59 protein-coding genes (1 of these 59 only partly in view) are annotated in these 56682 nt (G+C 52.2%); 36 read left to right on the plus strand and 23 right to left on the minus strand.

Going from position 1 to position 56682, the window contains the following annotated elements:
- On the minus strand, positions 1–258 hold a 258-nt coding region (locus Q397_RS24705; protein ID WP_156950703.1), incomplete at its 3' end, for a transposase.
- A 191-nt stretch (positions 259–449) separates the two neighbouring features.
- Between Q397_RS24705 and Q397_RS24155 the strand changes: the two genes are divergently transcribed.
- Both Q397_RS24155 and Q397_RS22150 read left to right on the plus strand, forming a co-directional pair.
- Complete coding sequence (locus Q397_RS24155) at positions 450–1661, plus strand: S1C family serine protease (protein ID WP_084149035.1); 1212 nt, start codon at positions 450–452, stop codon at positions 1659–1661.
- Between the two features lie 50 nt (positions 1662–1711).
- Entirely contained in the window at positions 1712–3247 is a 1536-nt protein-coding gene (locus Q397_RS22150; protein ID WP_038013632.1) for a YifB family Mg chelatase-like AAA ATPase, read from the plus strand.
- An 8-nt stretch (positions 3248–3255) separates the two neighbouring features.
- Here the strand turns inward: Q397_RS22150 and Q397_RS0111390 are convergent, their stop codons facing one another.
- Entirely contained in the window at positions 3256–3705 is a 450-nt protein-coding gene (locus Q397_RS0111390) for a nucleoside deaminase (RefSeq protein ID WP_038013635.1), read from the minus strand.
- 29 nt (positions 3706–3734) lie between these two features.
- Between Q397_RS0111390 and Q397_RS0111395 the strand changes: the two genes are divergently transcribed.
- From Q397_RS0111395 to rsmD, 3 genes are read left to right on the plus strand one after another with little or no spacing between them, the layout of a single operon-like run.
- Positions 3735–4454, plus strand: coding sequence for a gamma-glutamyl-gamma-aminobutyrate hydrolase family protein (locus Q397_RS0111395; RefSeq protein WP_028879536.1), 720 nt, complete (start codon positions 3735–3737; stop codon positions 4452–4454).
- Positions 4451–5455: a pseudouridine synthase gene (locus Q397_RS22155; RefSeq protein WP_084149036.1), complete on the plus strand. Its 1005-nt coding sequence runs from the start codon at positions 4451–4453 to the stop codon at positions 5453–5455. Before Q397_RS0111395 ends, Q397_RS22155 begins: the two co-directional genes overlap by 4 nt.
- Entirely contained in the window at positions 5436–5987 is a 552-nt protein-coding gene (gene rsmD / locus Q397_RS0111405; RefSeq protein ID WP_028879537.1) for a 16S rRNA (guanine(966)-N(2))-methyltransferase RsmD, read from the plus strand. Before Q397_RS22155 ends, rsmD begins: the two co-directional genes overlap by 20 nt.
- On the opposite strand, the gene arsB is transcribed toward rsmD, so the two are convergent.
- The 6 genes from arsB to Q397_RS0111435 all read right to left on the minus strand — a co-directional run bounded on the left by arsB (position 5984) and on the right by Q397_RS0111435 (position 13911).
- The gene (arsB, locus tag Q397_RS0111410) at positions 5984–7024 is read right to left on the minus strand and encodes an ACR3 family arsenite efflux transporter (protein WP_240475064.1); all 1041 of its coding nucleotides are present in this window, start codon (positions 7022–7024) and stop codon (positions 5984–5986) included. The two genes, rsmD and arsB, sit on opposite strands and share 4 nt — an antisense overlap.
- A gap of 51 nt (positions 7025–7075) precedes the next feature.
- A complete protein-coding gene (gene mutL, locus Q397_RS0111415; RefSeq protein ID WP_028879539.1) occupies positions 7076–8932 on the minus strand; it encodes a DNA mismatch repair endonuclease MutL in 1857 nt (618 codons plus the stop codon).
- Positions 8933–8935: 3 nt separating this feature from the next.
- Positions 8936–10585, minus strand: coding sequence for a glucose-6-phosphate isomerase (pgi, locus tag Q397_RS0111420; protein ID WP_028879540.1), 1650 nt, complete (start codon positions 10583–10585; stop codon positions 8936–8938).
- An 82-nt stretch (positions 10586–10667) separates the two neighbouring features.
- Complete coding sequence (locus tag Q397_RS0111425; RefSeq protein WP_028879541.1) at positions 10668–11555, minus strand: DMT family transporter; 888 nt, start codon at positions 11553–11555, stop codon at positions 10668–10670.
- A gap of 105 nt (positions 11556–11660) precedes the next feature.
- The gene (locus tag Q397_RS0111430) at positions 11661–13451 is read right to left on the minus strand and encodes an HD domain-containing phosphohydrolase (RefSeq protein ID WP_038013637.1); all 1791 of its coding nucleotides are present in this window, start codon (positions 13449–13451) and stop codon (positions 11661–11663) included.
- A 148-nt stretch (positions 13452–13599) separates the two neighbouring features.
- The gene (locus tag Q397_RS0111435; RefSeq protein ID WP_028879543.1) at positions 13600–13911 is read right to left on the minus strand and encodes a hypothetical protein; all 312 of its coding nucleotides are present in this window, start codon (positions 13909–13911) and stop codon (positions 13600–13602) included.
- Between the two features lie 93 nt (positions 13912–14004).
- Between Q397_RS0111435 and Q397_RS0111440 the strand changes: the two genes are divergently transcribed.
- Together Q397_RS0111440 and Q397_RS0111445 are read left to right on the plus strand one after the other, a co-directional pair.
- Entirely contained in the window at positions 14005–15513 is a 1509-nt protein-coding gene (locus Q397_RS0111440; RefSeq protein ID WP_028879544.1) for a UbiD family decarboxylase, read from the plus strand.
- A 75-nt stretch (positions 15514–15588) separates the two neighbouring features.
- The gene (locus tag Q397_RS0111445) at positions 15589–16938 is read left to right on the plus strand and encodes a TldD/PmbA family protein (protein WP_028879545.1); all 1350 of its coding nucleotides are present in this window, start codon (positions 15589–15591) and stop codon (positions 16936–16938) included.
- Here Q397_RS0111445 and Q397_RS24160 read toward each other — a convergent pair.
- A complete protein-coding gene (locus Q397_RS24160; protein ID WP_028879546.1) occupies positions 16913–17689 on the minus strand; it encodes a BUD32 family EKC/KEOPS complex subunit in 777 nt (258 codons plus the stop codon). The two genes, Q397_RS0111445 and Q397_RS24160, sit on opposite strands and share 26 nt — an antisense overlap.
- A 120-nt stretch (positions 17690–17809) precedes the next feature.
- Here Q397_RS24160 and Q397_RS0111455 point away from each other — a divergent pair, with 120 nt between their 5' ends.
- The 5 genes from Q397_RS0111455 to Q397_RS0111475 are packed head-to-tail and all read left to right on the plus strand — an operon-like array spanning position 17810 to position 23423.
- Entirely contained in the window at positions 17810–19585 is a 1776-nt protein-coding gene (locus Q397_RS0111455; protein WP_240475065.1) for an ABC transporter ATP-binding protein, read from the plus strand.
- Entirely contained in the window at positions 19582–20274 is a 693-nt protein-coding gene (locus tag Q397_RS22165) for a lysophospholipid acyltransferase family protein (RefSeq protein ID WP_038013639.1), read from the plus strand. Before Q397_RS0111455 ends, Q397_RS22165 begins: the two co-directional genes overlap by 4 nt.
- Positions 20271–21551, plus strand: coding sequence for a 3-deoxy-D-manno-octulosonic acid transferase (locus Q397_RS22170; RefSeq protein WP_038013642.1), 1281 nt, complete (start codon positions 20271–20273; stop codon positions 21549–21551). The genes Q397_RS22165 and Q397_RS22170 overlap by 4 nt, the downstream gene beginning before the upstream one ends.
- Entirely contained in the window at positions 21548–22519 is a 972-nt protein-coding gene (gene lpxK / locus Q397_RS0111470) for a tetraacyldisaccharide 4'-kinase (protein WP_028879548.1), read from the plus strand. Before Q397_RS22170 ends, lpxK begins: the two co-directional genes overlap by 4 nt.
- Before the next feature lie 10 nt (positions 22520–22529).
- Positions 22530–23423 carry a lysophospholipid acyltransferase family protein gene (locus Q397_RS0111475; protein ID WP_028879549.1) on the plus strand — a complete coding sequence of 298 codons (894 nt, stop codon included), beginning with the start codon at positions 22530–22532 and terminating at the stop codon, positions 23421–23423.
- A gap of 5 nt (positions 23424–23428) precedes the next feature.
- Here Q397_RS0111475 and Q397_RS0111480 read toward each other — a convergent pair whose 3' ends face one another.
- The 3 genes from Q397_RS0111480 to xseA form a co-directional block, all read right to left on the minus strand.
- Positions 23429–23791: a response regulator transcription factor gene (locus tag Q397_RS0111480; protein ID WP_028879550.1), complete on the minus strand. Its 363-nt coding sequence runs from the start codon at positions 23789–23791 to the stop codon at positions 23429–23431.
- Positions 23792–23854: 63 nt separating this feature from the next.
- Positions 23855–24682 carry a M23 family metallopeptidase gene (locus Q397_RS0111485; RefSeq protein ID WP_051609945.1) on the minus strand — a complete coding sequence of 276 codons (828 nt, stop codon included), beginning with the start codon at positions 24680–24682 and terminating at the stop codon, positions 23855–23857.
- Positions 24682–26241 carry an exodeoxyribonuclease VII large subunit gene (gene xseA / locus Q397_RS22175; protein WP_038013645.1) on the minus strand — a complete coding sequence of 520 codons (1560 nt, stop codon included), beginning with the start codon at positions 26239–26241 and terminating at the stop codon, positions 24682–24684. The genes Q397_RS0111485 and xseA overlap by 1 nt, the downstream gene beginning before the upstream one ends.
- Positions 26242–26298: 57 nt before the next feature.
- Between xseA and purD the strand changes: the two genes are divergently transcribed.
- The 7 genes from purD (at position 26299) to Q397_RS0111530 (ending at position 34816) form a co-directional block, all read left to right on the plus strand.
- Complete coding sequence (purD, locus tag Q397_RS0111495) at positions 26299–27585, plus strand: phosphoribosylamine--glycine ligase (RefSeq protein WP_028879552.1); 1287 nt, start codon at positions 26299–26301, stop codon at positions 27583–27585.
- 210 nt (positions 27586–27795) lie between these two features.
- Positions 27796–28788: a cytochrome-c peroxidase gene (locus Q397_RS0111500; RefSeq protein WP_028879553.1), complete on the plus strand. Its 993-nt coding sequence runs from the start codon at positions 27796–27798 to the stop codon at positions 28786–28788.
- The gene (locus Q397_RS24165) at positions 28785–31628 is read left to right on the plus strand and encodes an EAL domain-containing protein (RefSeq protein ID WP_051609946.1); all 2844 of its coding nucleotides are present in this window, start codon (positions 28785–28787) and stop codon (positions 31626–31628) included. Before Q397_RS0111500 ends, Q397_RS24165 begins: the two co-directional genes overlap by 4 nt.
- Positions 31629–31698: 70 nt before the next feature.
- On the plus strand, positions 31699–32472 hold the full coding sequence (locus Q397_RS24170) for a hypothetical protein (RefSeq protein ID WP_051609947.1): 774 nt from the start codon (positions 31699–31701) through the stop codon (positions 32470–32472).
- 70 nt (positions 32473–32542) lie between these two features.
- On the plus strand, positions 32543–32845 hold the full coding sequence (locus Q397_RS0111515) for an ArsR/SmtB family transcription factor (protein ID WP_038013682.1): 303 nt from the start codon (positions 32543–32545) through the stop codon (positions 32843–32845).
- Entirely contained in the window at positions 32842–33468 is a 627-nt protein-coding gene (locus tag Q397_RS0111520) for a cation efflux transmembrane domain-containing protein (RefSeq protein ID WP_028879555.1), read from the plus strand. The genes Q397_RS0111515 and Q397_RS0111520 overlap by 4 nt, the downstream gene beginning before the upstream one ends.
- 322 nt (positions 33469–33790) lie before the next feature.
- On the plus strand, positions 33791–34816 hold the full coding sequence (locus tag Q397_RS0111530; protein ID WP_028879556.1) for an aspartate-semialdehyde dehydrogenase: 1026 nt from the start codon (positions 33791–33793) through the stop codon (positions 34814–34816).
- Positions 34817–34871: 55 nt separating this feature from the next.
- Here Q397_RS0111530 and Q397_RS22190 read toward each other — a convergent pair whose 3' ends face one another.
- From Q397_RS22190 to Q397_RS0111550, 4 genes are all read right to left on the minus strand, one after another.
- Positions 34872–35708 carry an alpha/beta hydrolase gene (locus Q397_RS22190; protein WP_038013652.1) on the minus strand — a complete coding sequence of 279 codons (837 nt, stop codon included), beginning with the start codon at positions 35706–35708 and terminating at the stop codon, positions 34872–34874.
- 73 nt (positions 35709–35781) lie between these two features.
- A complete protein-coding gene (locus tag Q397_RS22195) occupies positions 35782–36057 on the minus strand; it encodes a DUF2061 domain-containing protein (RefSeq protein WP_205618824.1) in 276 nt (91 codons plus the stop codon).
- Between the two features lie 135 nt (positions 36058–36192).
- Positions 36193–36696, minus strand: a complete 504-nt coding sequence (locus tag Q397_RS22200) for a type III secretion system chaperone family protein (protein ID WP_051609949.1) — start codon at positions 36694–36696, stop codon at positions 36193–36195.
- 167 nt (positions 36697–36863) lie between these two features.
- Complete coding sequence (locus Q397_RS0111550; RefSeq protein WP_028879557.1) at positions 36864–37121, minus strand: accessory factor UbiK family protein; 258 nt, start codon at positions 37119–37121, stop codon at positions 36864–36866.
- 134 nt (positions 37122–37255) lie between these two features.
- On the opposite strand from Q397_RS0111550, the gene rfaD reads away from it, so the two are divergent.
- From rfaD to pth, 8 genes are all read left to right on the plus strand, one after another.
- Complete coding sequence (gene rfaD / locus Q397_RS0111555) at positions 37256–38245, plus strand: ADP-glyceromanno-heptose 6-epimerase (protein ID WP_028879558.1); 990 nt, start codon at positions 37256–37258, stop codon at positions 38243–38245.
- A gap of 34 nt (positions 38246–38279) precedes the next feature.
- The gene (gene lgt, locus Q397_RS0111560; RefSeq protein ID WP_028879559.1) at positions 38280–39089 is read left to right on the plus strand and encodes a prolipoprotein diacylglyceryl transferase; all 810 of its coding nucleotides are present in this window, start codon (positions 38280–38282) and stop codon (positions 39087–39089) included.
- Positions 39086–40180 carry a class I SAM-dependent methyltransferase gene (locus Q397_RS0111565; protein WP_028879560.1) on the plus strand — a complete coding sequence of 365 codons (1095 nt, stop codon included), beginning with the start codon at positions 39086–39088 and terminating at the stop codon, positions 40178–40180. The genes lgt and Q397_RS0111565 overlap by 4 nt, the downstream gene beginning before the upstream one ends.
- Positions 40177–40956 carry a peptidoglycan editing factor PgeF gene (gene pgeF, locus Q397_RS0111570; RefSeq protein ID WP_051609950.1) on the plus strand — a complete coding sequence of 260 codons (780 nt, stop codon included), beginning with the start codon at positions 40177–40179 and terminating at the stop codon, positions 40954–40956. Before Q397_RS0111565 ends, pgeF begins: the two co-directional genes overlap by 4 nt.
- A 79-nt stretch (positions 40957–41035) precedes the next feature.
- A complete protein-coding gene (locus Q397_RS0111575; RefSeq protein ID WP_028879562.1) occupies positions 41036–41989 on the plus strand; it encodes a hypothetical protein in 954 nt (317 codons plus the stop codon).
- Between the two features lie 142 nt (positions 41990–42131).
- Positions 42132–43064 (plus strand): ribose-phosphate pyrophosphokinase, encoded by a 933-nt coding sequence (locus Q397_RS0111580; RefSeq protein ID WP_028879563.1) that lies wholly within the window; start codon positions 42132–42134, stop codon positions 43062–43064.
- A 162-nt stretch (positions 43065–43226) separates the two neighbouring features.
- Positions 43227–43847 carry a 50S ribosomal protein L25/general stress protein Ctc gene (locus tag Q397_RS0111585; RefSeq protein WP_028879564.1) on the plus strand — a complete coding sequence of 207 codons (621 nt, stop codon included), beginning with the start codon at positions 43227–43229 and terminating at the stop codon, positions 43845–43847.
- Positions 43848–43858: 11 nt separating this feature from the next.
- On the plus strand, positions 43859–44542 hold the full coding sequence (pth, locus tag Q397_RS22205) for an aminoacyl-tRNA hydrolase (RefSeq protein ID WP_084149037.1): 684 nt from the start codon (positions 43859–43861) through the stop codon (positions 44540–44542).
- On the opposite strand, the gene Q397_RS22210 is transcribed toward pth, so the two are convergent.
- Positions 44534–45436 (minus strand): prenyltransferase, encoded by a 903-nt coding sequence (locus Q397_RS22210; protein WP_051609951.1) that lies wholly within the window; start codon positions 45434–45436, stop codon positions 44534–44536. The genes pth and Q397_RS22210 overlap by 9 nt on opposite strands.
- Before the next feature lie 437 nt (positions 45437–45873).
- On the opposite strand from Q397_RS22210, the gene Q397_RS0111605 reads away from it, so the two are divergent.
- Genes Q397_RS0111605 through arsJ form a run of 3 tightly spaced genes read left to right on the plus strand, consistent with a single transcriptional unit; the run spans position 45874 to position 48406 of the window.
- Positions 45874–46191 carry an ArsR/SmtB family transcription factor gene (locus Q397_RS0111605; RefSeq protein ID WP_028879565.1) on the plus strand — a complete coding sequence of 106 codons (318 nt, stop codon included), beginning with the start codon at positions 45874–45876 and terminating at the stop codon, positions 46189–46191.
- Complete coding sequence (locus Q397_RS0111610) at positions 46188–47201, plus strand: ArsJ-associated glyceraldehyde-3-phosphate dehydrogenase (RefSeq protein ID WP_028879566.1); 1014 nt, start codon at positions 46188–46190, stop codon at positions 47199–47201. The genes Q397_RS0111605 and Q397_RS0111610 overlap by 4 nt, the downstream gene beginning before the upstream one ends.
- Complete coding sequence (gene arsJ, locus Q397_RS0111615) at positions 47198–48406, plus strand: organoarsenical effux MFS transporter ArsJ (protein WP_028879567.1); 1209 nt, start codon at positions 47198–47200, stop codon at positions 48404–48406. The genes Q397_RS0111610 and arsJ overlap by 4 nt, the downstream gene beginning before the upstream one ends.
- Here arsJ and Q397_RS24710 read toward each other — a convergent pair.
- From Q397_RS24710 to Q397_RS0111630, 3 genes are read right to left on the minus strand one after another with little or no spacing between them, the layout of a single operon-like run.
- Positions 48403–48549: a DUF2256 domain-containing protein gene (locus tag Q397_RS24710; protein WP_084149038.1), complete on the minus strand. Its 147-nt coding sequence runs from the start codon at positions 48547–48549 to the stop codon at positions 48403–48405. The genes arsJ and Q397_RS24710 overlap by 4 nt on opposite strands.
- 8 nt (positions 48550–48557) lie before the next feature.
- A complete protein-coding gene (locus Q397_RS22215; RefSeq protein WP_038013656.1) occupies positions 48558–48845 on the minus strand; it encodes a hypothetical protein in 288 nt (95 codons plus the stop codon).
- Positions 48845–49507 (minus strand): fumarylacetoacetate hydrolase family protein, encoded by a 663-nt coding sequence (locus tag Q397_RS0111630; protein WP_028879568.1) that lies wholly within the window; start codon positions 49505–49507, stop codon positions 48845–48847. The genes Q397_RS22215 and Q397_RS0111630 overlap by 1 nt, the downstream gene beginning before the upstream one ends.
- An 89-nt stretch (positions 49508–49596) precedes the next feature.
- On the opposite strand from Q397_RS0111630, the gene Q397_RS0111635 reads away from it, so the two are divergent.
- A complete protein-coding gene (locus Q397_RS0111635; protein ID WP_028879569.1) occupies positions 49597–50058 on the plus strand; it encodes a MarR family winged helix-turn-helix transcriptional regulator in 462 nt (153 codons plus the stop codon).
- Between the two features lie 21 nt (positions 50059–50079).
- Here the strand turns inward: Q397_RS0111635 and Q397_RS0111640 are convergent, their stop codons facing one another.
- Complete coding sequence (locus tag Q397_RS0111640) at positions 50080–51513, minus strand: ATP-binding protein (protein WP_028879570.1); 1434 nt, start codon at positions 51511–51513, stop codon at positions 50080–50082.
- Positions 51514–51796: 283 nt separating this feature from the next.
- Here Q397_RS0111640 and Q397_RS0111645 point away from each other — a divergent pair, with 283 nt between their 5' ends.
- From Q397_RS0111645 to Q397_RS0111660, 4 genes are all read left to right on the plus strand, one after another.
- Complete coding sequence (locus Q397_RS0111645; RefSeq protein ID WP_028879571.1) at positions 51797–52408, plus strand: hypothetical protein; 612 nt, start codon at positions 51797–51799, stop codon at positions 52406–52408.
- Between the two features lie 31 nt (positions 52409–52439).
- Positions 52440–52700 carry a hypothetical protein gene (locus tag Q397_RS0111650; protein WP_028879572.1) on the plus strand — a complete coding sequence of 87 codons (261 nt, stop codon included), beginning with the start codon at positions 52440–52442 and terminating at the stop codon, positions 52698–52700.
- A gap of 11 nt (positions 52701–52711) precedes the next feature.
- Positions 52712–53605 carry an aromatic amino acid exporter YddG gene (gene yddG / locus Q397_RS0111655; protein WP_156950704.1) on the plus strand — a complete coding sequence of 298 codons (894 nt, stop codon included), beginning with the start codon at positions 52712–52714 and terminating at the stop codon, positions 53603–53605.
- Positions 53606–53757: 152 nt separating this feature from the next.
- Complete coding sequence (locus Q397_RS0111660; RefSeq protein WP_028879574.1) at positions 53758–55023, plus strand: diguanylate cyclase domain-containing protein; 1266 nt, start codon at positions 53758–53760, stop codon at positions 55021–55023.
- Positions 55024–55029: 6 nt separating this feature from the next.
- Here the strand turns inward: Q397_RS0111660 and Q397_RS0111665 are convergent, their stop codons facing one another.
- Positions 55030–55728 carry a helix-turn-helix transcriptional regulator gene (locus tag Q397_RS0111665; protein ID WP_028879575.1) on the minus strand — a complete coding sequence of 233 codons (699 nt, stop codon included), beginning with the start codon at positions 55726–55728 and terminating at the stop codon, positions 55030–55032.
- A 95-nt stretch (positions 55729–55823) separates the two neighbouring features.
- Between Q397_RS0111665 and Q397_RS0111670 the strand changes: the two genes are divergently transcribed.
- A complete protein-coding gene (locus Q397_RS0111670; RefSeq protein ID WP_028879576.1) occupies positions 55824–56213 on the plus strand; it encodes a hypothetical protein in 390 nt (129 codons plus the stop codon).
- Between the two features lie 67 nt (positions 56214–56280).
- Here the strand turns inward: Q397_RS0111670 and lpdA are convergent, their stop codons facing one another.
- Positions 56281–56682: the 3' portion of a dihydrolipoyl dehydrogenase gene (lpdA, locus tag Q397_RS0111675; RefSeq protein ID WP_028879577.1), read on the minus strand. The gene runs 1002 nt beyond the window's last position; only the last 402 of its 1404 coding nucleotides appear in the window; its start codon lies beyond the right edge, outside the window — the gene reads right to left on this strand; the stop codon is at positions 56281–56283.

Consider the following 56682-nt stretch of genomic DNA (forward strand, 5'->3'; position numbering starts at 1 on the left):
ATAAGCTTTTGAAATTTCTTCAAGAAGATGATCCCAAACACCAGCCTTTCGCCAACGAACAAACCTATTGTAACAGGTCGTATATGAACCGTAGCGTTCAGGCACATCTGCCCAAGGAGACCCTGTGCGAAACCGCCAGAGAATGCCGTTCAAAACACGGCGGTCATCTACACGTGGAACGCCTCGGCTTTTTTGAGGCAAAAGCGGTTCAATGATCGACCATTCATAGTCTGTAAGCTCAAAACGGCGGCGGCTCATAATTCCCTCCAAATCTTTTGGAAGGTTGAATCATATTCAAGCTGATACAGGAAGGAATTTTATGAGTTTACGGCCTAGCCTCATTGCCATTTTCGTACATATAAGTTTCATGTAAATTATTAGTAGTCCCATATTCAGCATTTAATATAATAAATTGAAATTGGCTATATTCACTCATCGGTTCCTTCGAAATGAAAAAATCCATTACCTTATTATTTTTAGCTTTTTACATTAGTGGGTGCGCCAGCACTTACACTTACAATGGAACGACCTACTCAAGTAGAAACGATGCGGTGAACGCCATTCATAATTTCTATTCACGAAATATGGATTATGTTTCTGAAAGCACCTCAGAAAAGAATGGGAGCGCGCTTTTCGTTTTCCCTACTCGATTTGAATACTTAAAAAACGGCCTGATTAATCCTCATAACACCAACGAAGATGGTCGACAATATCTCGTAGATACAATGGAGATAAATGCAAAATATCTGTTTGATGCTGTTAAAAAGAGTCAACTCTTTAATAAAGTTGACTTGCAGAGAACCTCGCTTACTAAAAGCCCATCCTTTAGTGGTTATGACTATATAATCTGGCAATATTTACCGAACCCACAACAAACCTCTTGGTATGTTCAAAGAAAAGACGGCTCGAGAAGCAATTTAGGCTTTGACTTCGGCACCAACCAACACCTTAGAATTCAAAGCTGGGTTAATAGCCTTAAATTAGCTTTAAAAAACGCCAACAAAGGTCCTATAGAAGGCGGAAAACGAACTCCTTCCACATCTAGTGGAACTGGTTTTTTCATTAATCAGCATGGGTATGGCTTAACCAACGCCCATGTCGTTTCCAATTGCTCAGACATAACGTTGAAAATGCCAAATCAACAAACATCAAAAATCACGCTCATTAAAGCAGACCAAATTAATGACATTGCCATTTTCAAAAGTAGCATGAAGCCAACCTCTTACGGAAAATTACGTTCCACAAAAAGTATTAAAGCTGGGGAACCCGTTAGTCTGTATGGATTTCCTCTAGTATCAACATTGTCCACGTCAGGAAACGTAACAAGCGGTAATGTTAGCGCGTTGACTGGTATTCGTGATGATTCGAGGTTTTTTCAAATTACCGCACCAGTTCAACCCGGAAACAGCGGTGGTCCACTTTTTGATGATAAAGGAAATGTCATTGGCATCGTAACCGAAAAGTTGAACGCACTATATATAGCTGCCCAAACCGGTGATATTCCACAAAATGTCAATTTCTCCCTCAAGAACAATCTCATCATCAATTTCTTAGATACCAATAATATTCCTTATAGTTCTACAATTAATTCGAAGATCATTTCCCTTGTCGATTTAACAGAAAAAGCAAAAGAATTTACGGGACAAATCCTCTGCAACTAAAACCTCTCTAACCTTTCCATAACCCTTTCAAACTTTACAGAGAGGGTATCATGACCGCACGGATCACAACTGTCACATTCCAAGGCATCGACGTTATTGAGGTCGAGGTTCAGGTTTCCATCACCAATGGCTTGCCCGCGCTTAACATTGTCGGGCTGGCAGATAAGGCGGTTTCAGAAGCGCGCGAGCGGGTACGCTCTGCGCTCAGTGCGCTTGGTCTGTCCCTGCCGCCCAAACGGATCACGGTCAATCTATCGCCTGCCGATCTTGCCAAGGAAGGATCACACTTTGATCTACCCATTGCCCTCGGCCTGCTCACTGCCATGGATGTGCTGTCGGAAGAAGAGTTGATGCCCTTTATCGTGCTGGGGGAGCTGGCGCTTGATGGGCGCCTTTCCCCCGTTGCCGGGGTTTTGCCTGCTGCCATTCATGCACAAGTCAACAACCGCAATATCCTGTGCCCCAAAGCCCAAGGCGGTGAAGCGGTTTGGGCCGGAGATTTAGACGTCATCGCGCCGCATAGTCTGCTGGAATTGGTCAACCATTTTAAAGGCCGTTGCCTGTTGGAACGTCCAACCCCGATTAAAGCAAACCGCAATACCGCCCGCGATGCCTTAGACCTGCGTGATATTCGCGGGCAAGAAAGTGCCAAACGCGCCCTTGAGATTGCAGCCGCCGGTAATCATAACCTGTTGCTCTGTGGCCCACCCGGCGCAGGCAAATCCATGCTCGCACGTCGCTTGCCCGGTATCCTGCCGCCCCTTGATGCCTATGAAGCCCTTGAAGTCTCCATGATCCATTCCATTGCAGGCACGCTGCCCGAAGGTGGCTTGATGGTGGATCGCCCGTTTCGTGATCCCCATCATTCCGCCTCCATGCCCGCGCTGATCGGCGGGGGACATCGGGTGCGACCGGGGGAAGTTTCCCTTGCTCATTTGGGTGTGCTGTTTCTAGATGAATTGCCAGAATATAACCGCCCCGCCCTTGAAGCCTTACGCCAGCCGCTGGAAACGGGCCGGGCAGAAATTGCGCGGGCCAATGCTCATGTCAGTTATCCCGCGCGTGTGCAACTGATCGCCGCGATGAACCCCTGCCGCTGCGGGCATTTAAGTGATCCGGCACTTGCCTGTTCACGCGCGCCCAAATGTGCGGAAAGTTATCGCGATAAAATCTCCGGCCCCTTGCTGGACCGGATTGATTTGCACCTCGACGTCCCGCCCGTCAGCCCTGCTGATTTACACCTGCCACCCGCCCAAGAAGGCAGTGTCGAGGTGCGCCAACGGGTCCACGCCGCCCGCCAGATCCAACGCACCCGCTATGAAGCCCACGGCATCCGCACCAATGCCGAGGCCGATGGGGAATTGCTGCTAAACATCGCGACACCAGACACGGCGGGCAAAAACCTGTTGTTGGAAGCCACCAATAAGCTGAAACTGTCCGCACGCGGCTACCACCGTATTTTGCGTGTGGCGCGCACCTTGGCGGATTTGGAACAAACAGAACAGGTGCACAGCCGACATATTGCCGAAAGCCTGTCCTATCGCCCCAATATCATCCGAAAGGAAAAGACAGCTTTTGCCGTGTAAGGCATGCCCTAACGTTTTTCCTTAAAAAAGGACGTAAGCAAATCTGCACAGTCGGTTTCGCGTAAGCCCCCATACACTTCCGGCTTATGATGACAGGTCGGTTGATTATAAAAACACGCGCCATGGTCCACCCCACCGCCTTTAGGATCATAAGCCCCAAAGTACAGACGGCGGATCCGCGCAAAGGAAATCGCGGTGGCGCACATGGTGCAGGGTTCCAGCGTGACATAGAGGTCGCAATCGATCAGGCGTGCGCTGCCAAGGGCGCGTCCTGCTTCGCGGATCGCCAGAATTTCTGCATGGGCAGACGGGTCATGATCTTCCTCACAGCGGTTGCCCGCCCGCGCGATAATCTCCCCGTTCGGGGCCACAATAACGGCACCGATGGGGACTTCCCCGCGCGATTTTGCCTTTTCAGCTTCTTTTAAGGCTTGTTCCATATAATCACTCATAGACATCGTTATAATACAGCGTTATGAGTGTGGCTATGAAAACTCCCCTGATTGGCATTACCATGGATAGCGAAGACGGCAGCCCGAGCGCCTATTCAAAATTCGACTGGTATGCGTTACGCGAAAATTACGCCGGTGCGGTTGCCCATGCCGGTGGCCTGCCCCTTCCCCTGCCCCATGAGCCGGAGCTGGCAAACCAGTATCTCGACCTCATTGACGGGCTGGTTGTGACGGGCGGTGCCTTTGATGTCTCCCCCGCTATGTATGGGGAAAGTGATGTCCATGACACGGTTATCACCAAGGACAAACGCACCCGTTTTGAATGGGCGATGGTACAAGGCGCGCTTGAACGCGACATGCCGATTTTGGGGATTTGCGGCGGTCAACAATTGTTGCATGTAGTCTTGGGCGGTAAGCTGGTTCAGCATATCCCGGACCTGTATAAAGACTGCCTGCCCCACGAACAACCGAACCCGCGTGACGAGGCAGGCCATACGGTCACTGTGAAAACAGGCACCTTGTTGCACAACATCGTTGGGGAAGATGAACTGAGCGTCAATAGCGCCCATCATCAAGCCGTGTTGGACGAACCCGCAGGCGTTGTCATCAATGCCACCGCACCGGATACGGTCCTGGAAGGGATCGAAGTACCGGACAAAAAATTCTGTCTGGGTGTACAATGGCACCCGGAATTCCATATCTGCGAAGGTGATAAAAAAATCTTCGCTGCATTTATTGAGGCTAGCCGATCATGAGTGATGATAAATTGACCCTAAAAGGTGACCGGATCGCCAAGGTGATTGCCCGCGCCGGTGTCTGTTCGCGCCGCGAGGCCGAACGCATGATCGAAGAAGGCCGCGTCAGCGTCGATGGCGAGATCATCAAAAGCCCCGCCCTGAACGTGGTGCCGACCAACATCATCGTGGTTGACGGCAAAGCCTTACCCGACAGACAGCCGCCGCGCCTCTGGCGCTTTCACAAGACCCGCGGTCTGATCACCACCAACAAAGACCCCGAAGGTCGCCCGACGGTTTTTGAACAACTGCCCCAAGGCACACCGCGTGTGATTTCTGTCGGACGACTGGATTTTAATACCGAAGGTCTGTTGCTGTTGACCAACGATGGCGAGCTTGCGCGTTATCTGGAACGTCCAGACAGTGGCATGGTGCGCCGTTATCGCGTGCGCGTCCACGGCCGCGTCAACGAAGATGAATTGGCCGCCCTGAAAGAAGGGCCGGTCATCGACGGTGTGCAATATGGACCGGTCGAAGCCATTTTGGATGTGCAAAAAGGGTCCAATGCCTGGATCAATATCAACATCCGCGAAGGTAAAAACCGCGAGGTTCGCCGTGTCATGGAATCGCTTGGCTATGAAGTGACCCGCCTGATCCGGACCGACTACGGGCCCGTCCAATTGGGTAAACTCCCGCAAGGAGAATTAGAAGAAATCCCGCGCAAAGCCCTAAGCGAATGGTTTGGCGGTAAAGTTGCTGGCATTAGCGGTAACAGCAAAGGCGCGAGCAAAGAAGGCTTTGCCCAAGCCAAGGAAAAGCCGCGCTTTAAAGGCCCGCGCCGTGATAAAGCCGCAGACGAAGAAGACACCCGCAAAGGGCCACGTCGTGGCACGAAACCATCGGAAAAAGGCGTGAGAAAAGGTCCACGCCGTGACAAAAATACGGACGAAAGCGACCGCAGAACCGGTCCGCGCAAAGGTCCCCAAAAAGGAAGAAAGCCAAATGCGGATCGTCGGCGGTAAATATAAAGGGCGCAAGCTGACAGCGCCGGAGGGACGCGACACCCGTCCCACCTCGGATCGTGCACGTGAATCGATCTTCAACATTCTGGAACACCAAAGCTGGGGGCGTTCTGCCTTGCGCGGCGGTCGTGTGCTGGATGTGTTTTGCGGCACAGGGGCATTAGGTATCGAAGCCTATTCGCGCGGGGCAGAGCATGTGACCTTTATGGATAAAGACGAAACCGCCATGAAGTGCCTGATGCAGAACCTGAAAGGTCTGGGCGATCGCACGCAAATCCATACCATGCGCGTGGATGCCACCGCCCCCACGACCGCCCAAAATCCGTGCAGCCTGATCTTTATGGATGCGCCTTACAAGTCGGGCCTGAACGATCTGGCCATTGCCGCCCTAAAAGCCAAAGGGTGGGTCGCAGACAAAACCCTGTTTGTCGTCGAAGTGTCCAGAAAAGAAAACTGGATCACACCGGATGGATTTGAAGAACTGGATCGGCGCAAATATGGCGCCGCCCAAGTAATCTTCTTTCAGGCTTAAGGGAAATAAGACCGGGTTTTATTGGCGATCGCGACCAGCGATAACATGACGGGGACTTCGACCAATACCCCGACAACGGTCGCCAGCGCCGCACCGGAATGAAGCCCGAACAAGGAAATCGCGACCGCGACCGCCAATTCAAAAAAGTTGGAGGTGCCGATCAACGCACAAGGGGCCGCGATTTTATGGGGTAACTTCAATAGTTTTGCCGCCCCATAGGCCACCACAAAAATCCCGTAGGTTTGCAGCATTAACGGGATCGCAATCAGCACAATCGCTTGCGGCTTTTCAAAGATGGTTTCCGCCTGAAAGCCGAACAACAGCACAACCGTGGACAGTAAGCCCACAATAGACCACGGCTTGATCCGGTCCAAAAACCCGTTGAGGCGGGATAGATCGTTTTTACGTTCCAGTTTTTTGCGCGTCCAAACCCCTGCCAACAAAGGCAGCAGCACATACAGCACGACCGAGATCAACAAGGTTTCCCACGGGACATGCACATCGGTGACACCCAACAAAAACGCAGCAATCGGCGCAAAGGCAAAGATCATAATAATATCGTTGATGGACACCTGCATCAGCGTATAGGTGGCATCGCCCTTGGTCAGCTGGCTCCAGACAAACACCATGGCTGTGCAGGGTGCAACACCAAGCAAGATCATGCCTGCGATATATTCATCCGCCGTTTTAGGATCGACAAAATCAGCAAAAAAGATTTTAAAGAACAGCCAGCCCAGTGCCGCCATGGTAAAGGGCTTGATCAACCAATTGATCACCACAGTCAAGATCAAGCCTGCCGGCTTTTTGCCCACATCCTTAAGGGCTGAAAAATCGATCTGCGCCATCATGGGGTAGATCATCAACCAGATGAAGACTGCGACCACCAGATTGACATGAGCCACTTCCAATTTCGCAACAAAGGCAAAACCGTTGGGCAAGACACTGCCAAGGCCGACCCCGACAACAATCGCCAGTCCGACCCACAATGTCAAATATCTCTCGAAAAGGCCCATCGTGATCCCCTTGTTATCATTCATCCGGCCCTTTTATATTTCGAATATTATCGAAATGTCAAATCACAGGATTGTTTAACCCGACCGCCCAAACAGACGTTCAATATCCTTGAGCTTGAGTTCCACATACGTCGGGCGACCATGTTTGCACTGACCAGAATGGGGCGTTGCCTCCATCTCGCGCAACAGGGCATTCATTTCATCCAGACTGAGGCGACGGCCAGCGCGGATGCTGCCATGACAGGCCATGGACCCGCAGACATCCATCAAGCGATCTTTTAAGGACATGGCCTCATCCACTTCAGCAAGGCTATCGGCCACATCCTTGACCAAGCCCTGCACGTCGACTTTTGCGCCCAACATGGCAGGTACTTCGCGCACAACCACCGTGCCGGAGCCAAAATTTTCCAGCACCAAGCCCAGTTCTTCCAGCTCGGCTGCGCGCGCGACCAGGCGGTCGGCATCGGCAAGGTCCAGCTCCACCACTTCGGGGATCAGCAAGCCTTGGCGTTTGACGCCATTGGCTTCCACGCCATTTTTAATGCGTTCATAGACCAATCGTTCGTGGGCCGCATGTTGATCAACCATGATGATCGCATCGCCACTTTGCGCAATGATATAGGTTTCATGCAACTGGGCACGCGCGACGCCAAGAGGGTATTGTTCCGGCGGGGCAGACATCGCTACATCAGAAGACTGCTGCACATTGGCTTGCGGTGGGGCATCAAATCCGCTTAGCGGGGCCTGAAAACTCGCCGCACGTTCACGCAAACCTTCCGGCACATAATGACCCACACCACTTGAGTGATGCGGCGACGTGATCGCCCGTGCCATCTCGATCGTGCGCGGGTCCATCTCATACTGTTGCGGATGCTGCATCGGTGCGCGCATGGAGGCCAGCGCCTCGTCACTGACGGTGGTTGAGGCCAAATGCCCTGCTCCGTTCAGCGCCTGTTTTAACGCACTGACGATCAGACCGCGTACCCCTTGCGGATCACGAAAACGCACTTCCGCCTTTGCCGGATGGACGTTCACATCCACCGCGCGCGGCGGCAGTTCAATAAACAGCGCCAGCAACGGATGGCGATCATGGGCCAAAAAGTCACGGTACGCCCCCCGGATCGCGCCATACAGCTGCTTATCCTTGACCGGACGCCCGTTGACGAAAAAGAACTGTAAGGCATTGTTGCCCCGGTTCAGGGTCGGCAAGCTAATATGGCCGGTCAGACGCACATTGTCGCGCTCCGCCTCAATCGGCACCGCGTTTTCTGCAAACTCTTTACCCATAATGCCGCGCAACCGTTCCAGTGTCGCTTCAAACAAATCACCATGGGCGACAGGCAGTTTCAACAATGTGCGCACACCATCACCCAGCGTAAAGCCGATTTCGGGGTGGCACATGGCAAGACGTTTGACGGTATCAATGCCATGCGTCAGTTCTGTGCGCGGGGCTTTTAAGAACTTAAGGCGGGCGGGCGTGGCAAAAAACAGATCACGCACCTCAATACGTGTTCCTTTCGGATGCGCCGCAGGTTCCGGTCCCTGCTTTTCGCCGCCTTCGACACGGATGCACCAGGCATTCTCCGCTTTTTCCGTACGTGAGGTGATAGACATGCGCGAAACCGACCCGATGGAGGGCAACGCCTCGCCGCGAAAGCCCAACGTCGCAATATTAAACAGGTCTTCATCGGGGATTTTAGAGGTTGCGTGGCGTTGCACCGCCAGTTCCAGTTCCTCCGGCTCCATCCCGCAGCCGTCATCGGTGACGGATAACAGGACGCGCCCCCCTTCCTTCATCACGATATCGATACGGCTTGCACCCGCATCAATCGCGTTTTCCACCAGTTCTTTCATGGCAGAAGCCGGACGCTCCACCACCTCACCGGCGGCGATCTGGTTAATCAGGGTCTGAGGGAGAAGGCGAATACCCATAGCTTAAATAAATTCTTTCTTCAGTCGTTTCATATATTTCAACAGCCCTTCGGTGGAGGCATCTTCGTCCATAATCGGCACTTCACCGGTCAGCTTTGGCGTCAGGTCTTTGGCCAACTGCTTGCCCAACTCCACGCCCCACTGGTCGAAGGAATTGATGTTCCAGATGATGCCCTGCACAAACACCTTATGTTCGTAAAGCGCCAACAACTGCCCCACGGTAAAAGGAGTCACCAGCGGCAACACCAAAGAATTACTGGGTTTATTACCGGGGAAGGTGCGGTGCGCGGCGAGCTTGTCGATACGGTTTTGCGCCATCCCCTTTGCCGCCATTTCCGCGCGGGCTTCTTCTTCGGTTTTTCCCAACATCAGGGCTTTGGTCTGAGCCAGGAAGTTGGACAGCAAAATCGTTTGATGTTCGCGCAACGGATGATGGTTGTTCGCCACCCCGATAAAGTCCATCGACACATTCCAGCTCCCTTGATGGAGCAATTGAAAAAAGGAATGTTGCGCATTGGTGCCCGCGTGCCCAAAAATAACCGGCCCCGTGGTGTAATCCACCGGACGCCCCTGTAAGTCCACGCGCTTGCCATTGCTTTCCATATCCAGCTGCTGGAGATATTGCGGAAAACGGGTCAGGTATTGGTCATAGGGCAAGACCGCATGGGTGGACCAGCCAAAAAAGTTAGCGTACCACACCCCCAACAACGCCATAATGATCGGCATATTATGTTCAACGGGCGAGGTGCGGAAATGCTCGTCCATCGCGTGCGCACCTTCCAGCATCTCTTCAAACTTATCAAAGCCGATGACCAGCGCAATCGCCAGCCCAATCGCTGACCAGACCGAATAACGTCCCCCGACCCAATCCCAAAACGGGAACATATAGTCCGTATCTATCCCGAAATCGCGGACCTTTTCTTCGTTGGTGGACACGGCAACAAAATGTTTGCGAACCGCCTCCCCGCCCAAGCGTTTCACCAGCCAAGAACGCGCCGATCTGGCGTTCAGCATGGTTTCCTGTGTGGTGAAGGTTTTGGAGGCGACAATAAACAGCGTGGTTTCCGGGTCCAGATCCCGCAAGGTCTCCATCAAGTGGGAGCTATCCACGTTGGAGATAAAACGCGGGCTAAGATCATCACGCTGATAACTCCGCAAAGACTGCAAGGCCATGATCACTCCAAGGTCAGACCCACCGATGCCGATGTTCACCACCGTTTTAATCGGTCGGCCCGTCACCCCGCGCCAATGACCTTTGCGCACATCTTCACTAAAGCGACGCACTTTGTTTAAGACGGCGCGCACCTCCGGCATCACATCGACACCATCCACCATCATGGGACGTTCAGAACGGTTGCGTAGCGCCACGTGAAAGACCGCGCGATCTTCCGTCGAGTTGATATGTTCGCCTGCAAACATTTTGTCGCGCACTTGTTCGACATGGCAGCTTCGGGCCAGATCGCTCAACAGCGTCATGGTCTGTTCGGTGATGCGGTTTTTGGAATAATCCAGCAGAATCCCGCTGGAGCGCACCGAGAATTTTTCAAAACGGTCCGTATCCTGCTTAAACAGGTCGCGCATATGCAGCGATTTTACATCTTCATAATGGGCTTGAAGGGTTGTCCATGCCGGATTGTCTGTCAGGGCGCTCATTGTCCTGCTTCATTCGTGATTTGAAAAAAAATCAGCCTAAACGCTTTTTGAGGGAAAGGGAATCCCTCAAGCGCGATTTCGTTTAGGCATTTTTCTTGGTAACCAGATAAATGCCGCTAAAGATCATCACAATCCCATAATAATGATAGGTTTGCAGATGTTCGCCAAGCAAAAGCATCGCTAAAACCGCGCCAAATACCGGCATCAAATTCAAGAATGTCCCTGCCACATTCGCCCCGACCAGTTCCACACCCCGGTTCCAGCATAACAACGACAACACGGACGGAAAAATGCCGATATAGCCAAAGGCCAGCACCGTATTACGGTTTAAGACAATCTCCGCACCCGTCGACATTTCCCAGCCATAAAGCGGGATCAAAAAGATAATCCCCGCAATCACCAACGCATAGGTAAACCCAAATCGCGACAGACCCGCAGGGATTTTTGCCAACAGGACCGTATAAACCGCCCAGACAAAGACCGCACCCAAGATGATTAAATCACCGGGGTTGAAATCCAATGTGGAAAAGGTCGCCACATCCCCACGCAACACGACCCAGCTCACCCCCACCAAAGACAGGGCCATCCCGACCACCCCCAGCGGATTAAGGCCTTTGCGCAGGATCACAACGGAGAAAAAGAGCGTCACAACCGGGATGGCCGCCTGCACCAAGGAGGTATTGACCACATTGGTATAATGCAATCCCCAATAAAGCAGCATGTTAAACATCGTGATGCTGAGAAAGCCCTGCACCGCCAGATAAGGGATATGTTGACGCAAGATATGGAGATCGTTTTTAAACGCCTTCAAACAGATCGGCGTCAAAATCACCAGTGCAATCACCCAGCGCCAGAACACCATGCCAATGGGCGGTAAATCCGTTGCAAAAGCGCGCCCCACGACCGAGTTCCCTGCCCAGAACAAAACAGCTAACGACAACAGCACATAAGGATGCAGGAAAATACGCACGGCTCATCCAATACAACAGGAGATAACAAAGCAGCGAATGAGGCTTTTAGAATGTCCGACGCAGAAAGTCCAGTTTTGCATCCACTGGAAAATTCAACCGATCTTTTATTCCGCCGCTTTAGACGGCAGGTAATCGGTGATATCCACCTCGTCTATCTGTTCCGGTTTCAGGAATTTCTCTGCATAGTGCTTATATGTTCCGCTTACGAGAAACAGTTCAAACAGATCTGCGTCCAGATGCTGATCCTTCACCATAAAGGACATGATCTTTAACGATTGCGACAAGGTTTTCGGCAGTTTGTAGGGGCGATCCGCAGCGGTCAAAGCTTCAAAAACATCCGCGATTGCCATCATACGCGCAGGTAACGACATGTCAGCACCCGTCAATTGACGCGGATAGCCGGTGCCATTCATTTTTTCATGATGCCCGCCGGCATATTCCGGCACACGGCTGAGGTATCTTGGGAAGGGGAGCTGTTCCAGCATAATGATCGTCTGGATCATATGGTCATTGATCTTGAAGCGGTCTTCTTCGGTCAGCGTACCGGCCTTGACTTTCAGGTTATAAAGTTCGCCCTGATTATAAAGATTTTGTGGTGGCGTAACTTTAAAGCCAAACGGGTTATCCTCTTCAAACAGGGATTTATCTTTACGCGCAAAAATATGGTGGGGCTGATCGGACAATAACTTTTCCATCACCGGCAGGGCAGGTTCTGCGCCCAACGCCTGTTTACGGGTCAATTCCTCATGCCCGATACCTAAGCGATCCGACAGGGTGCGGGTCCATGTTTCCTTGGCGATTTCGTCCAGTCGGGCCATGCGTTCAGGTGCCATAAACTCCCCGCCCACATTACATTCAGCCACAAAAGCAAAATCATCATCAAGTTGGGGAAGGCGGTCCTGAAACGCTTGATCCAGCGCCTGCTTTTCAGCACCGTCATCCGTTTTCGCCAACTTTTTCAGATAGTCGATTTCCGCATCCCGCTTCAGGACTTCAAAGCGCATCCGAACTTCATGAATGCGGTCATAGATGGTTTCAAGTTTGGTTGCTTTATCGACAATATATTCAGGGGTGGTGACTTTACCACAGTCATGGAGAAGGCCGGCAATATGAAGCTCATATTGTTCTTCTTCCGTCATATGGAAACCCGCGAAGGTACCCTCTTTCTGCTTGATCGCGGCCTCTGCCAACATATCCGTTAATTCAGGCACACGTTGACAGTGTCCCCCTGTATAGGCGGATTTGGCATCAATCGCCCCGGCAATCAATTCAATGAAAGACACAAGCAACTGTTTTTGAGCTTCGACCAGCAACTGATTGTCCAGTGCAATCGCGGCTTGCGCGGCCAAAGCTTCGACAAAAGGTTGCAACTCCGCATCAAAGGGGATGACCTCGCCCGTGTCACAGTCCTGCGCGTTCAACAACTGCAAGACCGCAATCACGCGACCTTCGTTATTATACAGCGGCACCGTTAAAAAAGATTGCGACCGATAGCCCGTCGCTTCATCAAACTTTTTTGTCCCTTGAAAGTCAAAGCCCTCAAATTCATACGCGTCGTCGATGCTTATGGTATGTTTGGACAAGGCACAATAAGACGCAACGTTTTTGCGGTTTTCTTCCCCTGTTTCGGCGTCATACAGCTCAACAGGCGGCAGCATGATCTCATTGCCCGACGTGCCACCATTATAAATGTTCAGACTGTCATTGCGCATGATCTCGAAGCGCAACCGCTTATCGTCATCAACCATACGATAAAGCGTGCCGCCGTCGGCGTTGCACATGGATTTAGCTTCGTTCAGAATCTTTTCCATAAGGCGCACGGAATTGCGCTCGGTTGATAAGGTCAAGCCAATATCAAGTAGCTTTTTGAAACGATCTACAGTTCCGTCTGCCATAAACAGCGTTCTCTCAAGGTTTTATTGGACGAATCTTATAGACAGTATCCTGCGCATAAATTCGCTTTATTAGTTCTTTAGTGGAGTTCAGTAACCCTAAGTAAATATATCAAAGTTTCACAAGCAGATACAAAAAATTCTAAAAAATCTAGTGAACCGAGACTTGAGGGCTACCTAATTCCACCTCAGAGTAAATTGCCAATGTGATTTCAACATAGTCCACCAACGCCTGCAATTGCACAACCGGATTAATTGTATGACAGTCGGGGTCCTTCTCGATGAGTTCATTTACAAAAGACAAATCATCTTCGCTGTGATGTAGAACACAGAAAAAATCACCATAAAGCTCCGCAACCAGATCGGGAGCACGAAAACGCGCATAATCCGGCTGATTGTGGCCGGTCAATAAATTTTTCAATAAAGACTGTAAAAGTGTTTTTGTAATTTGGGCCGGAATCATCTTTTTTGCGCTCCTTGTTCAAGAAAAATCTGTAAGTCTGCCTCACAGCTTGTTATGAGAAGACCTGAACGTTTTTTCTTAAAGGGTTAAACCATGCCGTTTTCTTCCTTACGCGACTTTATGGACAAGCTGGAACGCGAAGACCGTCTGGTCCGCATCAAGGAACCGATCTCTCCCGTTCTGGAAATGACCGAGATCCAGACTCGCCTGCTCGCAGAAGAAGGTCCGGCGGTTCTGTTTGAAAATGTCGTCAAAGAAGATGGCACCCCTTATGACATGCCCGTACTGGTCAACCTGTTTGGCACCGTGGAACGCGTGGCTTGGGGGATGGACCGCGAACCGTCGCAGTTGCGCGAAGTCGGGGAAACACTGGCGTTTTTAAAACAGCCGGAACCGCCGGGCGGGTTTAAAGAGGCGCTTAAGCTGCTGCCTCTTGCCAAAACCGTCATGTCCATGAAACCCAAGACCGTGCGCAAAGCGCCCTGTCAGGAAGTTGTCTTGGAAGGTGATGACATTGATCTGTCCAAACTGCCGATCCAGACCTGCTGGCCGGGAGAGCCTGCACCGCTGATCACCTGGCCTTTGGTCGTAACCCGCGGACCTGATAACGGCAAAACGGACGATTTCAACCTCGGCATCTATCGTATGCAGGTATTGGGCAAGGACCGCTGCATCATGCGCTGGCTGAAACACCGTGGCGGGGCACAGCATTTCAAACGCTGGGTCGATAAAAACAACGCCCCCATGCCTGCTGCCATCGTCCTTGGCGCTGATCCGGGGACCATCTTGGCGGCAGTGACACCTGTGCCGGATACCCTATCGGAATATCAATTTGCCGGCCTGCTGCGCGGCAAAAAGGTCGAACTGGTCGATTGTAAGACCGTCCCGCTGAAAGTCCCTGCCGAAGCCGAGATCGTGCTGGAAGGCTATGTGCGCCATGATGAAGAGGCCGCCGAAGGACCGTACGGCGATCACACCGGCTATTACAACAGCGTGGAAAACTTTCCCGTCTTTGAGATCAGCGCCATCACCATGCGCAAAAAACCGATCTTCCTCTCCACCTTCACAGGGCGCCCGCCAGATGAACCGAGCGTGCTGGGCGAAGCTTTGAACGATGTGTTCGTGCCCTTGCTGCAACAACAGTTCCCCGAAATTGTGGACTTTTGGCTACCACCAGAAGCGTGCTCCTATCGTGTGGCCGTGGTGTCGATCAAAAAAGCCTATCCCGGTCACGCCAAACGTGTCTTGATGGGATGCTGGTCCTTCTTGCGTCAATTTATGTATACCAAGTTCATCATCGTGGTGGATGATGATATCGATGCGCGTGACTGGAAAGACGTCTGGTGGGCGGTGTCCACCCGCATGGACCCGGTGCGCGATACCATGTTGGTTGAAAATACCCCGATTGATTATCTTGATTTTGCCTCCCCCGAAAGCGGGTTAGGCGGCAAGGTCGGTTGGGATGCCACCAACAAGATGGGTAATGAAACCCACCGTGAATGGGGCACCAAAATCTACATGGACCAAGACGTGGTCGATAAGGTCAGCGATATGTGGGACAAACTGGGTCTGCCGGGGTCCGGCAAGCCGATTTGGAAATAACGCCCTTGCCAGAAGTTTTCAGGCGGATATCTTAAAGACCAGACACAAAGACAATTGGATAAAGAGACAACACACATGAGCCAACATCAAAAAAACCTCGACCTTCTAAGCGATATTGTCAAAAAAGCACAAGGTCTAGGGGCAGACGCCGCCGATGCGGTCATGGTGGAAGGCACGTCGCTGTCTTTATCCCAACGTCTGGGTAAACCGGAAAATCTGGAACGTTCCGAAGGTCAAGACCTTGGATTGCGCGTCCTCATCGGACAACGCCAAGCCATCGTTTCCTCCAGCGACTTAAAAACCGATGCGTTAAACGAACTGGTAGAACGCGCCATTGCCATGGCCCGCGTCGTACCGGAAGATACCTTCTGCGGCCTTGCTGATCCTGACCAGTTGGCAACGGAATTTCCCGATGTCGATGGCTATGATCCCTATGAGCCGGACGAACAAACCCTGATCTCCTGGGCGACCAAAGCCGAAGATGCCGCCCGTTCGGTTGACGGCGTGACAAATTCCGAAGGTGCAGAGGCCGGATGGGGCCGCCACGACGTTGCCATCGTGGGCAGCAATGGTTTATCCCATGCCTACACCTCATCGGGTTGTTCCATTAGTGCCTCCATCTTGGCAGGGGAAGGCACGGCGATGGAACGTGACTACGACTATTCAACAGCCGTGTATGCGTCTGACCTGACCGACCCGGAAACCATCGGGCGCACAGCGGGGGAAAAAGCAGTTGCCCGCCTGAACCCACGCAAAGTTGCCACCCAAAAAGTCCCCATCATTTATTCACGCCGGGTCTCCGCAGGTTTGCTCGGCCATCTCAGCGGGGCGATCAACGGCAGCTCCATCTCACGCGGGACAAGTTTCTTAAAAGACAAGATGGGAGAGCAGATCTTTGCCTCCAACATTACTATTGTGGATGACCCGCACCGCAAACGCGGCCTGCGTTCCAAACCCATCGATGGCGAAGGTCTAGCCAACAAAAAACGTAACTTCGTTGAAGACGGCGTGCTGCAAAGCTGGATTCTGGATTTACGCACAGCCCGTCAATTGGGGCTGGAAAGCACGGGCCATGCCGCACGCGGCACCGGCTCTGCCCCCTCACCCAGCACCACAAACTTTTATATGGAAGCTGGCGAGCTTAGCCCTGAAGACTTGATGGCCGACATCAAGGAAGGATTCTACGTTACCGAATTGATCGGCATGGGTGTCAACGGCGTGACGGGGGATTATAGCCGGGGGGCGGCCGGTTTCTGGATTGAAAATGGCAAGATCAGCTATCCGGTCAGCGAATTGACCATCGCAGGCAATCTGAAAGACATGTTCCTGAACCTGACGCCTGCCAGCGATCTGGAATTCCGCTATGGCACCAACGCCCCGACAGTGCGACTAGAAGGTCTTACGGTTGCCGGACAATCGGCTTAAGCGCGTTATACACCAACAAGCTTTCGCGCACATCACGCCCCAGCTTCTTGCGGAACGGATTAAGGATCACCGCAAGAATACCGATAAACCGCATCACATGACGAATATGCGGCCACACGGTCTTTGGGGCTTGGGCGCGATAAGCGGTTAACAAACGGGTGAGCAACTGGCCTGAGCCGTCATCAAAGCGTACAACCGACACCAGAAAACGCAACACATCACGCGCTTGGGCGGCTTCGCATCCCATGGCTTCGCCCACGCCTTCTTCAAAATCGATAAAGCCAACTTCCCCGTCTGGGGAAAGCACCATATCGCGCAACTGCCCGGTGCCGTGCCAGCCACCTTTTTGATGCAGCAATGCCAAACTTTCGATGGCGCGGATCAGCAAGGGTTCCTTGTCATCGCGTTTTTGAACTTCATCAAAGACACAAGGGCCGATGTCACTCAGCAACAACCAACCCGGTTGACGCGCAATCACCTTGGGCACCAAAACGCCGCGCTTTGCCACATGTTCCAAACGGGCGGCTTCTTCATCCAGCCCTTGTTGACCGGAAGCTGACACGGTGGAGCGCAGCAATTCAATGCGGGTGAGGCCCGCAAAGATATCCTGTACCTTGTGCCAGATGTTGCGCTGACATGTCAGTGAAATTTTGATCCAGTAGCGCTGCCCGTCCCAGTCGATGGGAACACTGCGCGCAGGAACACCGCGATCAACGTAGTCCTGAACTGCTTTGATAAGTCCGTTTTGCATGGGCGAAGCTTTAATCTACTTTAGCCTGAAATACAAGCAAGCACATGAAGGTATGGCACATTCTCAAATCACATGGTAATGTGCGCGCCATCCCTGATGAATAGGAAGGATTTCCCGACTTTGGAACCAGAACATAAGCTGGATAGCCGCACTTTTCCTTTGATGAAACGCATCATCATCGAAAATGTGTTGCCCTATAAAACGCAATTGATCATCGCCCTGATTTTCATGGCCGTCTCGTCGGCTTCCGCCGCACTCAGTATGTGGTTGCTGAAACCGGTTGTGGACGAGATTTTCATTGCGAAAAACACAGATATGCTCTGGAGTGTCGGGGTCGGAATCATCTTCGTCTTTATCATCAAGGGCGTGTCCCAATTTGGGCAAGCCGCCACCATGTCGTGGATGGGCCTGCGCATTGTGACCGACCTTCAGGTGCGGCTCTATGACCATCTGATGAAGATGGACCTGTCCTTTTTCCATGCCAATCCCAGTGGCACGCTTGTCTCGCGCTTTATGACCGATGCGGTGTTGATGCGGAATACCGCAACCAAGGTGTTAACCAGCGCCGGTAAAGACGTGACCTTGTTAATCGGCATGATCGCGGTCATGTTGATCACCAACTGGCAGCTGGCGCTTTTTGCCCTGATCGTCTTTCCCATCACCATTGGTCCGGTCCTTAAGATCGGCAAGCGCATCCGTAAAGTCAGCACCAATACGCAGATCGAGTTTGGCAAAATCCTGACTTTCCTCACCCAGAGCATTTCCAGCGTGCGCCACGTTAAAGCCTATCGGATGGAACAGTATGAACGTGCCCAGATGCGCGGTCATACGGAAAATATCCGCCGACTGGTGTTTAAATCCGAACGCACGAAAGCCCTGAACTCCCCGATTATGGAGACGGTCATCGGTTTCACCGTCGCCTCCGTCATCGTCTATAGCGGTTATCAGGTCATCGACGGCGTCAAAACACCCGGTGACTTTTTCGCCTTCCTCGCCTCGGCCTTTAGTGCCTATGAGCCTGCAAAACGTCTGGCGCATTTAAACTCGGAAATGCAGGCCGGTCTTGCCGGCGCTGTGCGTCTGTTTAACCTACACGCCACTAAACCAAACATTAAAGACGCAGAAAATGCCCGTGATCTTGACGTGAAAGGAGGCGAGATTGCCTTTAACAATGTCAGCTTTAATTATGAGGACGGCACCGCCGCCCTGAAAGACGTCGACATCCACATCCCCGCAGGCAAAACCGTTGCGCTGGTCGGGCCAAGTGGCGCGGGCAAATCCACCGTGCTAAATCTGGTTCCACGTTTTTACAATATCAATGCGGGCAAAATCACCATTGATGGGCAGGATGTGGCGAGTGTCAAGCTGGGGTCTTTGCGCAAATCCTGCGCCCTTGTCAGTCAGGAAACCGTGTTGTTTGACGATACCGTGCGCGCCAATATCGCCTATGGTAAAATCGATGCCACGGAAGACGAAATCATCGCTGCCGCCAAACATGCTGCCGCCCACGACTTTATCATGGCCCTGCCGGAAGGGTATGACACAGTTGTCGGGGAAGACGGGGTGAAACTGTCCGGCGGTCAGCGCCAACGTGTCTCCATCGCGCGTGCCATGTTGAAAAATTCCCCGATCCTGTTGCTGGATGAAGCCACCTCCGCCCTTGATACGGAGAGCGAGCGCAAAGTCCAAAACGCCTTGCAAGAATTGATGAAGGATCGCACCACTCTGGTCATCGCCCACCGCTTGTCCACCGTGGTTGATGCGGACCTGATCTATGTCATCGACAAAGGGCAAGTTGCCGAACAGGGCACCCACAGCCAATTGATTCAGCAAGACGGTATCTACGCGAAACTGTACGCCATGCAATTTAGTGAAGAAGAGACGCAAAAGGCATGAAACTGATTAAATCCCTGACAAAATCCAATGGATTTCGCAGCTTCCTCTGCTGGGTCGGGGCGCAGTATATCCGCTTGGTCTATCTAACAGGCACTTGGCAGGTAATTAACGGGGACACCCCGCAACAGTTTTGGGATGAAGATAAGCCCTTCATCCTTGCCTTTTGGCATGGGCGCATCCTGTTGATGCCCTATTGCTGGAACCGCAAAAAAAATATCCACATGCTGATTTCCCAACACCGTGATGGGCAACTGATCGCCAAGACGGTGGGGCATTTTGGTATCCAGACCGTTGAAGGATCAACCTCCAAAGGCGGAGTGCAGGCGCTGCGCACCATGTTAAAAGCGCTTAAGGGCGGGGAAAGTATCGGCATTACGCCCGATGGACCGCGCGGACCGCGCATGCGGGCCAGCAACGGCATTGTCAGTGTCGCTAAAATGTCCGGCGTCCCTGTGCTGACCTGCGCGTTTGGCACCACAAAACGCAAGCACTTGCGCAGTTGGGACCGTTTTTGCCTTGCGCTTCCCTTTAGCAAAGGTGTCTTTGTCTGGGGTGATCCCATCCATGTGCCCAAAAAAGCAGATGCGGACGAGCTTTTGGCTTACCAGCAACAGATTGAAGACAGCCTCACCACTGTGCAAAATACCTGCGACGAAATGACAGGGCATCCGCCAGTGGAGGCGGCATGATCTATTCTCTCTATCGCCTGACCACAACTCTTGCCGCGCCCTTGATCTCGCGCTACCTGCAAAAACGATTGGCCAAAGGCAAGGAAGACCCGACACGGTTTAACGAACGCCTCGGCATCGCCAGCCAAGCGCGCCTTGATGGGCTGGTGCTGTGGCTACATGGCGCCAGTGTAGGCGAAGCAATTTCGCTCTTGCCCTTGATTGATCACTTACAAAAAAATGCGCCTGCCTACCGTATTTTAATGACCACCGGCACCGTCACCTCCGCTGAACTCATGGCAAAACGACTGCCGCAAGGGGTGATCCATCAGTTTGTGCCCGTGGATCGCTTGCCCTATGTGCGTGCCTTCCTTGATCACTGGCGACCGGATGTGGCCTTTTGGGCAGAAAGCGAACTTTGGCCCAACTTATTGTGTGAAAGCCACAAGCGCGGGACAAAAATGGCGCTGATCAATGCCCGTATGTCGGAAAAGTCCCTTAGAAATTGGCAGCGCGTGGGTGGTTTTGCAAAAAAACTGCTGTCCACCTTTGATCTCTTCCTCGCCCAGACGGAAAAAGACGCTGAAAATTATCGCACCCTTGGCGCCCAAAATGTCACCTGTGTCGGGAACCTGAAATACGCGTCGCCCGATCTGCCCTGTGACGATCAAGACCTCGCTGCCCTTCAAGCCCTCACCACGGATCGCGCTGTGTGGCTAGCCGCCAGCACCCATCACGGCGATGAAACGTTGGTAGGCCGTGTCCATCAACAGGTCAAACAAGATCACCCCACCCTGTTGACCCTAATCGCACCGCGCCATCCCAACCGCGCCGATGAGATTGAGGCCGACCTCAACGCCCAAGGCTTACATGTCGCCCGACGATCCAAGGGCCAGCAGCCGGATGCGCAAACCGATATCTACCTCTGTGACACCATGGGGGAGATGGGTCTGTTTTATCGCCTCTCCCCCATCGTGTTTATGGGGAAATCCCTTGCGCCCCTTGGCGGGCAAAATCCGCTGGAGCCTGCACGACTGGACTGCGCGTTGTTATGTGGCCCCTATATGACCAACTTCCCGGAGATCATGACCCGCTTTGAAGAGGTTGACGCCATCACGATTGTTAAAGATGAAGGGGAGCTCGCCACACAGGTCAACCAACTTCTCAGCCATCCAGCACAGGCCAACGCCTTGGCAGAACGGGCCAAACAGGTTGCCTATGGGGAAGCTGCGGCCTTGGATCGTATCTATGAGGCCCTGAATAAGACCTTTTCTCTGGACCAACGGGGGCGAGAATGAAAGCACCTGCCTTCTGGTCCCATGGTCAAACGTCCTGTTACGCCAAACTCTTGGCCCCGCTGTCCTGCCTCTATAACCAGATCACCACATCACGCGCCAATCGACTTGCGGACTTTAAAGCCGACATTCCGGTCATTTGCATCGGCAACCTGACCATGGGTGGGGCAGGCAAAACGCCGACAGCCATTGCCCTCTGTAAGATGTTGCGTCGTCTTGGTAAAAATCCGGCCTTTCTCTCGCGCGGCTATGGCGGCAGCCTCACCGGTCCGGTCTTCGTCACCACTGCCCACAAGGCTGTAGAAGTCGGCGATGAACCTTTATTGCTGCGCCAACATGCCCCGGTCTGCGTATCTCAAAACCGCATTGACGGTGCCAAGGCCTTGGTGGCACATGGGGCAGATATCATCATTATGGACGATGGCTTCCAGAACCCGCACTTGCATAAAGACCTGTCACTCATTGTCATTGATGGCGGCTTTGGGCATGGCAACGAACGCGTCTTCCCCGCCGGACCTTTGCGCGAAAGTCTACAAAACGGCCTAGGCCGCACGGACCTTGCCATCCTGATCGGGGATGATGCAACGGGTACAACCGAGCGATTACACCAGATCAAACCGGATTTGCCGATCCTGAAGGCCCATATTCGCGCCGAAGAGAATCCGGTGCTACGAGAGCGCCCCTGCCTTGCCTTTGCCGGGATCGGACGACCGGAGAAGTTTTTTGATACCCTCAACCAACAGGGCCTCAACCTTGTTGGGACAGAAGCGTTCAGCGACCACCACCTCTTTCACGCAAACGAAATTAACAGTTTGAAAGAAAAGGCAAAAAATAGTGGGGCCACCCTCGTCACCACCGAAAAAGATTTCGTGCGCTTGCCCCCCGCCTTACAGGACGGGATCGAAACCCTTAAAATCACACTGGATTTTGAACAAGCCGACATGCTAAACGAACACTTAAAACAATATTGAGTCTTGAGTGATGCGCGCGACCATTCAAAAGTACATTTCCCACCCGTTCCAAGCTGCTGTCGTTCATACAGTTTTCTTTCTTGTGGCCCTTATCCCGCTTGATTTGGCCTCGGCCCTTGGCGGCTGGGTGGCCCGTACCTTCGGCCCCCTGACCAAAGTCAACAAGTTGGCAAAGGACAATCTGGAGCGCGCCTTCCCCGAAAAATCAGCCGAGGATATCCAGCAGATTTTAACGGGCGTTTGGGACAACATCGGACGTACCGCGTTTGAAATTCCACATATTCCAAAAATCAATATCTACGATCAACCGGATCGTTTTGAAATTGTCGGCGAAGAATATATCAACCTCCTGCGTGATGACGGGATCTGCGGCATTTTCTTTTCTGCCCATTTGGCAAACTGGGAATTTTTGCCCCGATCTGTCGCCCAGGCAACCCCGCCGTTACCGGTCGATCTGATCTATCGCGCCCCTGACAACCCGTGGGTTGGCTCTATCTTTGAAAAGCGTAATCCGGAAGGCTGTGGCCTGATCCCCAAGGGGATTAAGGGCGCACGCATGTCCATGGACCATCTGAAAAAGGGCGGTCATCTTGCCTTGCTGGTGGATCAGAAAATGAATGACGGGATTGCGGTGCCCTTCTTCGGGCGCGACGCTATGACCGCCCCTGCCATGGCCCAGTTTGCCTTGCGCTATAAATGCCCACTGGTCCCCGTTCGGATCGTGCGCACCAAAGGCGCAAACTTTAAAATCATCTTTACCGCCCCACTGGACGTTACCGAAACGGACAATCGCAAAGACGATATCCTAAAGATTATGACAGAGGTCAATCAGGTCATTGAAGGCTGGGTGCGTGAACATCCGGACCAGTGGCTGTGGCTGCATCGCCGCTGGCCCAAAGACTAATCACATTAGCCCAACAGCTTTTTAATGGAAATCGCCAGATCATCCGCTGAAAACGGCTTGGTCAGCGCATCATCGGCCCCTAAGGAGCGCGCAAAGGTCAGGGGATCAAATTCCTGTTTATCATAGCCTGTCATGGCAATGATCTTGATGCCTTCGTGGCATTTTCGGATCGCACCAATGGTTTCAAAGCCATCCATCTCCGGCATAAAAATATCCAGCAGGACCAGATCAAACGCATGGATTTGCATCTGTTTTAAAGCTTCTTCGCCATTTTCGGAAACATCCACGTAAAAGTCTTTCGCCCGCAACACTTCGGACATGGCAAGACAGATATCCGGATCGTCATCCACAATTAAAATTCGGTTCATTTTGGTTTTCACATCGACACTCTTTGACGGTGCCCATGACCCCTATTTTTCTAACGCTTGGCCCTATTTGAGCAATAAAAGAGGGTCCATTGCAACATTTTTCAGACTCACCCCCCAATGGAGGTGCGGTCCTGTTGCCCGCCCGCTTTGTCCGATTTTACCCACCGGATCGCCTTTTTTAACTTTTTGACCTTCTTTCACAAGAATTTCATTCATGTGGATATAGATGGATTGCAGTCCAAAACCATGATCAATCATGACCGTTTTGCCCATCAGATACATATCTTCATGCTTTAAGGAAATCACACCATCGGCACTGGCTGTGATCAATGTGCCTACGGGGGCTGCGATGTCCACGCCTTTGTGTGGGCTGCGCGGCTTCCCGTTTAAAATCCGTTGAGAGCCAAAAACGCCTGAGATACGGCCCTTTGCCGGCCAATCAAAGCCTGAGGCAAAAAAAGTTTCATCGCTCACCTTCAGGCGGGCTTCTTTTACCGCTGTATTATCTGCGATAATCCGTTTGGTCGCTTCCGGATTCGGTGTGACTTTCGTTTTCGGCAATCCATCAATGCGTGAAATTTTATAGTCCTGCTTTTCAATCTGCAGGGTTTCACTGGCCTGCTGCCCATCAGGATAGGTGATCAAAAGCTGGCTTTGTGGCTCCGCCAGACGTCCGAACCCCAACAGAAACAGCCCGTCCTTGGACACTTTCACCGTTGTTTTATCCAACTGCACCTGACTGCCGGGCGTCACCGTCCCGTAAATCAGACCGCCCTGCTTCAAAGCCCCATTTAGGGAATAGCTATTGGCCTGTGCCTGAACGCTAAGAAAGCCCGCGACCAATAAGATCACAAATCCAAAGAACGCGGCGCGCGCTGCATTAAAAAACATCAAAACAAACTTCCTTGTTCCGGTGACGGTGATTTTTTACGGGGGGCCGCTTTAGGTTTTGGCTTCGGTTTCGGGGCGACCCGTTGCGGTGTCGGGGTCGCGGTTGGCACGACGCCCTCCCCATTCACCAAAACATCCAGTTTATTGTCCCCGCCAAACTGGATCGACAGTTCCTGCCCGATATTCAAACCGGTGGGTGAGGTCACCGCACTTCCTTCATTATCCGTGACCAGCGCAAAACCACGATCCAGCACGCTTTTGTAGGAATAACTTTCCAGCAACGCTGACAGACTGGACAGCTTTTGTGTGGAGCGTTGGATCGAATCGTCCACCGCCTTGCGACGCACCAAGGCACTCGTGCGGTCATACTGACTGTGCTTGCGCTGTAACAGGGATTGATAGGCGCTCATCAAGGATTGCGTGCGACCCAACAAACGTTCTTGCGCATTCTGAATCTGTTGGCCCGGTGCGGGAATTTTGGAGGCCAATTGTTCGACGCGCATGCCTTGGCGCTGCAACAGGTTTTGGACGGAATTGTCCAAGCGTTCCACCCGATCATCCAGCCGCAATGTCATATCTTCGACCATGCGCTGTGGGTTGGGGATGGCACGCGCAGCGGATTTGACCCGCAGATTGCGCTCATCCATCAAGCGGTTCATGGCAGACACAAGACGGGTGCTGTCATCCATCACTTGGGCGAGCAATTCCATGCGCACAGGCACCGCCATCTCTGCGGCGGCTGTCGGGGTGGGGGCGCGACGATCTGAAGCATAATCGATCAAGGTCGTATCGGTTTCGTGCCCGACCGCAGAAATCAGCGGAATGTCACTTTCTGCCGCTGCACGCACGACAATTTCTTCGTTAAACGACCATAAATCTTCCAACGACCCACCGCCACGCGCAACGATCAACAGGTCAGGGCGCGGGACACCTTGCGTGCCGTCAATACTGTTAAAAGCGCGAATACCTTGGGCAACCTGTTCGGCAGCGCCTTTGCCTTGCACCAGACAGGGCCACAGCAAGACATGACGCGGGAAACGATCGTTCAAGCGATGCATAATATCGCGGATCACCGCCCCGGTTGGGGAAGTCACAATGCCGATAACTTTGGGCAAAAACGGGATCGGTTTTTTGCGTTCCGGTGCAAACAGGCCTTCGGCTGCCAATTTGCGCTTCAAATCTTCCAGTAGCTTCAGCAAGGCGCCTTCGCCCGCAAGCTCCATCGATTCGATCACCAATTGGTATTTAGAACGTCCCGGAAAAGTGGTCAAACGGCCTTTACAGATAACCTCCATCCCGTCTTGGGGACGTAAATCCATCTTGGCGGCTGCCCCTTTCCAACAGACAGCATCCATCACCGCGTTTTCATCCTTCAGGCCCAGATACCAATGACCGGACGTCGCGCGTTTAAAACCGGATATTTCACCGCGTACACGAACAAGGGAAAAAGCGTCTTCGACCGTGCGCTTCAAGGCACCGGACAGTTCAGATACACTCAGGATCGGTTGATTATGTTGCCCCGGTGTGTCAAATGCGTCTGCAAAAGGGTTGTCACTCATGGGGGTCAATATGGTACAAGTCTGCCAAATTGTGAACAGCAAATATGGGAAGTCCTCATGAAAGTACTCGTCATTGGTTCCGGTGGGCGTGAACACGCCTTGTGTTGGGCCATCGCCAAGTCTGCAAAACTCAGCAAACTCTACTGTGCACCGGGCAATGCGGGCATCAGGGATGTCGCGGACTGTGTCAATATTGGCGCAGAAGATGTCGACGCCTTGGTGGATTTTGCCACAGACAACGCCATCGACCTTGTGGTCGTCGGCCCCGAAGCCCCGCTGGTCCTTGGTGTGGTCGATAAACTTGAAGCCAAGGGCATTAAAACCTTCGGCCCCAGTGCCGCCGCGTCCGTCCTTGAAGGGTCCAAAGGCTTTATGAAAGACATGTGCGCCAAAGCAGGCGTGCCGACCGCCGCCTATGGTCGCTTTACAGACGCGGAAAAAGCCAAAGACTTTATCCGTGAAAACGGCGCCCCCATCGTTGTCAAAACCGATGGTCTGGCAGCCGGTAAAGGCGTGATCATCTGCCAAAGCGTTGACGAAGCCCTTAAGGCCGTTGACGACATGATGGGCGACAAAATCTTTGGCGATGCGGGCAGCGAGATCGTGGTCGAGGATTTCCTTGAAGGTGAAGAATGTAGCTTCTTTGCCCTTGTAGACGGGGAACGTGCTTTGCCGCTGGCCGCCGCGCAAGATCACAAGGCCGCTTATGATGGCGATAAGGGTCCCAACACAGGCGGGATGGGTGCCTATTCCCCGACCCCGATTGCGACGCCTGAGATTTGCGATAAAATCATGGAAACCGCGATCACACCGCTGATCAAAACCATGGCGAAAGAAGGTTGCCCTTATAAAGGTGTGCTGTTCTGCGGCCTGATGGTCAAAGACGGTGTGCCAACGGTGCTGGAATATAACATCCGCTTTGGCGACCCGGAATGTCAGGTCCTGATGATGCGTTGGAAGTCCGACGTCTTAGAAGCCCTGCAAGCCGCCGCAGAAGGTCGTCTGGACGATATCAGCCTGGAGTGGCATGACGAAACCGCCATGGTCGTCGTCATGGCCGCAAACGGCTATCCCGGCTCTTACGAAAAAGGCACCGAGATTAAGAATATCGCCGCTGCCAATGAGATCGACAAAGCCTATGTCTTCCATGCCGGCACAAAGGCCGAGGGCGACAAAATTCTCGCCACAGGGGGCCGTGTCCTCGGTGTCACAGGTCGCGGGACAAGCGTGATCGAAGCCCAGACAACCACCTATAAAGCGGTTGATACCATCGATTGGGCCGAAGGCTTCTGCCGTCGCGATATCGGTTGGCGCGCAGTTGAGCGTGAGCGCCAGAATACATAAAATTAGAAGTGCCTTATGTACTTTGTATTTCCTAGCCATAAAGCAAGTTTTGCGCTTGCTTTATGGCAGGTTTGTGACTAGTTTACCGCGCTGTTCAACACCATAACAGCAGATGATTTTAGGCCCAACCAGACTAGAATTAGAATAATTATAACAATAAAACCCGATAAAATAAGCGGGTATTTGAGAAACTATGTATCGGACGACGTCATGCTCACACATAAGGTAAGAGTATTCTTGATGGCGGGCGGCCTCTTTTTAGGGGCGGCAATGCCCGTACATGGGCAAAATTTGTCGGATACGCCTTCCCTCCATGTGGATGAGCCGATCCGCCCGATCCCCTTATCCCATGAGGTCGATGCCAAAAAAGTCGCGTTAGGGGATCGCCTTTTTCATGAAACGCTCTTATCCGGTGACAATACCGTCAGCTGCGCCACCTGCCACATCATTGATAATTACGGCGTAGATAACCAGAAAGTCTCCGCCGGGATCGAGGGCAAGAGCGGAACGGTCAATTCCCCCACCGTGATGAACAGCCGCTTTAATTTTGCCCAGTTCTGGGATGGCCGTGCTGCCAACTTGCAAGAACAGGCCAAGGGTCCGGTGACAAACCCTATTGAGATGGGCGCGGTCTGGGAAGATGTGATCACGAAACTGCAGGGCGAACCGGAATATGCCCAAGCCTTTAGCGACCTCTACGAAGACGACATCACGCCCGACACGATCACCGATGCGATCCAGCATTACGAATATACGCTAAACACCGTCAATTCCCCTTTTGACCAATATCTGCGCGGCAATGACGACGCCATTAGTGACCAGCAAAAACGCGGCTATTCCCTGTTTAAGGAATTTGGCTGCGTCGCCTGTCATCAGGGAATCAATGTCGGCGGCAATATGTACCAACGCATGGGGGCATTCATCCCCTATTTTAATAAAGAAAACACAAATTCCAAAGACGACCTCGGCAGGTACAACGTCACCAAAAATGAACGCGATCTGCATGTCTTTAAAGTCCCCAGCCTGCGCGTTGCCGCCCATACAGCACCCTATTTTCACGACGGCAGTGTCGCCACACTGGAAGAGGCGATCAACATCATGGCGCGCTATCAGCTCGGACACGATATCACCCTTCAGGAAAACAAAGACATTCAGGCCTTTATTCAGTCCCTGAGTGGCGCGTATATCAAGGCCGCCGAATGAAGTCCTCCCAACTGATTGCCCTGCTTTTTGTCGGGATGGCCTTAACCATTGCGCTGACCTTTCATCTGTTCAAGTCTGAAACTGATGAAATCAATAGCCTTGCGCAGACCATTCAAATCGCCCAGAAAGTCAAATATCTGGATACCAAACTGAATGAAGATGCCCTCAAGGCCGCTAGCTTTAAGCTGGTGCATTTTGACAGTCTGGTCAAAACCGTTCAGTCCCTGACACTTGCGCGCACTCAACTGAACCAGTTTGTCACTGACATCCCCGACAAAACCCGTCCGGCCCTCGGTGAACAGATTCACAATCTGATCCTTGAAACCGACTATCGGATTGAATTGATCGAGCAGTTGAAATCCAAAGTCGCCCTAGCGCGCAATTCCAGCAATTATCTGCTGAGCAGTTTGCGCGCCCGCACCAACCTGCTCTCAACCGAAATTCGCGATCTGTCGATCCGCACCTTGAATGATTTGCAAGGCTATCAGATTTTCCCGACTCCACAGCGTCTGCAATCGGCACAAGACATTCTTGCGCGCCTAAAAGAGATCGTCGCCATTTCCTCCACCGGTAAGGCGGTTGAAAACCTGTTGCGCCATATGGATGTCAGCTTTGCCGCTGCGCAAGACATTTCCATGATCCAGACAGAACTGTTGCAGAAAAACAGTCAACAAACCATCGATCAACTGATCACCACCTTGCAAACCGTTCAAATGAGCCGTTCCAACACAACCAACGGCTATCTGTTTTTGCTGCTGATCGTTGCAATGATGATTTTCATGGCGTTGGCCTATGCGGTCCTTAAATGGCATCAAGCCAGCGAAAAGTCCCACAAAAATGCACAACTCTTTGAAGATGCAGCCTCCAGTATGTCCGAAGGCTTTGCCTTTTTCGGGCCGGACGACAAACTGATCTTCTGGAATGCGACCTTCGAGCGACTGTATAAAGCGTTGGGCGAACGCCTCAAACGCGGCATGAGTCTTGAAGAATTCCGCGCAGCGCAAAAAGAAACCGAACATCTGGTGCAACGCGAAGCCCAGCCTGATGGCAGCTATCTTGATCTCACAAAGTCCGGCCAATGGATTTTAAGTTCCAACACCCCCATGAGCCATGGCGGTCGCGCCCTTGTGCGCGTGGACCTGACCGAACAAAAACGCACCCAAAACCAATTACAACTGGCCGCCACCGTCTTTCAAACAGCCTCCGAAGCCATGATGGTGACCAATGACAACAATATCATCGAGATGGTCAACCCAGCCTTTAGCCAAATTACCGGCTACACAGAAGACGAAGTGATCGGCAAGACCCCGCAAATCCTGAGTTCCGGTCGTCATGATGAGGCCTATTACCGTCAGATGTTTGAAGAGTTGCAAACCTCCGGCACCTGGCAGGGGGAAATCTGGAACCGGCGCAAAAATGGCGAAATTTATCCAGAGTGGCTGTCCATTACCACCATTCATGATGACGATGGCGGCATGGTCAAGCGTGTCTCCCTCTTTACCGACATCACCAGCCGTAAAAAGTCAGAAGAACGTATTCACTATCAGGCGAATTACGATTCTCTGACCGATTTGCCAAACCGCAATCTCTTTCGCGATCGTTTGACCCAATCGTTAAACCTTGCCAAGCGCAACGATCAACGGGTTGCCCTGTTCTTCCTTGATATTGATAACTTTAAGCATATCAACGATACACTCGGCCATATCATCGGGGATGAACTGCTGCGCCATGTGGCAGACCGCTTGCGCTCGCTATTTCGCAACAGTGACACCATTGCCCGCCTCAGCGGGGATGAATTTATCATCATCATCAACGAAGCCAATACGGATACCGGCGTCAAACTGCTGCTGGATCGGGTGCTGGAATGTCTCAGTCTGCCCTATGTGCTGGATGGCAACACGACCTATACCTCGGTTTCCGTTGGGGCGACCTTCTATCCTGATGATGCAACCACCGTTGATAGTTTGCTGCAAAACGCAGATGCCGCCATGTTCAAGGCCAAGGACTTGGGCCGCAACACCTATTGCTTCTTCACGCCGGAAATGAATTCGCGCGCACAAGAACGCCACGACATGGAAGTTGCCCTGCACAAAGCCATGGAAAAAGGTCACTTCGTCCTGCACTATCAACCGATCATCGACCCGCAGACCCAAACCGTCAAAACAACCGAATCGCTGGTGAGGTGGGAATGTCCTGAACGGGGTCTCGTGTCCCCCGGCAAATTTATCCCAGTGGCTGAAGACACCGGCCTGATCGTCCCCATGGGCGAGTGGATTTTAAGACAGGCCTGTTTTGATGCTGCCCAATGGGTCCATGAAGACGGGCTGGATATTGGCGTTAGCGTCAACCTGTCCAGCCGCCAATTCCAACGCAGCGATATTGTCAAAATTGTTGCCGACACATTGGCCCAAACCGGCCTGCCTGCCGAAAAATTAACATTGGAAATTACCGAAAGTCTGTTGGTCGATGATGACAGCGACGTTTTAAACGTTCTGCGCCGCCTGCGCGACCTTGGGGTTCATCTCTCCATCGATGACTTCGGGACGGGCTATTCCTCGCTCAGTTACCTCAAACGCTTCCCGATCTCGACGCTAAAGATCGATCGATCTTTCATCAATGATGTCTTAAACGATCCGGAAGATGCCGCCCTCACTCAAGCCATCTTGTCCATGGCGCAAAGTCTGGGCTTGAAAGTGGTGGCTGAAGGCGTGGAAACCCAAGGTCAAAACGACTTCCTGAAAGAACGAAACTGCGACCTGATTCAGGGCTTCTTCTACAGCAAACCGCTACCACGTGACCAGCTCATGGAAAAAATCTACAGCCAAGAACTTAGAATCTAGCTTTTCTGTGGCCTGCTTCACCGATTGTTAAAGTTATCTATGTGATAAATAACAAAAAATGAGGTGAGGCATGCGTATTTCAATCGTCCTTTTGGCACTCTGGTGTCTATTCACATCCCCTGTGCAAGCTGCGGATATTACACAGGCCCGTTTCAGCCTGCCAACCGACAGCTACGACCATTGCGTGCTTGGGGATTGTACGGAATATAAGGCGGTTGAAGCCATTCTGGAAGATGGCTACATGCTGTCGTTCCGTCTCACTGACGACTCGGTCTTTGAAGATGTCACCCCGCGTCTGGTCCCCATGGGATTAAACGGCAAAAAAGCTATCCTCACCATCCGCAGCTACCCTGAAACAGGCGCTGCCCTTGTGTTGTTGGAAGTGCGCGGCGGAAAGTTAAAAATCACGGCAGAGAGCGAGCCCATCGGCACAGCACATCGCTGGCAAAACCCCATTGGGGCCGCAGACTTTGATCGAGATGGCAAAATCGAGATCGCAAGTGTCCATACGCCCCACCTGCATGGTGTCCTCACCCTTTATGAACGGCGCGGTAAAAAGCTGGTTATCGATAAACAGGCCCAAGCTTTTTCCAACCATCAGCCCGGCTCAGCACAACTGGACATGCACGAGATCATGAACTGGGATTTGGATAATATGCCCGATATCATCCTGCCCGACATCACGCGCACCACCCTGAAGGTCGTCAGCTTTAAAAGTGGAGAGGCCGAAATCATCGCCGAGAAAAAATTTAAAGCCCTGATTACCGGCCCGATCACCGCAGATAGCAGCGGGGTTGACGTGGTTTTGAGCGACGGCAATACCGAACATTGGTCAAGAAAATAAAACTGCCCCCTTGCGCAAATATATAAACACATCTAAATTATGAATACCTGTTCATATATTGATGTTAGATATGCAAATACGAAACGACCAACTCATCGAGCTTTCAGAAGTCTTCAAGCTTCTGGGTGACCCGACCCGTCTGGCAATTTTGATTGCCTGTATGGAAACCGAAAAAACCGTCGGCGAAATCGTTAAATTGACCAATGCGTCGCAATCGCTGGTCAGCCACCACCTGCGCCTGCTGCGTGGGGCCCGTTTGGTTAAACCCAGACGGGACGGACGCCACATGTTCTACCAAGCCCACGACGAACATATCGCCTGTACCCTGCGCGACATGATCGACCACGTGAATGAAGAAGAGGATATCGTATGAGTGCCGGATGTTCATCTTGTGCCAGCAGCCACACAAGCCCCGTAACCGATAAAACCTATCGCCGTATTTTATGGTTTGCCCTCATCAGCAATGGCGGCATGTTTCTGGTTGAACTGGTCGCGGGCGCTATTGGGCAATCGCTCTCGCTTGCAGCCGATGCCATGGACTTTTTCTCTGATGCGGCAAACTACGCCATTACCCTAGTGGTTCTTGGGATGCCTTTGGTGATCCGCTCGCGTGCTGCCTTGTTTAAAGGCATCTGTATGGGATTGGTCGGACTTTACGTCTTCTATACCTCCATTGACCATATCATTAATGACACGGTCCCGCGCGCAGATGTGATGGGGATCATCGGCTTCCTTGCTTTGCTGGTGAATGTGGTGGTTGCGATCCTGCTGTTTAAATTCCGCACCGGTGACGCCAACATGGAATCGATCTGGATTTGTTCGAGAAACGATGCCATTGGCAACATTGCGGTTATGGCAGCCGGTGCCGGGGTCTGGGCCTCGACAACAGGCTGGCCGGATATCATCGTCGGTCTTGGCATTGCCGGATTGGGCTTTTGGGGCGCGATCCAGATCATCGGAAAAGCACGCCATGAATTGCGCGACGCACAAAAGTAACTGGACAAATCTCTCAATTTTCAGTATGTAAACCCCACGAAAAACAGGAGCGTCACGTAAAAATGTTTTACGATATGAACATCACGTCTAAACAAAAGACCACCGCAACGGCGTTTGCGGGTGATGTTGCGTGCACGCTCCACACCGCTACGAAGACGACCAAGACAACAACAACGACCAAAGTGTTGCTTGTGAGGACTTAGTATACGGATCGTATATTCAAAAAAAGGCCTCGCGGGTGAACCGCTTAGGGCCTTTTTTCGTATGTGCGTACAACCCCTAAGCAAAAACCGAAGGCCACAGATTAAAAAGGAAGATACAAATGGGCTATAAAGTCGCAGTCATGGGTGCAACCGGTAACGTCGGTCGTGAAATGCTCCAAATCATGGCAGAACGCAAATTCCCTGCTGATGAAGTGGTAGCACTTGCCTCTCGTCGTTCTGTCGGGCGCGAAATTTCTTACGGTGAAGACGCAATCCTAAAGGTTCAGGATCTGGACACTTATGATTTCACCGGGACTGACATTGTCTTGTCCTCCCCAGGTGGCGCCATATCTGCAAAATACTCGCCGCGTGCAGCGGAAGCTGGTGCGGTTGTTGTGGATAACACCTCTCACTTCCGTATGGACCCGGATATTCCGCTGGTCGTGCCAGAAGTAAACCCGGAAGCCATCGCGGACTATAAAAAGAAAGGCATTATTGCCAACCCGAACTGCTCGACAATTCAGATGATGGTTGCGCTGAAGCCCCTACACGAAGAATTTGGCATCGAACGCGTCATCGTTTCTACATACCAATCCGTTTCCGGTGGCGGTAAAGATGCGATGGACGAACTGTTTGAACAGACCAAAGGCATCTTTATGAACAAGCCTGCATCTGAAAACAAAAATATCTTCACAAAGCAGATCGCGTTCAACTGCATCCCGCACATCGACGTTTTCATGGACGATGGCGCGACTAAAGAAGAATGGAAGATGAAAGTCGAGACAGCAAAAATCCTCGACCCGAACATCAAAGTTCATGCAAACTGCTGTCGTGTACCGGCGTTTATTGGTCATGCTGAATATATCAACATCGAAACCAAAAAACCGATCGATATTGACCGTGCCCGCGAAGTTATGGCCGCACAAGACGGCCTGATCGTTGTGGATCACCGCGCCGACGAAGGCTATGTGACTCAGGTTGAATGTGCAGGTGAAGATGCGACTTATGTCTCTCGTCTGCGGAAAGACGACACTGTTGAAAACGGCATGTCTTTCTGGTGTGTGTCCGACAACCTGCGTAAAGGCGCAGCCCTGAACACAGTTCAGATTGCAGAAGTACTGGTTCGTGACCACCTGAAAAAATAAGTCTTAACGGCTCGTTTTTAAAAAGCGCGATGCGGCTGCCCGTATCGCGCTTTTTTTATGATTTCGTCATAAAGGCCAAGGCATCTTCTGCGACGGTACTTTTAATCGGCACACTTTCGGACAAGGCGCCCACCAGGGTCATATGGCCTAAGCCGTCATATTGCTTCACCTCGACTGCCCCGCCCTTCTGTTTGATCGCCCGAGACAGCTTTTCCACATTACTGGGGGCAACCAGCGTGTCTTTAGCCCCATAAAGCAGCAGCATTGCAGGTTCACTGCCATCAATAAAGGTACTCGCCTGCATCAACGGGTAGCGCGACGGCGGGCCGAAAATCTTTTTATAGCGTTCTGCCTTGGGGACAAAATCATAAGGACCAGCCAAACCGACAAAGCTTTGGTAAAAAGACGGCGTCAAGCCAACCGCCTTTAGATATCGCTCATCGCTGACCAACATGGCCCCGATGTGCGCCCCTGCAGAATGTCCCATCAGATGCACCGGACCGGATACCAGCTCTGCCTGCTGTGACAACCAAGCCGTCGCCAGCGCCGCATCTTCCACAAAGGCAGGGTATCGACGTTCAGGATATTTTACATAATCAGGGATAACAACATTGTAGCCTGCCTTGGCAAAGCGGCTGGCGACAAAACCATAATCATCCTTGCTGCCAGACGTCCAGCTGCCGCCGTAGAAAAAGACCAGCGTGCCTTTGGCTTGCACGGCGGTTGTTACCCGATAGAGATCGAGTTTTTGATGGGCACCGGGGCCGAAAGCAATATCTTTTTCCAACACATAGACGTCGGGATCATTGCCCATATTTGCAATCAGAAAGGCCGCAGACTGGCAGCCGGAAAGAAAAAAGGTGAGGAGGGGGATCGTTAAAAAGCGTCTCATGAAAACCAAAAAAGTGTGTGGGTACTGTCCTTTATAGGGTTGAAACGCTGAAATAGATCACCCCCCCTGCCTTTCAGGCGGCTTCAAGTGCCGTTTTCATCGCCTTCTTTTTCGCCTGTCGGCTGGTCCAATACCGATCTAGAATAAAGAACCACACTCCGTTCAAGATCGGTTCCACCACCGCATCTGTGATGGCGGCGCTAAAACTTGCCCCGGTGAAATACCACACACAGGTCGCCGCAATAAAAAAGTGCCCAATCGTGTAAATCAATGCACGCAAAAGCGAGCCGGAATTATTCACAACGACCTGTTCAAACCTGTGGGCAACTACTGTGATAAGCTGCTGCATGTCATCATCCATATGTGCAATTAATAATTAGTCGCATTAATGTGACATGGTTTTTCCTTGATTACAAGGCAAAAGAAGCAAAAAACCCCACCGCAGAGGCCGGGGTTTTACGTTTTCCACAGATGTGGATAACTTTTAGGCGTTACCCACACATTCAAACAAGGTGCAGCTCATCGCTTCATGCGCATTCATCCCATTAAAGGCCGCAAACTGGAACGCAGGATAAAAGCGCTCACATTCGCCAAGGCCTGTCTCGACGATATCTTCCAATTCCGCCGCCTTCATACTTTCCGGCCCTGCCATCAACAAAGTGTGACGGAACGCTGGCATATTGCCATCAGACATGACGGCAAAGTGACCGATCCACAGTTTGGAATTAATCAGCGCCAGCAGGTCATTGACCTCGGCCCCTTTATCTTGTGGCAAATGCATGTCCATGGAACAGGTAATGTGCAGGGACTGATATTCAGCCGACCAGGTGAACTGGACCTGATAGGTGCACCATTCCCCGACGCTTTCCATAACCATATCGCCGTTTGCAGCTTTTTCTAAAATCCATCCGCGTTGATCTGCCAGGTTTTCCAAGACATCAAGACCACGAGTGTGCGCCGACGGGGTAATTTGTTCCAAAAATGACATTGCTTAAATCTTTTTTCGTTGTGTTTGCAAAGCCGACCCTAAACAAAAAAAGGGCCCGTGCAAGGCCCTCGTGGATTCGAAAAAAAGATTCTTGTGGATAAAAATGTGGAAGACTCGCGTATGAATTTTAGCGACTCCGCAGTCCTGCTTCCCTCTACTTAACTTGTTTATTTCTTTGTTTTTTTCAGCTCTTCTTCCAAGGCTTCAAGGCGTGCGTTCAGGGCGTCTTGTTCAGCACGTGCTTTCGCAGCCATCGCTTTTACGGCTTCAAACTCGTCGCGCGGGACAACGTCCATATCTGCCATAACCCGTTCAATTTGTTGACGAATCATTGCGTCAATTTCTTCGCGCACACCGGAAAAAGTGCTCACGGCACCACTGGCAACTTTGGCCATATCGTCAAAAAGGCGGTTTTTGCTTTGCATGGATATGATCCTTTTATCTACAGCGAATCGGTGCGGCATTATGGCATGGGAAATTTGATGTGCAAGTCTTGCTTGATGAATGCGCCCGATCAGACATATAACAAGCAGGTCCATGCATAAAACAAGGTGTGAATATGTTTCTCGTCACAGGCGGAGCCGGTTTCATCGGGTCCAACATTGTTGCTTCCCTCGAAGAACGTTATCCCGAAGAAAAAATTGTCGTCTGCGACCGTCTCCGTGACGGGGTAAAATGGCAAAACATCGCTAAGCGTGATCTCTATGACATCATCCACCCGGATGCCTGCTTCGAGTTTCTGGATCAATATGCCGACGATATTAAAGCGATCTTTCACATGGGGGCCATTTCCGCCACCACGGAAACAGACGCCGACAAAATTCTGGAAAACAATTTTCACCTGACCACGGCCCTGTGGGACTGGTGCACCGAAAATGACGTGCCCTTTATCTATGCGTCCTCCGCCGCAACTTACGGCGATGGGGAACATGGCTTTAGCGATTTTCAGGACCGCAAGAGCCTGTCTGCCCTGCGTCCGCTGAATGCCTATGGCTGGAGCAAACATCTGTTTGACCGCACGGTTGCCCGATCACTGGAAGAAAAATCCACCACCCCGCCACAATGGGCGGGCCTGAAATTCTTCAACGTTTATGGCCCGAACGAATATCATAAAGGCGGGCAAAAAAGCGTGGTGGCCCATGTCTTCCCGCAGGCCCAAGCCAGAGGCCCCTGCAAACTGTTTCAATCCCACCACCCGGATTATGACCACGGCGGCCAGTTACGCGACTTCGTCTGGGTCGGTGATGTGGTAAATGTCATGCTGTGGATTTATGAACACCCGAAAGTCTCCGGCCTGTTTAACATCGGCACCGGACAAGCGCGCTCTTTCAAAGACCTTGCAACGGCGGTCTACACGGCCTTGGGTCAAGACGCCCAGATCGAATATGTCCCGACACCGGAAAACATCCGCGACAAATACCAGTATTTCACCGAAGCCAACATGGAAAAGTTGCGCAACGCCGGATACGATCAGCCCTTCACCAGTCTGGAAGAAGGCGTGCGCCAATATGTGCAGGACTATCTGACGAAAGACGACCCTTTTAAGTAACGCTGGCCCTTTAACATAAGACAGGACGGATACCATGGCTTTTGCCATCCCCTTTCCCATGATCGACCCGATTGCTTTCGAACTCGGCCCCCTTGTCATTCGTTGGTACGCCCTTGCCTATATCGCCGGACTTGTCGGGGGCTGGCAATATATTAAGTGGGTGGCGCGCAGCTTCCCCGGCAACATCAAAGACGAAGATGTGGACGACTTCCTGTTCTGGGCGACCATTGGCGTGGTCATCGGCGGGCGTTTGGGCTACGTGCTGTTTTATAACTTCGACTATTTTATGTCGAACCCAACCGCCATCGTGCAGGTCTGGAAAGGCGGCATGTCCTTCCATGGCGGGTTCTTGGGCGTGGTCGTCAGCGCCATCCTCTTCTGTAAAAAACGCAAACTGCCGATGATGACCTTTGGTGACCTGTTGGCCTGTGGCGCGCCCATCGGCCTGTTTTTCGGTCGCATCGCCAACTTTGCCAACGCCGAACTTTATGGTCGGGTCACGGACGTCTCATGGGGCGTGGTTTTCCCCAACGGCGGACCAGAACCGCGCCACCCCAGCCAGCTTTATGAAGCGGTGATGGAAGGGCTGATCCTGTTTATCCTGCTGTTTATCCTGTCACGCTCCGAACGGATGAGAAATGCGTCAGGGCTATTTATCGGCTTGTTTATCGCAGGCTACGGCATTGCCCGTTCCATCGTGGAACTGTTTAGGCAACCGGATGCCCATATCGGTTTCCTCAGTGGTGGGTCCACCATGGGGCAATGGTTGTCGGTCCCGATGATCCTGATCGGCCTGTTTTTGGCCCTGCGCGCCCTTAAATCCACCAAGCAAGAGGCCGCATGAGTGATCTTCTCAGCCAGATGCGCCGTGAGATAGAGGCAACCGGTCCCTTATCGGTTGCCGACTTCATGGCGCAATGTCTGTGTCATCCCAAATTCGGCTATTATATGACCCGTGATCCCTTTGGCAGCCAAGGGGACTTCACCACCGCGCCAGAAATTAGCCAGTGCTTTGGCGAACTGCTGGGTCTGTGGGCCGCGATCAGTTGGCAACAGATGGGCAGCCCCTCCGCCTTTCATCTGGTGGAACTCGGCCCCGGTCGCGGCACCTTGATGAAGGATGCCTTGCGCGCCAGCAAAGCCGTGCCCGGCTTTCAGGACGCCATGACGCTGCATCTTGTCGAGATCAGCCCCACTTTGCGCCAAAAGCAAAAAGACAGCCTGAAAGACTATACGGTCCACTGGCACGATAGCCTTTTAAACCTGCCGGACGGTCCGGCGATTATCCTTGCCAACGAATTTTTTGATGCCCTACCCATTCGCCAGTTTGAGAAGTCAGACAAAGGCTGGGCGGAACGTTTTATCGACATTGATCCCGACGGCGAAGGCTTGCGCTTTGTCCTGAAAACCGACGAAGCCGCCCAAGCCCTGATGCCCCCTGCGCTTAAAGGCAAAGACAATGTCGGCGCCCGCTTTGAAATTTCCAGCGTCAGCCAAAACATTGCCATGGGTCTGGCAGAACGCTTGAAAGACCAGGGCGGTTGTGTCCTTGCCATCGATTATGGATCCGCCCACGCCAACTTTGGCGATACCCTGCAGGCCTTAAAAGGCCATCAGTTTAGCGATGTCTTAGAAACACCGGGCGAAGCTGACCTCACCGCCCATGTCGATTTCGAAACCCTGTCCAACAGCTTTAGGGCAGGCGGCGCAAACGTCTGGGGACCGATCCCCCAAGGGATCTTCCTGGAACGATTAGGCATCACGGCGCGCATGCAAGCCTTGCTTAACACCGCACGGCCCGATCAACGCGACAGCCTGATTGCGGCGCATAAACGATTATGTGCGCCAGACGAAATGGGGCAGTTGTTTAAAGTCCTCTGCGCCACCCACCCCGACCATCCGACACCCGCCGCCTTTGAAGAGAGTGCCTCATGAGTGATATCGACGAAACCCTGCCCGCCCTCACCGCCCCCAGCCTGAAAACGTCCCACGGCTTTTTCACCCGCAACGGCGGCATCAGCAAAGGTATCTACGATTCCCTCAACTGTGCGTGGGGGTCCAAAGATGACCTAAAAGACGTGCTCACCAACCGTGCGCTTGTCGTCCAGGCTTTGGGGCCGGACGTATCGGACCTGTTAAGCGCGTCCCAAGTCCATTCCAACCGCGTGCAGATTGTCGATAAAATCTGGAGCCGCGAACGCGCGCCCGAAGTTGACGCCCTTGTCACCAAGATGGACCACGTAGCCCTTGGCATCCTCACCGCAGACTGCGCACCCGTTTTATTTTGCGACCCCGTCAACCGGGTGATCGGGGCAGCCCATGCCGGATGGAAAGGCGCTTTGGGCGGTGTGTTGGAAAATACCGTCAAGGCCATGGTTGACCTAGGTGCCGACGCAAGCAAGATTGCCGCCGCCATCGGGCCTTGTATCCATCAAGCATCCTATGAAGTGGATGCGGGCTTTCGTCAGACCTTCCTAAATTTTGACCCCGCCTTTGCGACCTATTTCACAGACGGCGCGCAGGAAGGCAAGTATCAGTTTGATCTACCTGCTTTTGTCAAAGCTCGGCTGGATGGGCTGGGACTGGGCAGTGTTGACGCTTCCCCCGTGGATACTTATCAAGATGAAGACCGTTTTTTCAGCTACCGCCGCACCACGCACAAAAACGAACCTGATTACGGCCGTCAAATCTCGGCTATTGTATTGGATTAATTATGCCCTATATCGTCATGCTTCTAATCCTCAGTATGCTCGCTCTTATGTTTTCCTGCGCAGTGATGGTTTAAACGCAATGCGGACAGTCGTTGGTCTTTTTCTCCTCGTCACCCTTCTTGCGGCCTGCACACAAGCTCCTCAGCCCTTTCGACATGAGCGCACCGGCTTTGACACAAGCAGTCTGCGCCTGCGTGATGGTGGCACCGTTCAGGTACTGCCCGTCGAAGGCACCTCCATCGCCATGAAGGAGATGCTGGCGCGCGCACTGGCTGAAAGTCTGGCTGCACGTAATATCCCCGCTACGGAAAAACCGCTCAACAATCCGGCCTACAAAGTCCGCGGACAAGTCGTGTTAAGTGACGCAAAAGATCGCTCGCGTAATCTAGGCAGTATCTATTGGACCTTTATGGACCGGACCAACACGGTGATCCACGAAACATCGCAAGCCATTCGCGGGGACACATATCAATGGGAATATGGCGATCAGGCCTTGATCACCGCCCTTGTCGATACAGCCGCAGACACTTTTGCAGGCTACCTGCAAGACGCGACCGAAAGAAAAGCCATCGCACAAGATAAGGCCGAAAACACTGTCACCTTTAGCATGGGCCCCATCAAAGGCGCCCAAGGCGATGGGAAAGCGGCGCTGACCAAAGCCATGTCCCTGACCTTACGCCAGTTTGGTGCCCGCGTTCGTCCAAGTTCGGACAGCAACACGTATAAACTGAGCGCCGATCTCGAAATTTTAAAACCCTTTGAAGGCAAGCAGCGCATCCAGATTGCCTGGATCGTCAACGCCCCTGACGGGGAAGAACTGGGCCGTATCCAACAACATAACCAACTGGATGTCGGGGTGCTGCAAGGGAAGTGGGGACGTCTGGCCTATGACATTTCCCGCGCCGCCATGCCCGGCATCGGGCAAGTGGTCGAACGTCACCGCCAAGAACGAGATTTTGAAGCGAGTCGCACCCAACAAGGCACAACAGCCGCCCCGGGACGACGCGAGAAACTGGTGATCCCGCCATTTTAAAAAAGGGGTGAAACCCGCACCTACACTTCGTTTCGTCACAATCTTGCCATAAACAACGAATTAAGACGTTTACAGCGCAGGACCGCGTTGATATGTTGCCGCGAATTTTCTGGGCACATCAACTTTAAGGCTACATTTTCACATGAAAATCCTTACTGGTAACGCAAACCGTCCCTTAGCCGAAGCCATCGGTAAAGAGCTAGGCATCCCCCTTACAGAAGCGAGCGTAAAGCGCTTTTCCGATCAGGAAGTTTTCGTCGAGATTCTCGAAAACGTCCGTGGTGAAGATGTGTTCATCGTTCAGCCGACGTCCTATCCGGCAAACGATAATATGATGGAACTGTTGGTGACCATCGATGCGGCAAAACGTGGTTCTGCCCGTCGTATCACCGCTGTTGTGCCGTATTTCGGCTATGCCCGTCAGGACCGTAAATCGGCACCCCGTTCGCCAATTTCTGCGAAACTGGTGGCAAACCTGATCACAACAGCCGGTGCAGACCGCGTCCTGACTATGGACCTGCACGCGGGTCAGATTCAGGGCTTCTTCGACATTCCGGTAGATAACCTGCATGCGGCACCTGTTTTTGCCCGTGATATCGCAGCCCATTACGACACGGACAATCTGTTGATCGTCTCGCCTGACGTTGGTGGTGTTGTGCGCGCACGTGCGATTGCCAAACGTCTGGACGTTGGCCTTGCCATCATCGACAAACGCCGCGAACGCGCGGGTGTCTCCGAAGTGATGAACGTCATCGGGGAAGTTGAAGGTAAAAACTGTATCCTGATCGACGATATCGTAGATTCCGGCGGGACTTTGTGTAACGCGGCTCAAGCGCTGTTGGAAAACGGTGCTAAAAGTGCCTCTGCCTACATCACCCACGGTGTCTTGTCCGGCGGTGCGGTTTCCCGTATCACCTCTTCTGCCCTGAAAGAACTGGCGGTCACCGACTCCATCTTGGGCACAGAACAAGTGCTGGATGCCAGCAACATTCGTCCGATTAGCATTGCCCCGATCCTATCGGAAGCCATGAAGCGCATTCACGACGAACAATCGGTTTCCTGCCTGTTTGATTAATCCTGACAGACGAAATCATTTTAAAAGGGTCCTTTCGGGGGCCCTTTTTCGTTTCGCGCGTTGACTCACCCGCACAAATCCTGTAATACGCGCGCTTACGTTACGGGGCACCCCTGGAGGCACCGTAATTTTTTATGAGTTTAGATTTTTAAGGAAACAGCTATGAGCTACGTTCTAACTGCACAAAAGCGTGAGACAGCCGGCAAGGGGGCAGCCCGCGCGATCCGTCGTGAAGGTCAAGTCCCGGCCGTTATCTATGGCGATAAAAAAGACCCTGTCAGCATCTCCATCAACCCGAAAGAGCTGTGGAAACAACTGCACACTGGTCAAACTTTCTTTGCATCCACTGGCGAAATCCAGCTTGGTAAAGACAAAGAAACTGTTATCTGCCGTGACGTTCAGTTCCACCCGGTAACTGACCAGCCGTTGCACGCTGACTTCCTGCGTCTGGGTAAAGATGCAACAGTCACTGTTGAAGTTCCTGTAACCTTCATCAACGAAGAAAAATCCGAAGGCATGAAACGCGGCGGTGTTCTGAACGTAGTTCGTCACGAGATCGAAGTTATTTGTCCGGCGACCTCAATTCCAGAATCCATCGAAGTTGATCTGGCGGGTCTGGCTGTTGGTGATAGCGTTCACATCTCTTCAATTACTCTGCCGAAAGGTGTTGAGCCGACAATTACAGATCGTGACTTCACAATCTGTACAGTGGCTTCACCAAGCTCTGGTGAGAAAGCTGCGACAGACGAAGACGAGTCTGACGAAGAAGCGACTGAAGAGTAAGGCTTTTTCCTATGATTTTGTTGGTCGGATTAGGCAACCCAGGTGGGAAATACGCCAAAAACCGCCACAACATCGGCTTTATGGCGCTGGACACAATTGTCCGGCGCCATTCTTTTGGGCCCTGGCGGTCCAAGTTTTCGGGCCAGATGTGTGAAGGCACCATAGACGGTATCAAGGTTCTGGCTCTCATGCCGGAAACTTATATGAACGAGTCCGGTCGCAGCGTCAGCGCCGCAGCCCGGTTCTATAAGGTTGAGCCGGAAAATATCATCGTCATGCATGACGAACTGGATATCGCCTTCACCAAAATCAAAATCAAGACCGGTGGCGGACACGGCGGGCACAATGGCCTGCGCAGTATCGACGCCCATATCGGTAAAAATTACAAGCGCCTGCGCCTTGGCATCGGCCACCCCGGCGACAAAGCCAAAGTCCACAACCATGTCCTCGGTGACTTCGCCAAGGCCGAGACAGCGGAACTGGACAAGATGCTGGACTGTGTCGCCCATCTGGTTGGACTTGTCTGTGAGGGCAAGGATACGGACTTTATGAACCGTTACGCCATGGATATGCGCCCGCAACGCCCCAACAAGCCTAAACAGCAAACAGAGGCAGCCCCCGACGCAGTAAAGGCGTCAGGCACAATAGCAAGCGACGATGACTCGCCTTTTGCGATTCTAAAAAAGCTAAAATAAAACACCCAGCGTCAGAAGGATGCAGCCAAGGCTATGGATGGCCAAGTTTAACTTGATGACAAAACGGGCAATATCTTTATCCAGACCCATCTGTTGCATCCCCTGAAAGACCCAATAGGCCGCGCCCCCCAATAAAATGGCAGCAAACGCCGCTTCAATCGGGATCAGCCCCATCACCGCATACACAAACAGCGACCCACTGGCGCACAGTTGCAGGACCAGATAGACCCAGCGCGTCCCTTTCAGGCCGAGGCGCACACATAGCGTACGCTTGCTGGTAACCGCATCAGACAAGGCATCCGGCACCGCATTAATCAGCAGCACACATGCAATCCAGATCGACACGGTAGCGCCCAGCAACCACGCGCCGTCCGTCACCTGACCCGATTGCAGCCAGACACAGGCAACCACGGGCAAAAGACCAAAGGTCAGACCGACGCTGAGTTCCCCCAACCCGCGTGAGGCCAGCTTCAGCGGCTCGAAGGAATAGGCCCAGGCAAAGATCATTCCCGCCACCCCCAGCGCAATCACCGGCCATCCGGCAAGATAAGCCAAGGCCGCACCCGGCAGAACCGACAAGCCCAACAGGACAAGCCCATAACGTGCCATCTGGTCACGCTGCAGGCTCCCGTTTTGGATCATGCGCGACCCACCTGTAAAGGGATAGAGCCTGCCTTCATTGGCAAGATCAGCCCCGTTATCATGATCCGCCACATCATTGATGACATTGGCAGCGGCATGCAGCAGCAGCATCGCGACAAAAGACAGGGCAAAGACAAGATAGTCCATTTGCCCTGCAGTCTTGGCCCCCAACACACTGCCCAGAATAACAGGCAGAACGGAAGCGGTTAAAAATTGCGGGCGGGTAGCTTTGATGTAGAGTCCGAGAGACATGCGTTTCACAATGACAGGGTTAAAGATGCCCCATCATTGCAAAAAACATAGCTGAATCAAACAGATTTATCGGAAATTCACAGACTTACGTGGAAGCATTAATATAGTTAAGAACCCCGAACCAATGATTCTCGCGGCAGATCTGTACTGCCTCTTTCTTCCCAAGGGCCTTAATCAGTTTTGCAGAAAACAATTCCAATGACGCCTGATGCGATTGCCCTTGATAGTCAGTCTGTAACACCATTTCCTCCTAGTGTTTGTAAAATTGGTATGACCAATCTAACAAAACTGTCACAGAACTTCCACCTTCATTTTCGATATTTTTAAAGAATTTAACGGAAATACTGAGCTTTTCAAGGGCAACGGCCTTATCTTTTGTCCAAAAAATGTCACAAAACAACCCTTCTAAACTTTGATATTTCGACTATTATCGAATTATGAAAACAGAACTTGCCGTCGATATGCTCTCCGCACTGGCTTACGCAGCCCGTCTGGATATTTTTAGATACCTTGTCCGTATTGGACCCGATGGGGCCGCCGCAGGGGATATTGCCAGCGCATGCAATATCACGCCTTCTACCCTGTCCCATCACCTTAATCAGATGCGCCAATGCGGATTGATTGGGCGCACCCGTCAGGGCCGCGCACAAATCTATCACGTTAATTTTGACGCCATGAACACCCTCATCGGTTTTTTGTCCGATGATTGTTGTAACGGGCAACCTGATCTTTGCCTCAAAGGGAATGAAAAATGACAATACGTGTCGCCATCAACGGATTTGGCCGCATGGGCAAACTGGTCCTGCGCGCCGGCTGGACCACACCGGGCCTTGAGTTTGTCCATATTAACGAACCGAAAGGCGGCGCCGACTGCGCTGCCCATCTTTTGCAGTTTGATACGGTCCATGGCAAATGGGATCATGAGGTCAGCCATGAAGACGGCGCGATCCTCATTGACGACCAGCGCCTGACCTTTAGCGAAGAAACCCGCCCCGACGGGGTCAACTGGGCCGACCTTGGTGTTGATCTGCTACTGGAATGTTCAGGAAAATATAAAACCGACGAGGCCTTACAGCCATTTTTGGACGCGGGCATCAAAAAAGTGCTGGTCGCCTGTCCGGTCAAGACCGATGGCGCGCTGAACCTTGTCTATGGGGTGAACGAACATCTCTATGACCCCGCCCAACATGACATTGTGACCGCCGCGTCTTGCACCACAAACTGTATCGCGCCCGTCATCAAAGTCCTGCATGAAAAGATCGGCTTTCATCGCGGGTCTTTCACCACCATTCATGACCTGACCAATACACAGGTGATTGTGGATAGCCCGCACAAAGACCTGCGCCGCGCACGGTCCGGCGTCAACTCGCTTGTGCCAACGACCACAGGGTCCGCGACGGCTGTTGCGGTGATTTATCCCGAACTTAAAGGCAAGCTGACCGGCCATGCGGTGCGCGTGCCTCTGCTCACCGGCTCCCTCACCGACTTTGTCTTTGAAATGAAACGTCCCGTCACAGCAGAAGAAATCAACGGATTGTTTAAAGAGGCTGCCGAAGGGGAGCTAAAAGACATTCTGGGGTTTGAAGCCCGCCCGCTGGTGTCCACCGACTTTACCACCGATCCCCGTTCCGTCATCGTGGATGGCCCGAGCACGGTTGTCGTCGATGACACCCATCTTAAAGTCTATCTCTGGTATGATAACGAATGGGGCTACGTCAACCGCATGATGGATATCGCCCATATGATGGCAGTTAAAATGTCATGAGTGACCTGAAAAATTATGCCTGTGTCACCGCCAGCTATTGGGGCTTTACCCTGTCTGACGGGGCCTTGCGCATGCTGGTCTTGCTGCATTTTCACCAGCTGGGATATAGCCCGCTTGATCTCGCCTTCCTGTTTTTGCTCTACGAAGCCATGGGGATTGTCACCAACTTTGTTGGCGGCTGGATCGGCGCACGGTTTGGCCTGCGTCTAACCCTCTTTGCAGGCCTTACAACCCAGATTATTGCCCTTGTCATGCTGTCTTTGTTGCAAGATAGCTGGGCCATTTCCCTGTCCGTTGCCTATGTGATGGCGGCACAGGCTCTCAGTGGCGTCGCCAAAGACCTGACAAAAATGAGTTCCAAAAGCGCGGTCAAACTGGTCGTGGCCGATGAAGGCCTTTTGTTTAAATGGGTGTCCCTGCTGACCGGATCAAAAAATGCGCTGAAAGGCGTTGGCTTTTTTCTCGGGGGCATCCTGCTGGAAGGTTTGGGCTTTCAACTCGCGCTGTTGGCCATGGCGGCTTGCTTAGGTGTGATCCTGATCTTCGCTGTCCTGTCCGTGCAAGGGGAACTGGGCAAAGCCAAGTCCAAGATCACGGGGAAAGACCTATTTTCCAAGTCCCGCGAGATCAACATCCTGTCCTTTGCCCGTATCTTTTTATTTGCCGCGCGCGATGTCTGGTTTGTCGTCGGGGTGCCGATCTTTTTTGCGTCCCAACTCGGTTGGGGATTTGATCAGGTGGGACTGTTTATGGCGCTGTGGGTAATTGCCTACGGGATCATTCAAGCCTTCGTGCCGCGCCTAACCAGAAAAACCACCGATGCCACAACAGGCGCACGGGCAACCGCCTTTTGGGGCTTTATCCTGTTTGCCCTGCCCGCCCTCATGGCGATAGGTCTTCACCTTTACCCCGACCATGCGACCTTATTGCTCATCGCAGGGCTCTTGGTCTTCGGATTGATCTTTGCCATCAATTCCTCGCTCCACAGCTTCCTGATCGTGGCCTATAGCGATGCCGATAAAGTGTCCCTCAGTGTCGGGTTCTATTATATGGCAAATGCAGTGGGACGTCTGCTCGGGACATTGCTGTCCGGTCTGGTCTATCAGATGGCCGGGCTGGAAGCCTGCCTTGCGGTTTCCGCCGTCATGGTGCTAATCGCGGCAACCAGCGTGCTATTTCTCACCCCCCGAAAAAGGGCGGCTTAAGACCGCCCTTCACCCCGACAGCGTTTGGAACAATAGATCACCTCATCCCAAACCTTTTCCCATTTTTTGCGCCAACTAAACGGGCGCTTGCAAACGGGGCAGATTTTTTGCGGCAAGTCTGACTTCTTTTTCATCTTTGCCATGAAGGGCCCTACTTCATCGGAACATAGCCCGCTTTGCGCATGCAATCACTGACCAGTTTGCCGTGTTCCTTCTTCACGTTATAGACACGCATCTGTTCGTTATAGCTGCTGATCTGCTGATCCGCCTGATAGGCGGGCTTGGCCCCCAGATAACGATCGGCGGCGCGCTTGCATCGGTTATGATCACTCCCCCATTGGGAAGACGGAATAGTTTTATGCTGCCAGTGACTTGGCGCCGACTGCATACAGGCTGTCACAGAAAGTGCCGCCAGCAAGACAAGGGTATTTCTCACCATTAGATCAAGCTCACTGTAAAGTCAGGCAGGCCAGCGATGGTACAGGTCATCACATCACCCTTCACAACCGCGCCCACACCGGCAGGTGTACCAGTGAAAATGATATCGCCCGCCAAGACTTCGTCATAGCTGTCCAGCTGTTTGATAATTTCCGGCACATCATAGATCATCTGGTTTAAATCGCCCTGTTGTTTGATCTCGCCATTGACGGACAGGGTGATTTCACCCTCTTTAATCTCGCCACATTGGGCAATCGGCGTAATTTGTGACACCGCACCCGCCCCGGCAAAGTTTTTAGAGGTATCCCACGGCATGCCGGATTTTTTCGCCACGGCCTGTAAATCCCGTTTGGTAAAATCAATCCCGATGCCATAACCAAACACCGATCCGTTTTCTCCCAAGGCAACGATCAATTCCACCTCGAAATGCAGATCGTTGGTCGCGCGGGGATAGGCAATCTCGACCGCATCCACACCCGCCACAATCGCATGGGCGGATTTGGAGAAAAACTTGGGTTTCATCTTTTCAGGATCATCGCCCATTTCGCGGACATGATCCCCATAATTCTTGCCAACGCAATGCACACGGCGGATCGGAAAGACATCTTCTGTGCCGACAACAGGCAACGCAGGGGCATTCCAGAGTGGAAGGACATAAGACATTGAAAAACTCCAAGGCTAGACAGATGGGGGATGGGGTTATATGTTAGTCTTCATAACATTTATTGTTTGATCGTGACGAGAGGTTTTCGGTGTCGGAAGCGAATTCAAAAAAACAGAATACCAACATTGGGCCGTTAAATGACCTTATGACCTATCATTTGCGTCGCGCGCAGGTTGCCGCTTTCAACAATTTTTCCGATGCCATGTCTGAAACCCAGATCACCCCCGGCCAATTTGGGGTCCTCACCCTGATCGCCAGCAACAAAGACATGTCACAATCCGCCGTAGCCCGCGCCTTGGGTGTGGAACGTTCTACCATGGTCGCGGTCATTGACGGGTTGGAAAATCGCGGGCTTGTAGTGCGCAAACCATCCCTGACCGATCGTCGTTCCAACGCGCTTGAACTCAGCGAGGAAGGTCATCGCGTCTTTGATCGGGGTCTTGACCTTGCCAAAGCGGGTGATCGCAAAACAGCAAGTGCGCTCAGTGATGAAGAAGCCATTCAACTTGTCACACTCTTGCGCAAGCTCAACAGCGCAGCCGGTCTCTAATCCACCTGCGCCACCCGGCCCTTAAGACATTTCGTTGACCAGACCGTAGGCATACAAGCTTGCGGGGACCGACTGAATACGCACGTGGCGATGATAGCCTGTGCGGATCATATTTTGCGTCAACAACAGGGTGTTTTCCTCCCCATTACAGTTCATGCGCACAAACTCGGTCACGATCTGCGGGCCCTCCCCGAAGCCGGACAGGCTCTGGTCCCAATCCATCTCCACAATCAGGTCAGGTTCCGGCGCGCGGGCTTTTTGGGCCGCAAGATCGGGATAGCCCACCAGATCGATTTTCCCCCCACGCCAACTGGCATAGGTCAAAGACGCAATCCGGTGGCTCACGCCCAACCATTGGCAATAAACAGCGGTTTCGACCAGTCGTTCATAGACCTCATCAGTTGGGACAACCGGACCAAACAGGGCGGCATACCAACAGGGCGAGGTGATAAAGACTTTAAAAGCTACCGCCCGCTGAAACCGCTTGGCATTTCTATCCACCCGATGAAGGCGCCGGATCAACCAGGCGGACTCGAGATATTCCAGATATTTGCGCAAGGTGTTTTTGGCGATCTTGGTTTCACGGGCGAGTTCTTCAATACTGACTTCGCGGCCTGTGTTATAGGCCAACAGGGTAAACAGATGCGCCAATCCTTTTAGATCATTAATCCCGAAAAAGGAGGCCATGTCCTTATGCAGCAGGCGTTCAATCAAGGTATCGCGCACAAACAGCGGCGACGGCGCGCCTTCGGTCTTCCCCAAAACGCTTTCGGGAAAGCCGCCATAGTTAATGTAGTGGTTGAACTCTTTATTCAATTGCGGCAGATTTGCTTGATTAAAGGCCAACCTGTGATTAGCAGGGTCCCCGCCAAACAACGCTTTCTCTCGCCCTCGAAAACGCAGAAACTCGGCAAAACTGACACAAGGGAGCACCGATACATCATAGCCGGGATCCTGCTCTGCAGTTGCTTCCGGCAAAGGTGTTCCTGCGGACAAAACGCCGACCAAACGCACTTGCGGAAAAGCCTTGGCAACTTTGACCAATTCGGTTTCCCAGTCCGGCATATATTGCAGTTCATCCAAAAAGGCATACAGCTTACGGCCCTGCAAATGATCGGCGTTGCGCTTCACAAACAGCTCGATAATCTGTTGTAGGCCCACATCCCAATATGTCGGGGTCCCCAAGGAGGCCAATAACACATGGCGCGGCGGGGCACCGCCTTCAATCAAACGGGCAACCATCTGGCGCACCATCACCGTTTTACCGGTGCGACGCGGCCCGACAAGCGTGACGGCGCGTCCGTCTTCACCCTGTTCGACTTTCCTGGCAAATTCTTCAAAAAATAACCGTTTTGGCGGCTGCTTAAACTTTTGCGGTGCCTGTTCGTTCAACGCCCACCATGGGTTATCAAACAATAACCGATTTTTAACAGCTTCGACCCCGTATGTCCGCATAACTCACCCAATCCCCAGTTATTTATCAAGGATGATACGCAAGCTTTCCCCTAAGAGCAAGGGAATGATCTTAGAAATAGTTGATTTGATAAGCGGTTGTATTTTTATGGAAAATTAACACCATCCCTTTTTCAATTGCGAATACACAGGCAGATCAAAACCGCCCTTTCTGACACGATGGCCTTTCCGCTTTTTTACCGCTCCCCCGGCCCTTTTCCTACCTGCGAAAAAAATCTATCTGTGATATGAAGGAACAGACACCATTTTTCTGCTAGGACCCTGCGTGGCACGATCAGATGCACATATCACCCTTGGAACAAAAGTCGGCTTTCTTGTCGGCTGGATGTTCTTTGCGCTCGCGTTCCTCATGGCTGCGGCAGAAAGCACAGTAGGGCGCGGCTTTATCACCTCGTCAAATGACCTGCTGGTCGCCATGATGGGGGGCAAGTGGATTGCCTTAAAAGCTCGGTTTGCCTCGGATTTTTTTGATCTGGTTGTCCTGCCTGTTCTGCAACTCCCCGCCTGGTTTTTGTGCGGGTTGCCTGCGGGTTGCCTCCTGTGGACGTGCCGACCCCATCGCGAAGAGATCGACCCGGAACTCTACGAGTCCCTCACCACTTATGACCGTCTTGCAAAACTGGCGAAGGATGAAGGCGCGGCCGATGACGATCCGACCTTTACCGAATATGATCTCAGGGATTACGACGATACAGAGATTCGCGAAGATCTCCAATCTGGCCAGAAGTACATGAAAACCTGGCACCCACATGATGCGGAAGAGCCTGACACCCCTGAAAATTATCAGGATGGCATGAGGAACAGAGCACTGACACCTCAAGAAAAGATAAAGATGGCCCGCGACGGCTTGTCAATTCCGTTCGACAAATTATCCTAATCTCCAGACACAACATATATGGAGATCAATTATGCTACGTCTGCTGACAACAAGCTTTGTAATCGCGACAATGACACTGGCAACCGCCGCCCTTGCCAACGGTGAAAAGTCATCACAAAGCGATGACCATACCAATAATAGCTATGTTCAAGATAAAATGGAAAAAAATGACGCGGGCAAACCGGACATGACGCTGGAGGAAGCCTTTAAAAATGCGACTGAAGACGCAAAAACAATACCGGAAAAAGCAAAAGACGCCTACAATGCCGCCAAGAAAAAGGTGACTGAATAAAGGAAGTAAAATTGGATAAGGTATTGCGCGGCACCCTCATCGGTGCCGTTGCCCTGTTAGTTTGGGCGACATTAGGCATTTTAACCGTTTGGTCTGGCGATATTCCGCCGTTTCAACTGGTTGCCGTTTCATTTTTCATCGCCTTTGTCTGCGGCCTTATCAAATGGATTCTCAACAAAGAAAATCCACTCTCCCATATCTATCAACCCCCGAAAGCGTGGCTCTTGGGGGTTGCAGGTTTGTTTGGCTATCACTTTCTCTACTTCCTTGCCCTTAAATCAGCCCCGGCTGTTGAAGCCAACCTGATCAATTATCTCTGGCCCCTGCTGATCGTCTTTTTCTCTGCCTTCCTGCCAGGAGAAAAGTTACGCTGGTATCATAGTGTCGGCACACTCTGCGGCCTTGCCGGCACCGTGCTGCTGATCGTCGGGGACAAAGGCTTTAACTTTGACAGTCAGTATACCGTAGGCTATCTGGCAGCGGTCGGCTGTGGCGTCACCTGGGCCAGCTATTCCGTCCTTAACCGTCTGTTCGGCGGCGTACCGACCGATGCAGTGGGCTGGTTCTGTCTTGCGGGCTCCCTCCTTGCCGCGCTCTGCCATTTGGCCTTTGAACAAACCGTCTGGCCCGATGATCTCACCGGATGGCTTGTGCTTGTTGCGATCGGTGTTGGTCCGGCGGGCGGGGTCTTCTTCTTCTGGGACTATGGGGTCAAACACGGCAATATCCGTGTCCTTGGGGCCGGGTCCTATACGATTCCCTTGACCTCAACACTTTTGCTCCTGCTCATTGGGGAAGGCAGCCTGACATGGGCCCTTGCCGCATCCTGCGCGCTTATTTCCGGCGGTGCAATTCTCGCCTCCAGCGATTTTTTACGGCGCAAAAAGGTAGATCAAAACCTTTAATTATCGAAAAATTAACCCCTGCAACTCAAAATACAGCTCTTAGAATTATTATCTTTTTAAATAGGAAAAAGACCTAACAAAACGATAATAGGTATGCCATACATGGCGTCCTTACAATATGGACAATTTTTGAGAACGAAAAGGAACGCACAATGGACGACGCCCCAAAGGTTGAGATTCTATTGGTCGAAGATGCAAAGTTTTTCCGCTCTGTCATCAAAAGCCAAATAGAAAAGCAATTGGGTTTTACCGTCACCTGTGCCGAAACCTACGCGCAAGCCTGTGCCATCATGGATGCCCGCAAGGACGATTTTTTCCTCGCGCTCCTTGACCTCAACCTCCCCGACGCGCCCAAAGGGGAAATTGTCGATTATGTGATTGAGAAATCGATCCCGTCCATCGTCTTTTCCGGTCAGTTTAACGAAGAACTCCGCGACCATTTGATGCAACAAAACATCATCGACTATGTGGTCAAAGACAGCCCGGCAAGTATCGAATATGTCATCACAACCGTAAAGCGCCTCTACAACAACCAGTCTGTTAAAGTGTTGCTGGCCGATGATTCCAAGACCGCGCGCTTTCAAATGCATGGCTTGTTGGCGCGTTACAAATTCCAGATTCTGGAAGCCGCCGACGGGCTGGAAGCCCTCAAAATTCTGGATAAAAATCCCGACATCATGCTGGTCATCACCGACTACAACATGCCAAATCTGGACGGGTTTGAACTCACCAAAAAAATCCGCACACATTATTCAAAGCGTGAACTCTGTATCATCGGGGTGTCCACCTATGGCAACCACGCCCTGTCTGCACGCTTTATCAAGGTCGGGGCTAACGACTTCATCACCAAACCGTTTTTGAACGAAGAGTTTTTCTGTCGTGTCTCGCAAAATGTCGAGATGCTGGAACATATCAAGGCCTTGGAAGACTCCCTGATCACAGATTACCTGACAGGTTTGCGCAACCGCCGTTATCTGTTTGAACGCGGGGAAACCATGCTGCAAGACGTCAATAATGAGGGCGGCTATCTCATCGCGGCTATGTGCGATATCGACCATTTTAAAAACATCAATGACACCTACGGTCACGATGGCGGGGACGAAGCCCTAAAGAATGTCGCCAAACAAATGCGTCACTTCTTTGGCGACGACGGTATTGCCGCACGCTTTGGCGGTGAAGAATTCTGCATCCTGCTGAAAGCAGATACTCTCGACAGTCTCGATGAAAAGTTTGAAGCCTTACGCCAAGGCATTGCCAACTTAACCATCGATTATGGCAATCGCAAAATCAACCTGACCATGAGCATCGGTGTAAGCTGGCAAAAAGTGCAAGAACTTGATGCGCTAATTAACATCGCCGATGGTAATCTCTATGAGGCCAAGAAAACCGGCCGCAACAAAGTCGTCTTCGACCAATAAGACAGACTATCTGCGCAGCTCATCGATAATTTCACCAGACTCGCAATAGTCCCGCAGCCGCTTGCCCTCCTCTTCCGCAAAAGTGGCATGCTCCAACGTCAGTCCCTTGATCCGATCCAGACGGAAGTTGCGAAAGTCCCCGCGTAATTCACACCAAGTGACCAGCAACCAGATCGGCCCAAAGAAAAGTAAAGCCAGCGGCCTGACCCGACGGTCGGAAGCCTTTTGTTGCGCATCTTCATACATCAATGTCACATAGCGCCGTTCCCGTATGGCTTGACGAATGGCAGAAAAGTCCACCGACCACGGGATATGCGTACTGCTTTTAAACGAATAGAGCGCCGTGCCATATAACTTCTCCCGCGTTTTCTGCGGTAAGGCCTCGCGGATTTTGTTGAGAACACCACGGGCTGACTTGGACATTTTATCATCGGTCCAATTGCATACCATCGCCATGCCCAGCACAAGCGCTTCAATTTCATCGACATCAAACGTCAAAGGCGGCAGTGTATACCCCGCCTCCAGCAAATAGCCGACGCCCGCTTCCCCTTCAATGGGCACACCGGAGTTTTGCAGATCGCGTATATCGCGATAGATGGTGCGCACCGACACTTCACATTCATCGGCAAGGCGGTCTGCCGTAATGGCCGTGCGGCGTCCTTGCAAAAAGTTTATCAGCTTAAAATGACGATCCGTTTTCTTCATACAGACAGATTACCTCAACACTCCTGACAGCTAGTTGTCAGGAGTATGGCAGTAAGTTATCGCCAGTTCAAACACTCACACAACGGAGAGACACCATGCTGGTTGATACCAAATCCATTATCATCAACACGGACTATGACACCCTGTTTACCTTCTTATCCCAAGAAGAAAATGCCCCCAAATGGGCCATTAACTACTGCCTATCCATCCGTAAAGTCGGGGACGACTATCTGGTCATCACACCGGAAGGGGAAATGTTTATCGAAATTATCTCCGACGTTAAAACCGGCATCGTTGATATGCGATGCGGTCCAAGTAAAGACGAGATGCTGACCTTCCCCGCCCGCGTCACCGCCCTGCCCGATGGCACCTGCCTGTTCTGCCTGACCTGCATTATGTTGAAGGACCTGACAGACGAGGAACTGACGGCCTTGAGACACTCCTTCCAAGAAGAGTTTCAGGCGCTTGTCAAAGCTGTGGCCTAAGCCATAAAAAAAGGCGCTTCCCAGCTTTAGGAAGCGCCTTTTCTAGTCGTTCAATCCCAATCCCTTATTAGGAATGGATTGCGCGTTTACCAACCGCCAAAGCAGCTTCTTTCACCGCTTCCGGCAGGCCCGGGTGACCGTGGCAGGTACGTGCGATATCTTCAGCAGAACCGCCGAATTCCATCGCTTGTACGACTTCTTGGATCAAATCACCGCCTTGTGGGCCGATGATATGTGCGCCAAGAACACGATCTGTTTTCTTATCAGCCAGGATTTTGACGAAACCTTCGCTGTCGCCGTTTGCCAAGGCACGACCGTTGGCTTGGAACGGGAATTTACCGGATGTATATTCGATACCCGCCGCCTTGAGGCTCTCTTCCGTTTGACCGACTGATGCGATTTCCGGGTGGGTGTAAACGATCCCCGGAATAACGTCATAATTCACGTGACCGGACTGACCCGCGAGCAT

The sequence above is a fragment of the Terasakiella pusilla DSM 6293 genome, assembly GCF_000688235.1.
GTDB classification, from domain to species: Bacteria; Pseudomonadota; Alphaproteobacteria; order Rhodospirillales; family Terasakiellaceae; genus Terasakiella; species Terasakiella pusilla.

What these genes read in the sequence shown, in the direction of transcription:
- Q397_RS0111660 (WP_028879574.1), top strand. Translation starts at nt 53,758, where the DNA reads ATGGACGACGCCCCAAAGGTTGAGATTCTATTGGTCGAAGATGCAAAG.
- Q397_RS0111580 (WP_028879563.1), top strand. Translation starts at nt 42,132, where the DNA reads ATGAAAATCCTTACTGGTAACGCAAACCGTCCCTTAGCCGAAGCCATC.
- Q397_RS0111435 (WP_028879543.1), bottom strand. Translation starts at nt 13,911, where the DNA reads ATGATTCCGGCCCAAATTACAAAAACACTTTTACAGTCTTTATTGAAA.
- Q397_RS0111480 (WP_028879550.1), bottom strand. Translation starts at nt 23,791, where the DNA reads ATGAACCGAATTTTAATTGTGGATGACGATCCGGATATCTGTCTTGCC.
- Q397_RS0111395 (WP_028879536.1), top strand. Translation starts at nt 3,735, where the DNA reads ATGAAAACTCCCCTGATTGGCATTACCATGGATAGCGAAGACGGCAGC.
- Q397_RS22215 (WP_038013656.1), bottom strand. Translation starts at nt 48,845, where the DNA reads ATGGTGAGAAATACCCTTGTCTTGCTGGCGGCACTTTCTGTGACAGCC.
- Q397_RS24160 (WP_028879546.1), bottom strand. Translation starts at nt 17,689, where the DNA reads ATGCAAAACGGACTTATCAAAGCAGTTCAGGACTACGTTGATCGCGGT.
- Q397_RS0111390 (WP_038013635.1), bottom strand. Translation starts at nt 3,705, where the DNA reads ATGTCTATGAGTGATTATATGGAACAAGCCTTAAAAGAAGCTGAAAAG.
- Q397_RS0111670 (WP_028879576.1), top strand. Translation starts at nt 55,824, where the DNA reads ATGCTGGTTGATACCAAATCCATTATCATCAACACGGACTATGACACC.
- Q397_RS0111565 (WP_028879560.1), top strand. Translation starts at nt 39,086, where the DNA reads ATGAGTGATCTTCTCAGCCAGATGCGCCGTGAGATAGAGGCAACCGGT.
- Q397_RS24155 (WP_084149035.1), top strand. Translation starts at nt 450, where the DNA reads ATGAAAAAATCCATTACCTTATTATTTTTAGCTTTTTACATTAGTGGG.
- Q397_RS0111475 (WP_028879549.1), top strand. Translation starts at nt 22,530, where the DNA reads ATGCGCGCGACCATTCAAAAGTACATTTCCCACCCGTTCCAAGCTGCT.
- Q397_RS0111530 (WP_028879556.1), top strand. Translation starts at nt 33,791, where the DNA reads ATGGGCTATAAAGTCGCAGTCATGGGTGCAACCGGTAACGTCGGTCGT.
- Q397_RS0111485 (WP_051609945.1), bottom strand. Translation starts at nt 24,682, where the DNA reads ATGTTTTTTAATGCAGCGCGCGCCGCGTTCTTTGGATTTGTGATCTTA.
- arsJ (WP_028879567.1), top strand. Translation starts at nt 47,198, where the DNA reads ATGAGTGACCTGAAAAATTATGCCTGTGTCACCGCCAGCTATTGGGGC.
- xseA (WP_038013645.1), bottom strand. Translation starts at nt 26,241, where the DNA reads ATGAGTGACAACCCTTTTGCAGACGCATTTGACACACCGGGGCAACAT.
- rsmD (WP_028879537.1), top strand. Translation starts at nt 5,436, where the DNA reads ATGCGGATCGTCGGCGGTAAATATAAAGGGCGCAAGCTGACAGCGCCG.
- Q397_RS0111640 (WP_028879570.1), bottom strand. Translation starts at nt 51,513, where the DNA reads ATGCGGACATACGGGGTCGAAGCTGTTAAAAATCGGTTATTGTTTGAT.
- purD (WP_028879552.1), top strand. Translation starts at nt 26,299, where the DNA reads ATGAAAGTACTCGTCATTGGTTCCGGTGGGCGTGAACACGCCTTGTGT.
- arsB (WP_240475064.1), bottom strand. Translation starts at nt 7,024, where the DNA reads ATGAATGATAACAAGGGGATCACGATGGGCCTTTTCGAGAGATATTTG.
- Q397_RS0111445 (WP_028879545.1), top strand. Translation starts at nt 15,589, where the DNA reads ATGAGCCAACATCAAAAAAACCTCGACCTTCTAAGCGATATTGTCAAA.
- Q397_RS24170 (WP_051609947.1), top strand. Translation starts at nt 31,699, where the DNA reads ATGCGTATTTCAATCGTCCTTTTGGCACTCTGGTGTCTATTCACATCC.
- Q397_RS0111500 (WP_028879553.1), top strand. Translation starts at nt 27,796, where the DNA reads ATGCTCACACATAAGGTAAGAGTATTCTTGATGGCGGGCGGCCTCTTT.
- pth (WP_084149037.1), top strand. Translation starts at nt 43,859, where the DNA reads ATGATTTTGTTGGTCGGATTAGGCAACCCAGGTGGGAAATACGCCAAA.
- Q397_RS22210 (WP_051609951.1), bottom strand. Translation starts at nt 45,436, where the DNA reads ATGTCTCTCGGACTCTACATCAAAGCTACCCGCCCGCAATTTTTAACC.
- pgi (WP_028879540.1), bottom strand. Translation starts at nt 10,585, where the DNA reads ATGAGCGCCCTGACAGACAATCCGGCATGGACAACCCTTCAAGCCCAT.
- Q397_RS0111585 (WP_028879564.1), top strand. Translation starts at nt 43,227, where the DNA reads ATGAGCTACGTTCTAACTGCACAAAAGCGTGAGACAGCCGGCAAGGGG.
- Q397_RS22170 (WP_038013642.1), top strand. Translation starts at nt 20,271, where the DNA reads ATGATCTATTCTCTCTATCGCCTGACCACAACTCTTGCCGCGCCCTTG.
- Q397_RS0111665 (WP_028879575.1), bottom strand. Translation starts at nt 55,728, where the DNA reads ATGAAGAAAACGGATCGTCATTTTAAGCTGATAAACTTTTTGCAAGGA.
- Q397_RS0111515 (WP_038013682.1), top strand. Translation starts at nt 32,543, where the DNA reads ATGCAAATACGAAACGACCAACTCATCGAGCTTTCAGAAGTCTTCAAG.
- lgt (WP_028879559.1), top strand. Translation starts at nt 38,280, where the DNA reads ATGGCTTTTGCCATCCCCTTTCCCATGATCGACCCGATTGCTTTCGAA.
- Q397_RS0111630 (WP_028879568.1), bottom strand. Translation starts at nt 49,507, where the DNA reads ATGTCTTATGTCCTTCCACTCTGGAATGCCCCTGCGTTGCCTGTTGTC.
- Q397_RS0111430 (WP_038013637.1), bottom strand. Translation starts at nt 13,451, where the DNA reads ATGGCAGACGGAACTGTAGATCGTTTCAAAAAGCTACTTGATATTGGC.
- Q397_RS0111610 (WP_028879566.1), top strand. Translation starts at nt 46,188, where the DNA reads ATGACAATACGTGTCGCCATCAACGGATTTGGCCGCATGGGCAAACTG.
- Q397_RS0111520 (WP_028879555.1), top strand. Translation starts at nt 32,842, where the DNA reads ATGAGTGCCGGATGTTCATCTTGTGCCAGCAGCCACACAAGCCCCGTA.
- Q397_RS0111605 (WP_028879565.1), top strand. Translation starts at nt 45,874, where the DNA reads ATGAAAACAGAACTTGCCGTCGATATGCTCTCCGCACTGGCTTACGCA.
- Q397_RS22200 (WP_051609949.1), bottom strand. Translation starts at nt 36,696, where the DNA reads ATGTCATTTTTGGAACAAATTACCCCGTCGGCGCACACTCGTGGTCTT.
- Q397_RS0111550 (WP_028879557.1), bottom strand. Translation starts at nt 37,121, where the DNA reads ATGCAAAGCAAAAACCGCCTTTTTGACGATATGGCCAAAGTTGCCAGT.
- rfaD (WP_028879558.1), top strand. Translation starts at nt 37,256, where the DNA reads ATGTTTCTCGTCACAGGCGGAGCCGGTTTCATCGGGTCCAACATTGTT.
- Q397_RS0111575 (WP_028879562.1), top strand. Translation starts at nt 41,036, where the DNA reads ATGCGGACAGTCGTTGGTCTTTTTCTCCTCGTCACCCTTCTTGCGGCC.
- Q397_RS22155 (WP_084149036.1), top strand. Translation starts at nt 4,451, where the DNA reads ATGAGTGATGATAAATTGACCCTAAAAGGTGACCGGATCGCCAAGGTG.
- Q397_RS0111440 (WP_028879544.1), top strand. Translation starts at nt 14,005, where the DNA reads ATGCCGTTTTCTTCCTTACGCGACTTTATGGACAAGCTGGAACGCGAA.
- Q397_RS24165 (WP_051609946.1), top strand. Translation starts at nt 28,785, where the DNA reads ATGAAGTCCTCCCAACTGATTGCCCTGCTTTTTGTCGGGATGGCCTTA.
- Q397_RS22190 (WP_038013652.1), bottom strand. Translation starts at nt 35,708, where the DNA reads ATGAGACGCTTTTTAACGATCCCCCTCCTCACCTTTTTTCTTTCCGGC.
- Q397_RS22195 (WP_205618824.1), bottom strand. Translation starts at nt 36,057, where the DNA reads ATGCAGCAGCTTATCACAGTAGTTGCCCACAGGTTTGAACAGGTCGTT.
- lpxK (WP_028879548.1), top strand. Translation starts at nt 21,548, where the DNA reads ATGAAAGCACCTGCCTTCTGGTCCCATGGTCAAACGTCCTGTTACGCC.
- pgeF (WP_051609950.1), top strand. Translation starts at nt 40,177, where the DNA reads ATGAGTGATATCGACGAAACCCTGCCCGCCCTCACCGCCCCCAGCCTG.
- mutL (WP_028879539.1), bottom strand. Translation starts at nt 8,932, where the DNA reads ATGGGTATTCGCCTTCTCCCTCAGACCCTGATTAACCAGATCGCCGCC.
- Q397_RS24710 (WP_084149038.1), bottom strand. Translation starts at nt 48,549, where the DNA reads ATGGCAAAGATGAAAAAGAAGTCAGACTTGCCGCAAAAAATCTGCCCC.
- Q397_RS0111650 (WP_028879572.1), top strand. Translation starts at nt 52,440, where the DNA reads ATGCTACGTCTGCTGACAACAAGCTTTGTAATCGCGACAATGACACTG.
- Q397_RS22165 (WP_038013639.1), top strand. Translation starts at nt 19,582, where the DNA reads ATGAAACTGATTAAATCCCTGACAAAATCCAATGGATTTCGCAGCTTC.
- Q397_RS22150 (WP_038013632.1), top strand. Translation starts at nt 1,712, where the DNA reads ATGACCGCACGGATCACAACTGTCACATTCCAAGGCATCGACGTTATT.